The following is a 56,154-nucleotide window of genomic DNA, read 5'->3' as shown; positions in this document are numbered from 1 at the left end:
GTGCTGGAGAGCGACCTCGGCACGTCACTGCTGTTCTTCGGCATCGTGCTGGTGCTGCTCTACGCCGCCACCGAGCGCGTGTCGTGGATGGTGATCGGCCTGACGATCTTCATGGTCGGCGCCTACGTCTCGTACCTGCTGTTCGCCCGCGTCAAGGTCCGCGTGCAGGTCTGGCTCGATCCCTTCGCCGACGCCAACGGCGCCGGCTACCAGATCGTGCAGGCCCTGTTCGGGCTCGGCACCGGGGGCGTCGGCGGCACCGGGCTCGGCGCGGGCCGCCCGGACATCGTGCCGTTCGCCAACAGCGACTTCATGCTGTCCTCGCTCGGCGAGGAGCTGGGGCTGATCGGGCTGGCCGCCATCCTCGTGATCTACCTGGTGCTCATCACGCGCGGGCTGCGCAGCGCGCTGGCGGTGCGCGACAGCTTCGGCAAGCTGCTGGCCACCGGGCTGTCGTTCGCGCTCGCCCTGCAGGTGTTCATCGTCGTCGGCGGGGTGTCCAAGCTGATCCCGCTCACCGGCCTCACGCTCCCCTTCCTGTCCTACGGCGGCTCGTCGCTGGTCGCCAACTACGCGCTGGTCGCGTTGCTGCTGCGGGTGTCCAACGCCGCCCGCGCGCCGCTCCCCCGCCGCCCCGCCACCCCCGCGGTCCCCCTCGCCGAGGCGGGCACGGAGATGGTGGAGCGGCCCTCATGATCGGGCCCCGGCTGTGAACACGCCGGTCCGCCGCGTCGCCATCGCCGTCATGGCCATGATCCTGCTGCTGATGGCCAACCTGACCTACATCCAGGTGGTCAAGGCCGACGACTACCGCAACAACCCCGGCAACCAGCGCGTCCTGCTCGCCGAGTACTCGCGCAAGCGGGGCCAGATCAGCGCCGAGGGCCAGGTGCTCGCCAGCAGCACCCCCACCGACGACCGCCTGCAGTACCAGCGCAAGTACCCCGACGGACCCGCGTTCGCGCCCGTCACCGGGTACTACTCGGTGATCTACAACGCCAGCGGCCTGGAACGCGCGGCGGACTCGGTGCTCAACGGCAGCGACGACCGGCTGTTCGGACGCCGGCTCTCCGACCTGGTCACGGGCCGCGACCCGAGCGGCGGCAACGTCGTCACCACGATCGACCCGGCCGTCCAGCAGGAGGCCTACGACCAGCTGACCAGCAAGAACTACGCGGGCTCGGTCGTGGCGATCCGGCCGTCCACGGGTGAGATCCTGGCGATGGTCTCCACGCCGTCCTACGACCCGAACCCCCTGGCCAGCCACAACTCCGATGTGCAGAAGAAGGCGTGGGCGGGGTTCACCGCGGCCGACCCCCCGGTGCTGGTGAACCGGGCGATCCAGGAGACCTACCCGCCCGGCTCCACGTTCAAGCTCATCGACACGGCCGCGGCCCTGAGCAGCGGGCGCTACACCCCCGACTCCCCGCTCACGGCCGCCCCGAACATCACGCTGACCGGCACCACCACCACGCTCGAGAACTACAACGGCAACGCGTGCGGCACGTCGGCCACGGCCACCCTCCGCGAGGCGCTGCAGCGCTCCTGCAACACGGCGTTCGCCCAGCTCGCCGGCGACCTCGGCGAGCAGGCCATCCGCGACCAGGCCACCGCGTTCGGCATCGGCGTCCGGGGCCAGACGATCCCGATGTCGGTGGCCCCGTCCACGATCGGCGACATCGAGAGCACGGCGGCGCTGCAGCAGTCGGCCATCGGGCAGCGCGACGTCGCGCTCACCCCGCTGCAGAACGCCTCGATCGTCGCCACGATCGCCAACGGCGGCCGGATGATGGCGCCGTACCTGGTGAAAGAGATTCAGAGTCAGAGCCTGGACACCATCGACACCACCCAGCCGGACATGGTCGGGCAGGCCATCAGCGGCTCCGTCGCCCAGACGCTGACCGACCTCATGGTCAACAACGAGAGGTCCTACGGCGGTCGCGGCAAGATCACCGGCGTGGACATCGCGGCCAAGACCGGCACCGCGGAGCACGGTACCGACCCCAAGAACACCCCGCCGCACGTCTGGTACGTCGCGTTCGCCCCGGCGGTGAATCCGCAGGTGGCGGTCGCCGTGCTCGTCGAGTCCGGCGGCGACCGCACCAACCTCGCGGCCACCGGCGGCGTCGTCGCCGCCCCCATCGGACGCGCGGTGATCGGCAAGGTGCTGGCCCGATGACGATCCTCGCCGCCGGCCAGCGCATCGCCGACCGCTACCAGCTCGACCGCCGCATCGCCGTCGGCGGGATGGGCGAGGTCTGGGAGGCCTCCGACACGCGCCTGGGCCGCAGCGTCGCGGTCAAGGTGCTGCGCCCCGAGCTCTCCGACGACGAGGAGTTCCTGCACCGCTTCCGCATCGAGGCCCGCACGGTCGCGTCGCTCGACCACTCCGGCATCGCCCACGTCCACGACTACGGGGAGGACGACAGCGCAGGGGGCAAGCGCACCGCCTGGCTCGTCATGGAGCTCGTGCGCGGCGAGCCGCTGTCCACGCTCATCGCACGCGGCCCCATCGACGCCGACGAGACGCTGCGCATCGTCGAGGAGGCGGCGTGGGCGCTGCAGGCCGCCCACGAGCGCGGTTTCGTGCACCGCGACGTCAAGCCCGGCAACATCCTCGTCCGCACCGACGGGCTGGTGAAGCTCACCGACTTCGGCATCGCCAAGGCCGCCGACGCCGTGCCCGTCACACGGTCCGGGATGGTCATGGGCACCGCCCACTACATTGCGCCGGAGCAGGCCAGCGGCGCCGAGGCCGGCCCGTCCGGCGACGTGTACTCGCTCGGCATCGTCGGCTACGAGTGCCTCGCCGGGCACCGGCCGTTCCGCGCGGAGAACGCCGTGGCGGTGGCGATGATGCAGGTGCGCGACGAGCCGCCCCCGCTGCCCGACACCGTGCCGGTCCACGTGCGCGAGCTGATCGAGGCCGTGCTGGTCAAGGACCCGTTGCTGCGCTACTCGACGGGCGGTGAGTTCGCGCTGGCCGTCGCCGCCGTCCGACGGGGGGAGGCGCTGCCCGCACCCGGGGCCGTCGACGGACCGTTCACCCCCACCCGGGCCCGCCCGGCCCTGGGCCCGGTGACGCCGCCGCCCGCTCCGGCGGTGGTGGTCGAGAAGCCCCGGGCCCCCGCCACACCCCGGCCCGTGCCCCCCGCAGCGCCCACCGAGCCGCTCAGCCTGAAACCGACGGCCGGCACCGGACGGGTGGCGCTGATGGTCCTGTTCGTGCTGCTCACCGTCGCGGCGGTGGTGGTCGCGGTGTTCGTGCTGCGCGGCATGGGGGGCACCGCGGCCACGCCGGACAGCACACCGCAGGGGGCGGCGAGCGGTAGCGTGGCGGGCCATGGCCCACCGCCGCAGTTGATCGACACCGGTGGTGTCCGGTGAACCCGCGCACCGGGCGATCCGGCGCTCGGGTGGTCGATCCGACACCCCATCGGGCTAACCGGCCCGGCATGATGTCCGAGTACCTCAACCCCACCAGGAACCGGCAGCGATGACCACCCCCCGACTGTTGTCCGAGCGCTACGAGCTGGGCGAAGTGCTCGGCTACGGCGGCATGTCCGAGGTTCACCGCGGGCTCGACACCCGGCTGGGCCGCGACGTCGCCGTCAAGGTGCTGCGCGCCGACCTGGCCCGCGACCCCCAGTTCCAGATGCGGTTCCGTCGCGAGGCCCAGAACGCCGCCGCGCTGAACCACCCGGCCATCGTCGCCGTGTACGACACCGGCGAGGTCATGAGCGAGTCGGGCCCGCTGCCCTACATCGTCATGGAGTACGTCGACGGCCAGACGCTCCGCGAGATCGTCAAGTCCACCGGGCCGATGACGCAGCAGAAGGTCATCGAGGTGATGGCCGACGTCTGCGCCGCCCTGGACTTCAGCCATCGCCACCAGATCATCCACCGCGACGTCAAGCCGGCCAACATCATGATCAACCGCGCCGGCGCGGTGAAGGTCATGGACTTCGGCATCGCCCGGGCGCTCGGCGAGGGCCAGAACGTCACGCAGACCGCGGCCGTCATCGGCACCGCGCAGTACCTCTCCCCCGAGCAGGCGCGCGGCGAGCCCGTCGACGCCCGCTCCGACGTCTACGCCGCCGGGTGCGTGCTCTACGAGCTGCTCACCGGCGAGCCCCCGTTCACCGGCGACACCCCCGTGGCGGTGGCCTACCAGCACGTGCGCGAGGAGCCCAAGGCCCCGTCGCAGGTCAACCCGAGCATCCCGCCCTCGCTCGACTCCGTCGTACTGAAGGCGCTGAGCAAGAACCCGGCCAACCGCTACCAGTCGGCGGCCGAGATGCGCACCGACCTCGTGCGCGTCCGCAGCGGCCAGAGCCCGCTGGCCCCCGTCGTGATGAGCGAGGACGAGCGCACGGCGATGATGACGCCGCCGACGGGCCCCACCCGGCGGATCAACGGCAGCCGCTACGGTGCCGCGGTCCCCACGGCGGCCGGCTACAACGACTACTACGACGAGGAGCCGCCGCGGCGCACGGGTCGCACCATCGGCATCGTCGCCGGCGTGGTCGCGGTGCTCGCCCTGATCGGGTTCTTCGCCTACCAGCTGCTCAGCGGCCCGGCCGCGCCCACCCAGGTGGAGGTCCCGTCCGTCACCGGGCAGACGGCCCAGGCCGCCTCCAACGCCATCCTCTCGGCTCAGCTGCGCCCCAACGTGGTGCAGGTCGACTCCCTGGTCACCCAGATCGGCCAGGTCGTCTCCACGGATCCGCCGGCGGGCTCGAAGGTCGCCGAGCGCTCCCAGGTCACCATCTCGATCGGCAAGGGACCGGCGCAGGTCACCGTGCCCAAGGTGGCCGGGCAGTCGGTCGCCGACGCCACCAAGTTGCTCACGGACGCCGGCCTCAAGGTCGGCACCCAGAGCGACGAGGAGACCACCGACCCCACGCTGATCGGCAAGGTCACCCGATCGGACCCCGATGCCGGTGTGTCGGTGGCCGGCGCCAGCGCCGTGAACATCTTCATCGGCAAGGCCCCGACGAACGTCAAGGTTCCCGATGTCACCGGTCAGGACGCGGCCACCGCCCAGCAGACCCTTCAGGGGGCCGGGTTCCAGGTCACCACGGCCAACGTCGACGGTGGCGGCAAGCCGGGATCGGTCCTGGGCACCAGCCCGGCGGCCGGCAGCTCGGCGGCGAAGGGTTCCACGGTCACCCTGCAGCTCTCGAACGGCAACCAGGGCAGTCCGGTACCCGATGTCCGCACCAAGTCGGAGAGCGACGCGAAGAAGGCCCTCAGGGCGGCCGGTTACACCAACATCGACACGACCGACCAGGACATCGGCAACAACAACCCGCAGTTCGACGGCAAGGTCATCGCCCAGTCGGTGCCCGGTGGCAGCACCGTCGATCCCAACACCCAGATCACCCTGACCGTCGGCAAGGCCAGCAGCGGCGGCGGGATCTTCGGCGGGAACTGACGCGACCGCTCCACCCACGATGCAGGACACTGGTGCCATGCGCGTCCTCGTGATCGACAACTACGACAGCTTCGTCTACAACCTCGTCCAGTACCTGGCGCAGCTCGGCGCGGAGACCCGGGTGCGGCGCAACGACGAGGTCGATCTCGACGAGCTGGACGAGGTGCACGGCGTGCTCGTCAGCCCCGGCCCGGGCACGCCGGAGCGGGCGGGCTCCAGCATCGACGTGATCCGGCGCGCCGCTGACCGGCAGCTCCCGCTGCTCGGGGTGTGCCTGGGCCACCAGGCCATCGGCGCGGCCTACGGCGGGGTGGTGGAGCGGGCACCGGAGCTGCTGCACGGCAAGACGTCGCTGGTGCACCACGCGGGCGCCGGGGTGCTCGCCGGGCTGCCCGACCCGTTCGTGGCCACGCGCTACCACTCGCTCTCGATCCGCCCCGACACCGTGCCGGACGAGCTGGAGGTCACCGGCCGCACCGACGGCGGCGTGATCATGGCCCTGCGCCACCGCGAGCTGCCCATCCACGGCGTCCAGTTCCACCCCGAGTCGGTGCTCACCGAGGGCGGCCACCGGATGCTGGCCAACTGGATGGCGAGCGCCGGCCACCCCGCCCCCGAGGCCGACGTGGTGACCCTGACGGCGGAGATGGCGGAGCTCAGCGCCCGCGCCTGAACCCCGGGGATCCGTGCCGCAACCCCGAGCGCGCACCCACCCCGGCCCGCACCGGGCCCAGTGAGCGCTCGCCGGGTCCAGGACAGCGATCGGCGTCCGAATCGCGTCGTCGTGGACATCGCGCACCGCTGGACGTGAATCACGCGGGCCCGACGCGATACCGTGGACGCAGACACGCCCGGGTCGCCGAAGAACCCGGCGGTAACTCCATCACGCGAGGTCTCCACGATGCCGAAGTCCAGGGTCCGCAAGAAGCCCGTCTACACGCCGCCGCCGGGCGAGGGCCGGTCCACCACGCCGGTCAAGGTCGCGGGGCCCACCAACCCCGTCTACGTCGCGGTGATGCTGGGTCTGATGGCCCTCGGTTTGATCTGGCTGGTGGTCAACTACCTCGCCGGACCGTCCATCCCCTTCATGACGGCGCTCGGTTCCTGGAACTTCCTCATCGGCTTCTCACTCATAGTAATCGGCCTGTTGATGACCATGAGATGGCGCTGACCTGCAGAAATACAGCGGTGTAAGTAGTCCCCAGTGTGGACAACCACTGTGGATAAGTTACGTTGAGTGATCAAGGTTGGGCCGTTCGCCAGTGGAGCCCGGCGGCTGGGCTCGTCGTCGCGGGGTGGGTCCTCACCGTCGCCGCGGCCGGCTGGTGCACGGCGCTGTGGATCGCCGGCAGCGATCCGGCGGGGCGGCTCATCGCCGGCATCGCGACGGTGGGCATCGGCGTCGCGTCGCTGTTCGGCAGCCGCGCCCGGCCCCGGCTGCAGGTCGACGCCGACGGGCTGACCGTCGGCGGCCTGCTGCGCGCCCGCCACCACCCGTGGCCGCTCGTGCAGGGCGTACGCGTGCTCCGTGTGCGCAGGCTGGGGCGCGACAGCTCGCTGTTGGAGATCGACACGCGGACGGCGGGCGGCGACGAGCGCCTGCTGGTCTTCGGGCGCCTCGAACTCAACGCCGACCCGGAGGACGTCGCGCCCCAGCTCCTGGAATTACGGCCCTAGAAGGACGCGACGGCCATGAGCGCCAGCAGCACCACGGTGATGCCCGACAGCGCCCCCACCTGCAGCGCGGTGCGGCTGCGGGGCGGGGTGAAGACGAGCGCCGCGGCCACCAGCGCCCCGACGACGAGGCCGCCGATGTGGGCGGTGATCGAGATGTTGGGGATGACCTGGCTGATCACCAGGTTGATCACGATGAGCGCGACGACCTGACCGACGGGCCGCCTGAGCCGCAGCAGCACCACGAGCAGGCCGCCCATCAGCCCGAACACGGCTCCGGACGCGCCGGCGACGGGCTGGTCGGGGGCGCCCCACAGCACCACCGCGGCGGAGCCGCCGAGCAGCGAGATCATGTAGAGCGCGATGAACCGGCCCCGGCCGAGCACGGTCTCCATGTCGCGGCCGAGCACCCACAGCGCGAACATGTTGGACGCGATGTGCAGCGGGCCGATGTGCAGGAACCCGGACGTGATGACGCGCCACCACTGGCCGTACGCGGAGAGGTAGAGCGGCGCGAGCTGCCAGTCGGCGAAGAGCGGCGACCGGAAGTTGTCGGAGATGCTGCCCGCCTGCACGACCGTGAGGGCGTAGACGGCGACGTTGAGGGCGATGAGCGTCCACACGACGATCGGGCGCCGCGACGTGACGGCCTCGGCGCCGGCCACGGTGGCGGCGCGGCGGGCGCCCTGGGCGGTCTGGCCCACGCAGTCGACGCACTGGTAGCCGACGGAGGCCTCCCGCAGGCACTCCGGGCAGGCGGGGCGTCCGCAGCGGACGCAGCTGAGCCCGGTGGCCCGGTCGGGGTGCCGGACGCAGACCGCCGCCGGACCCCGGGACGGGTACGGCGGCGGGCCTACGGGCGAGGTCACGGCCTAGTGCTCCCCGGCCGGGGACGCGGCTGCGATCGGTGCTGTGATCGTGGCCTGCGTGGTGGGCACTGCTTCAGGACGTGATCTCGACGTGCTGGATGACGACCTCGTTGAGCGGCCGGTCCGAGCGGTCGGTGGCCGTGGTGGCGATGGCGTCGACGACCGCGCGGGACTCGGCGTCGGCCACCTCACCGAAGATGGTGTGCTTGCGGTTGAGGTGCGGGGTGGGGCCGACGGTGATGAAGAACTGCGAGCCGTTGGTGCCGGGGCCCGCGTTGGCCATGGCCAGCAGGTACGGCTTGTCGAAGCGCAGGTCGGGGTGGAACTCGTCGGCGAACTGGTAGCCGGGGCCGCCGCGGCCGGTGCCGGTGGGGTCGCCGCCCTGGAGCATGAAGCCGGAGATGACGCGGTGGAACACCGAGCCGTCGTAGAACGGGCCGGAGTCGCCGCCGCTCGCGTTGGGCTGGGTGTAGGACTTCTCGCCGGTGGCGAGCCCGGTGAAGTTCTCCACCGTCTTCGGCGCGTGGTCGGGGAACAGGTTGATGACGATGTCGCCCTGGTTCGTCCGCAGCGTCGCGGTGAGCTTGCCTGGTTCGGTCACCACCCCATCGTGCCAGGAGTGTCTCCCGGCGTCAGCGCAGCACCCTCTCCAGGAAGCCGGCGACGGCCCGTTCGTAGGCCTCGGGGTCGGCGTTCCACGAGGCGGTGTGCTCCACGTCGGGCACCTCCAGGTACTCGATCGGCCAGTCCAGCGACGCGGCGACGGCGGCCAGTGCGCGGCTGGGGCCCACCGGCACGGCGGTGTCCTCGGTGCTGTGCACGATCAGCGTGGGCGGCCGCACGGCCGGTGGGCGGCGCCGCAGGTCGAAGCGGTCGAAGTCGATGCCGATCCGCATCCGCGTGGCCGTGGTGGCGAAAGGGGTGAGCCCCGGCGGGAGCCGCCGGTTGCGGGCCTGCAGGCGCAGCGTGGCCCGCCAGTCGACGAGCGGGGCGTCCCACACCATCGCGTCGACGAGCGACGCGTGCACCGACCGGTCCAGGAACGCCGCCGTGATGGCCCCGCCCATGGACCAGCCGAACAGCACGATCCGCCGGGCGCCCCGCTCCAGCGCGAGCTCGACGGCGGCCTCGACGTCGAGCCACTCGGTGTCGCCGAGGTGGTAGTGGCCGTCGGGGCTGGCGGGGGCCTCCTCGTCGTTGCGATAGGTCGGCACCAGCACCGGGAACCCGAGCCCGTGCAGGGCGGGCAGCACCCGCAGCGCCTCACGCCGGGACCCGCCGCGACCGTGGATCATGATCACCCAGGTGTCACGGGACGCCGGCACGAGCCACGCCGGCGACGGACCCAGCGGCGTCGCCACGTCGACGGTCTCGAACGCGAGACCGCGGGCGGAGGGATCCGGGTCGAAGGGCCCGGTGTCGAGCACCGCGGTGGTGCCCGGGACGGGCCGGTGACCACCCAGCAGCGTCCGCACCACCTCGCCGTCCCGCGCGGCCGTGACCGGTCCCATGACGGCGAGCCCCTCGGGCCAGCGCAGGCCCCAGGTGCCCGGCTGTGCCGCGAGCCGCGTGGCCGCCAGCGTGATCGACGCGGGTCCGACGGCGAGGACGCGCTCCGGGTACACCGGCCGCTGCGTCGGGTCGAGCAGCACCGAGGAGTAGAACCACCCGACGCCGGCCGACGCCGCGCCGAACCCGGCCCCGACCCCGACCCCCAGGCCCCACCACACCGACCTCGCCATGCCGCCGATCATGCGGCACCGGTGGACTCCACGTCATCCCCGGACCCCGGCGGCTCCGCCCGTCAACCACCGCCACGTCACCCGTCCCGGTCCGCCCCGCCTACCTGGAGTGAGACCGGATCCGGTTCGGGTGAACGCCCGCACCGACAGGGTGAGCAGAGACAACCGGCCACCGTATCGTTCGTTGGCCCGGAAGATCACCGTTTCGTCTCGACGCTCCCCAGCACGAAGGGTTCTTCCATATGAGCAGCCTCGCCCGGCGCACCCTGCGCACGACCGCCGCGGCCGCCGGAATCGCCGCCATCGGTGCCGGCCTCGCCGGCCCCGCGTTCGCGGCCCCCGAGCTCCCCGCCGCCCCGGGCCCCGACGGGCTGGGCTCCCTGCCCGCCGCGCCGGACGCCTCGGCGGTGCAGAACATGCTGGCAGCGCTGCCGGCCGCTCCGACGAACGCGTCGGACCTGCCCGCTCTCGTCACCTTCGAGATGCCGACGCTGACGACGGCGGGCCCGTCGGTTCCCGCCGCCCCGGCGCTGCCGGACGCCTCGGCCCTGCCGGACGCGTCCGCGCTCCCCGCGCTGCCCGGGGCCCCGGCCCTTCCCGACATGTCCTCGGTCGAGGGGACCAACAACATCTCCGGCCCGTCGACGGACCCGGCGTCCTACGTCGGCCAGAACGACGTGGGTGCGCTGTCGGCGCTCGACACCGCCAAGACGATGACCGAGCTGGCGCAGAAGGCCATGTCCGGTGAGTCGATGACGCAGGGCAACAGCTTCGGCTGAGCGCTCCTGCACACCGGGACGGCCCCGGCACCACGACCTGGTGCCGGGGCCGTCGTGTTTCACGTGGAACAGATCTACTCCTCGAAGTTCGGGGTGGCCGGACGGGCGTGGTCGACGCGGCCCTTGGGCTCCTCCCACTCCTCCTGCCGGCCCAGCGCGGTCAGGTCCAGGAAGTAGTAGGACCCGCCGGTGGACTCCGCCCCGCGCGCGAACTGCGAGTAGGTGTGGAAGACGCGGTCGCCGTCGCGGAGGAAGCAGCTCAGGCCGGGCAGCTCACCGGTGTACGGCTCGTCCATCGGGCGGTAGTTGTAGACGGCGGGGCCGCGCGCGGCGTCGAACGAGACACCGAAGTCGTAGTTGAAGTCGCTGCCGTAGGACGAGTACCAGCGGATACCCCAGCCCTTCTCGGCCTTGTAGCGCTCGATCTTCTCGAGCGGCGCCCGGGAGATGTGGACGAGCGTGGTGTCGCGCGCCCCGAGGTGACGTTGGAGGCCGGGCGACCACTCGTCGGCGCCCGCGCTGCAGCTGGGGCAGCCGGCGTCCCACTCCGGGTCGAACATGAAGTGGCCGACCATCAGCTGGCGGCGGCCGTCGAACATCTCCAGCAGACCGACCGTGCCCTCGGGGCCGTCGAAGACGTAGTCCTTCTCGATCTCGACCATCGGCAGCTCGCGGCGCCGGGTGTTCAGCGCGTCACGGGCGCGGGTCAGTGCCTTCTCGTCGGCGAGCAGGGCGGTGCGGGCAGCGGTCCACTCCTCGCGGGACACGATCTGCGGCAGGCTCACGGCGGTCTCCTCCTGGTTGTGGATACCAGTGGTGACCGCCGTGAGGCCCGGAAATCATCGCGGCGTGATCTCACCCATCTCGCCCCAGCCGTCGCCGGGCACGTCGGAGACGCTGACGATGGACGGGGTGGCCGACACGACGTCGGGCGCCCAGCCGACGAACTTCGTGAAGTGGTCGGAGTTGACGTGGGCACCCGCGGCCCCGTCCTGGAACGCCTCGGTGAGGACGAACGTGTGCTCGTCCTCCACGCTGCGCGCCCACTCGAAGAAGATGTTGCCCTCCTCCGCCCGGGTGGCGAGCGTGAACTCCCGGGCGTCGTCCAGGAACGAGTCGGAGTGCTCGGGCTTGACCGGGAACTTGACCACAATGAAGATCATGACGGCGATTCTACGATCGTGACGGTGGCCGTGGTGCCATCCACCTCGATCAGGGCGCCGTCGGGGATGCGCCCTGTGGCGTCGGTGGCGGAGACGACGCACGGGATGCCGAGCTCGCGGCTGACGATCGCCGCGTGCGAGAACGGCGCTCCGACGTCGACGACGACGGCACCCGCGGCGACGAGCAGCGGCGTCCAGGACGGGTCGGTGATCGGCGCGACCAGGATCTCGCCGGGCTCCAGCGCCGACGGGTCGTTCGGGTCGGCAGGAGCTGCTCACCTGGGCCGCCGACCTGGACGGGCCCACCGCCTACCAGCTGTCTAAGCAGCTCGTGCACCGCTACGGCCTGGAGCTCGCCGCCCGGCTGCTGCCGCGCGGCATCCGCAGCAACTGCGTGAGCCCCGGCCCGGTCGAGACGCCGATCCTCGCGGACTTCCGCGCACCACCGACGTCGACGGCCTGCGGGCGCGGGTCGCGGAGATCAAGGCCGCCACGGACATCCCGGACGACCCCACGACCAGCTCCGCGGCGCCGTCGAGGCCGTCTTCCGCAGCTGGGACAGCCCCCGGGCCCGCGCCTACCGCACCCACGAGGGCATCCCCGACGACCTCGGCACGGCCGTGAACGTCCAGGCGATGGTGTTCGGCAACCTCGACGGCGCGTCCGGCACCGGCGTGGTGTTCACCCGCCACCCCGCCACCGGCGCCGACGGGCCCTACGGCGACTTCCGCGACGAGCGCGGCGAGGTGCTGTTCCGCGCGGGCGACCTCATCACGATCGACGGCGCGACCGGGGAGGTCTGGCTCGGGGCCGCCGCCGAGGGCAGCGCCGTCGGGTCCGAGGACGACGTGCTCGCCCGCGACCTGCCGGAACTGGCCGCTCTGGCCCGCCGGCACCAGCCGGGGGTCGGCGCCGTACCGGTTCGGGCCCGGGGCGCGTACGTCGCCGGGCCGTAGAGGCCGCCGACCAGCCCGGTGCCCGACGGGACGACGACGTACCCGCCGACCATCCCGTGCCGGGCCCCGTCCCGGGCGCCGGTCGCGTCGTTCGTGCCGGTCCGCCCGCACTCCGTCCCGATCGTGTCTCGCGATGAGACAGAGGGATTCTTGACCGATTCCAGATAAGGGGACACACTGCGGGCGTGCCGACACCACCGGACTTCGAGAGCATGCTGCGGGGGGCCGCCCTGCGCGTGACGCGTCCCCGGCTGGCCGTTCTCGCGGCGGTGCACGACCGTCCGCACGCCGACACCGACTCGATCATCGGTGCCGTCCGTGCGAACCTCGGTGACGTGTCCCACCAGGCCGTCTACGACGTGCTCCGGGCGCTCACCACGGCCGGCCTGGTACGGCGCATCCAGCCGTCGGGCTCCCTGGCACGCTACGAGTCACGGGTCGCCGACAACCACCACCACGTCGTCTGCCGGTCGTGCGGAGCCATCGGCGACGTCGATTGCGCCGCCGGTGACACCCCCTGCCTCACCGCGTCCAACGACCACGGCTTCACGATCGACGAGGCCGAGGTCGTGTACTGGGGCCTGTGCCCCGACTGCTCCACCACATCCGCCACACGCAGTGCCTGAGCACACCCTCGTTCTGGGAAGGAAATTCTCGTGTCTGACGACCACACCACCGTCGAGAAGAGCATGAACACCGAGGAGGCGGGCGGCTGCCCCGTCGACCACGGGCGTCTCGGCCACCCCACCGAGGGCGCGGGCAACACCGACTGGTGGCCCAACCAGCTCAACCTGAAGATCCTGCGCAAGCACCCCGCCGCCGCGAACCCGCTCGACGCGGACTTCGACTACCCGAAGGTCTTCGCCTCCGTCGACCTCGACGAGCTGGCGGCCGACGTCGACGCCGTGCTGACGGACTCCAAGGACTGGTGGCCGGCCGACTTCGGGCACTACGGCCCGTTCATGGTCCGCATGGCGTGGCACGGCGCCGGGACCTACCGCGTCAACGACGGCCGCGGTGGAGCGGGTGCCGGCATGCAGCGCTTCGCGCCGCTCAACAGCTGGCCGGACAACGGCAACCTCGACAAGGCCCGCCGCCTGCTGTGGCCGGTGAAGAAGAAGTGGGGCCAGAAGGTCTCCTGGGCCGACCTCATGATCTTCACGGGCAACCGCGCCCTGGAGACGATGGGCTTCACGACCTTCGGCTTCGGTGGCGGTCGCACGGACGTGTGGGAACCGGACGAGGACGTCTACTGGGGCCCGGAGCGCACCTGGCTGGGCGACGAGCGCTACACCGGTGAGCGCGACCTGGAGAACCCGCTGGCCGCGGTCCAGATGGGTCTGATCTACGTCAACCCGGAGGGCCCCAACGCCAACCCGGACCCGCTGGCCTCGGCCCGCGACATCCGCGAGACGTTCGGCCGCATGGCGATGAACGACGAGGAGACCGTCGCGCTGATCGCCGGCGGGCACACCTTCGGCAAAACCCACGGCGCCGCCAACCCGGACGTCGACAACAACGTCGGACCCGAGCCCGAGGGCGCGCCCATCGAGCAGCAGGGCCTGGGCTGGAAGCAGGGCTTCGGCAAGGGCAAGGGCCGCGACACGATCACCTCCGGCCTCGAGGTCACCTGGACCGCCGAGCCCACGAAGTGGACGAACCTGTACTTCGACAACCTGTTCGGCTACGAGTGGGAGCTGGAGAAGAGCCCCGCCGGTGCCTGGCAGTTCCGGCCGGTGAACGGCGGCGGCGCCAACACCATCCCCGACCCCGAGACCGGTGAGCTCAACCGCTACCCGACGATGCTCGTCAGCGACATCGCCCTGCGGGCCGACCCGATCTACGAGCCCATCTCGCGTCGCTTCCACGAGAACCCGGCCGAGTTCGCCGACGCGTTCGCCCGCGCCTGGTTCAAGCTCACCCACCGCGACATGGGCCCGATCCAGCGCTACGTGGGCCCGCTCGTGCCGCAGGAGGAGCTGCTCTGGCAGGACCCGGTGCCGGCCGTCGACCACCCGCTGGTCGACGCCGCCGACATCGCGTCGCTCAAGGAGAAGATCCTCGCCTCGGGTCTGACGGTGTCGCAGCTCGTCGCCACCGCGTGGGCGGCGGCCTCCTCGTTCCGCACCAGCGACAAGCGCGGCGGGGCCAACGGCGGCCGCATCCGCCTGCAGCCGCAGCGCGCCTGGGAGGTCAACGACCCCGACCAGCTCTCGGTCGTGATCAGCGCGCTGGAGACCGTCCAGGCCGACTTCAACGCCTCGGCGGCCGGCGGCAAGAAGGTCTCCTTCGCCGACCTCGTCGTGCTCGGTGGCGTGGCCGCCGTCGAGAAGGCCGCGAAGGACGGCGGCGTGGAGGTGTCGGTCCCGTTCACCCCCGGCCGCACCGACGCCACCCAGGAGAAGACCGACGTCGAGTCGTTCGCCTACCTGGAGCCGACCGTCGACGGGTTCCGCAACTTCCGCGGCAAGGGCGACCGCCTCCCCGGCGAGTACCTGCTCGTGGACCGCGCGAACCTGCTGGGCCTCAGCGCCCCGGAGATGACCGTCCTGGTCGGTGGCCTGCGCGTCCTGGGCGCCAACACCAAGCAGTCCAGCACCGGTGTGCTCACCTCGGCGCCGGGCACGCTGACCAACGACTTCTTCACCAACCTGCTCGACATGGACATCGAGTGGAAGTCCACCGGCGACGACGACGCGTTCGAGGCCCACGACGCCTCGGGTGCGGTGAAGTGGACCGGCAGCCGCGCCGACCTCGTGTTCGGCTCGAACTCCGAGCTGCGCGCGCTCGCGGAGGTCTACGCCTCCGACGACGCACGCGAGAAGTTCGTCAAGGACTTCGTGGCGGCGTGGGACAAGGTCATGCAGGCCGACCGGTACGACCTCGTCTGATCCTGCTGTAACCCACACCGAGCCGACCGGCGGACAATCGTCCGCCGGTCGGCTCCGGTGCCTCTACTCTGTCCGGCATGGCACCCCGTCCCGACACCGGTCCGGACTTCATCGAGGCGCTGGCCCGCGGCCTGGACGTGATCCGCGCGTTCCGCCCGCACCGCCCCGCGATGTCGCTGAGCGACGTCGCGACGGCCGCGGACCTGGCCCGGCCGACGGCCCGGCGGATCCTGCTGACGCTCGCCGAGCTCGGCTACGTCCGCCAGGGCGAGCACGGCTTCTCGCTCACCCCTCGCGTACTGGAGCTGGGTGTCGCGTACGTGCGGTCGATGGGGCTGTGGGACGTCGCGCGCCCGCACATGGAACGCCTCGTCGCCCGCACGAACGAGTCCTGCTCCATCGCCCAGCTCGACGGCTCCGACATCGTCTACGTCGCACGCGTCGCCGTGCCGAAGATCGTGTCGTTGGCCGTGGAGATCGGCACCCGCTTCCCCGCCCTGCCGACCTCGCTGGGAAAGGTGCAGCTCGCGGCGATGACGGCGGCCGAGCTGGATGCGGTGCTCGCCCAGCCCACGCGGTCCGGGTTGACCCCGCGCTGGCAGCCCGACCGGGCCGAGCGCGACGCCGAGCTGCGCGAGGTGCGGGCCCGGGGCTGGGCGCTCACCGACGAGCAGCTCACCCTCGGCATCCGGTCGGTCGCCGCCCCCCTGCGCGACGGGAACGGCCGCGTGATCGCCGGCATCAACGTCAACTGCCACGCCGCCGAGACCCCGGTCGAGCGCCTGCTGAGCGACCACCTCCCGCTGCTGCTGCAGGCCGCGGGCGAGATCAGCGCCGACTTCGCGCGGCTCGACACGGTGCCGCACACGATGGCCTCCCGACCGGACTGCGGGGTTGACGGCCCCGGCCCGATGGCCAAGACTCCGTTGACCGGACAGTTGTCCGGCGAGCGGACATCCCGAGGAGCGGTCTCATGGGTTCTGTCGTCCTCCGCGGAGGCACCGTCCTGACGGTCGACGAGCGCCGGAGCGTGCTCACCGGCCACGACGTGCTGGTCGTCGACGACCGGATCGCGGCGATCGGGCCGCGGCTGGCCGTGCCGGAGGGCGCCGTCGAGATCGATGCGACGGGCGGCATCGTGATGCCGGGCATGATCGACACCCACCGGCACATGTGGCAGACCGCCATGCGCGGCTACGGCGCCGACTGGACGCTCACGCAGTACTTCGTCTGGTACTACCTGGAGTGGGGCAGGACGTTCCGCCCCGAGGACGTCTACGCGGGCAACCTGCTCAGCGCCATCGAGGCGATCGACGCCGGCGTCACCACCACGGTCGACTGGTCGCACGGGCTGCAGACCACCCAGCACGCCGACGCCGCCGTCGACGCGCTCGAGGCGGTGCCCGGCCGGTTCGTGCTGGCCTACGGCAACATCCAGGACGCCCCCGCGAACTGGACGGCCACGCCGGAGTTCCGCGACTTCGTCTCCCGCCGCACCGGCGGCGGCAAGCTCGACCTGCAGCTCGCCTTCGACGTCACCGGCGACCCGGCGTTCCCGGAGAAGCCCGCGTTCGAGGTGGCCCGCGAGCTCGGCGTGCCGGTCACCACGCACGCCGGGGTCTGGGGCGCCACCGGCGACGACGGCATCCGGCTCATGCACGACCACGGCTTCATGACCCCGGAGACGGTCTACGTGCACGCGGCGTCGCTGTCGGCCGACTCCTACCACCGCATCGCCGCGACGGGCGGCTCGATCTCCGTCTCCACCGAGAGCGAGCAGAGCGCCGGCCAGGGCTACCCACCCACGTGGGCGATCCGGGCCCACGGCATCCCGGTCTCGCTGTCGATGGACACCTCGGTGTGGTGGAGCGGCGATCTGTTCTCCGCGATGCGCAGCACGCTGGGCGCCGACCGCTCCCGCGAGCACATGAAGGCGCACGCCACGGGCGACACCGTCACGCACGCGTCGCTGCGCGCCGAGCAGGTGGTGGAATGGGCCACCCGCGGCGGCGCCCGCGCGCTGGGCCGCGAGACCGATCTCGGCAGCCTCGAGGTGGGCAAGAAGGCCGACGTCGTGCTGATCAAGAACGACGCCTCGCCGGTGATGTTCCCGCTGCTCAACCCGCACGGCCACGTCGCGTTCCAGGCCCAGCGCGGCGACGTGCACACCGTGCTGGTGAACGGGCGGATCGTGAAGCGCGACCACAAGCTCGTCGACGTCGACCTGCCCGCGGCCCGCACAGGAGTCGATCGGACGGTGGAGCACCTGCGCAGGTCGCTCGGGGACGAGGCCTGGGAGAAGGGCATGAACCCGGACGTGCCCACGGCCGAGGTGCTCGACAACCCCTACACCTACACCGACTACAAGAGCGAGAGCACGCACGGTGGCTGATCCCCGGACGGGACCGCTGGCCGGGCTGCTGGTCGCGGACTTCTCCCGCGTGCTCGCCGGCCCGTACGCCACGATGTTGCTGGCCGACATGGGCGCCGACGTCGTCAAGGTCGAGGGGCCCCACGGCGACGAGACGCGCACCTGGATGCCCCCGGTGCGCGGTGAGGTGTCCACGTACTACCTCGGCGTCAACCGCGGGAAGCGGTCGATCGCGCTCGACCTGCGCGACGACGCCGACGCCGCGACGGGCCGGGAACTGGCCCGCCGCGCCGACGTCGTCATCGAGAACTTCAAACCCGGCGGCCTCGCGAAGTACGGGCTCGACTTCGACGCGGTCCACGCGGCGAACCCCGGCGTCGTCTACGCGTCGATCAGCGGTTTCGGGGCCGGTGCCGGGGCGAAGGTGCCGGGCTACGACCTCATGGTGCAGGCGATCTCGGGCCTGATGAGCCTCACCGGCGACCCGGACGGGCCGCCCTACCGCGCCGGGATCTCGGTGTTCGACGTGATGGCGGGCAACCACGCCGTGATCGGCATCCTCGCCGCGCTGCGCCACCGCGACGCCACCGGCGAGGGCCAGCACGTGGAGGTCAACCTGCTGTCGTCGGCGCTGACGGGGCTGGTCAACCACAGCTCCGCCTACGTCGCGGGCGGGGTGGTGCCGCTGCGCATGGGCAACGCGCACCCCAGCGTGTTCCCGTACGAGCCGCTGCCCACCGCCGACAACGACCTCATCGTGGCCGCGGCCAACGACGGCCAGTTCCGCAAGCTCTGCGTCGTGCTGGGGATCCCCGAGATCGCCGACGACCCGCGGTTCGCACGCAACGCCGACCGCACGCGGAACCGGGAGGAGCTGCGCCCGATCCTGACCGACCGGCTCGTCACCCGCGGTGCGGCGGAGTGGTTCGACCTGCTCGTCGAGGCGGGCGTGCCGTGCGGCCCGATCAACACGATCGACGGCGGGTTCGCGATGGCCGAGAAGTTCGAGCTGGACCCGGTGGTCGAGGTCGGCGAAGGTGAGCGTGCCGTGCCGACGACGCGGCACCCGATCCGCTTCTCCGCCACCCCCGTCGACTACGCGCTGCCCCCGCCCGAGCTCGACGAGCACGGTGCGGAGCTGCGGAAATGGCTGGCTGACAATGCCTGACTACCCCACCGCGCTCGGGGCTTCGTCGCTGGACACGATCACGCTGCTCGGCCACGACCTCGCCGAGGACGTGATGGGGACGGTCGGGTTCGGGGAGCTGGCGTTCTGGCTGGCCACCCAGCGCCGCCCGTCCACGGGCGAGACCAGGGTGTTCGAGGCCGTGCTGGCCGCCCTGGCCGACCACGGCTTCACCCCCACGGCCATCGTCACGCGCCTGACCTACCTCTCGGCGCCGGACTCCGTGCAGGGCGCGCTCGCGGCCGGGTTGCTGGGCGGAGGGTCACGGTTCCTCGGCGTGACGGAGGACTGCGGGCGGTTCCTGCACGAGGTGCTCGCCTCCGCCGGGACCCCGACCGACGACGCCGGCTGGGACGCCCTCGCGCTGGAGACCGTCACCGCGCAACGGGCGGCGAAGAGGTTCGTGCCCGGCCTCGGCCACCACGTGCACAAGAACGGCGACCCCCGCACACCCCGGTTGTTCGCGATCGCCGAGGAGGAGGGCCTGCGGGGCCCGCACCTGGAGCTGTTCGCCGCCATCGGCCGCGTGCATCCCCAGGTGCTCGGCAGGACGTTGCCGCTCAACGGCGCCGGCGTCTGCGGGGCCGCGCTGGCCGATCTCGGGCTGCCCCTGGAACTGCTGCGAGGGTTCGCCCTGCTCGCCCGCACCGCCGGGCTGATCGGGCAGCTCGCCGAGGAGCTGCGCCATCCCGTCGGCAACGACATCTTCCTGTCGGTGGACCTGAACAACCGGTCCGTCGACCCCGACCCCTACCGAGGGAGCTGACATGGACGCCGTCACCGAGGACACCATCACCGACCTGGCCGTGTCGCGCTGGGCCACCGCCAAGGACCCGCGCACCGGGGAGGTCCTGACGGCGCTGGTCCGCCACCTGCACGACTTCGCCCGCGAGGTCCGGCTCACCGAGGCCGAGTGGATGGCGGCCGTGCAGTGGCTGACCGCCACCGGGCAGATCAGCGACGACAAGCGCGAGGAGTTCATCCTCGCCTCCGACGTGCTCGGGCTCTCGATGCTGGTCGTCTCGATGAACCACGACCTGGACGCCGCGGCGACCCCCGCCACGGTGCTCGGCCCGTTCCACATCGCCGGATCGCCCGAGCTGGAGTTCGGGGCCGACATGTCGCAGGGGCTGCCGGGCGTCCCGCTCTACGTCCACGGCACGGTCCGGGGACTGGACGGCACGCCCGTCGGCGGTGCGGTGCTCGACGTGTGGCAGGCCGACGACGACGGCGCCTACGAGGCCCAGCTCCCCGTCGACGAGGCCCGGCTGCGCGCGAAGTACACCGCCCGCGGCGACGGCGCGTACTGCGTGCGCACGATCGCCCCGAAGGGCTACGCGATCCCGATGGACGGCCCGGTCGGTGAGCTGATCAGCCGCACCGCGATCAGCCACTACCGCCCCGCCCACGTGCACTTCCTGCTCAACGTGCCCGGGTACGAGCCGCTGATCACGCACCTGTTCCGGGAGGGCGCTCAGTACCTCGACTCCGACGTGGTGTTCGGCACGAAGCCCGAGCTGGTGGTCGCGTTCACCGAGCGCGAGCCGGGCCCGACCCCCGACGGGGGCAGCTCCGCGGTGCCGTGGCTCGAGGCCCGGTACGACTTCGTCCTCCAGCCGGTGGGCTGACATGGCCACGCCGCTGCTCCCGACCTCGCTCGTCGGCAGCTACGCCCAGCCCGACTGGCTCATCGACCGCTCCAGGCTCGCCGGCCGCTTCCCGCCCCGCGTCCGGGCGACGGAGCTGTGGCGCGTCGACCCGGAGTTCCTCGCGCAGGCCCAGGACGACGCCACCCTGCTCGCCATCCGCGCGCAGGAGGACGCCGGGCTCGACATCATCACCGACGGCGAGATCCGCCGGGAGAGCTACTCCAACCACTTCGCCACCGCCCTGGACGGCGTGGACGTCGACAACCCCGGCGTCGCGCTGGACCGCAGCGGCCACCCCAACCCGGTGCCGCGCATCACCGGCCCCATCGCTCGGCCGCACCCGGTGCAGGTCGACGACCTGCGGTTCCTGCGCGCCCACACCGACCGCACGATCAAGATGACGGTGCCCGGCCCGTTCACCATGAGCCAGCAGGCGCAGAACGACCACTACCCGGACGCCGAGGCGGCCGCGATGGCCTACGCGGTGGCCGTCAACGCCGAGATCCGGGACCTGCACGCCGCGGGTGCCGACATCGTCCAGATCGACGAGCCCTACATGCAGGCCCGTCCCGACGCCGCCCGCGCCTACGGCCTCGCCGCGCTGAACGCGGCGCTGGAGGGCGTCACCGGCACCACCGCCGTGCACATCTGCTTCGGCTACGCCGCGATCATCCACGAGCGGCCGGAGGGCTACTCGTTCCTGCCCGAGCTCGCCGGCTGCCCGGTGGACCAGATCTCGATCGAGACCGCCCAGTCCGGCCTGGACCTCGAGGTGCTCTCCGACCTGACCGACAAGACGATCATCCTCGGGGTGATCGACCTGTCCACGCCGGAGATCGAGACCGCGGAGGAGGTGGCCGCCCGCACCCGTCGCGCGTTCGACCGCATCCCGCCGGGGCAGGTCGTCCTCGCCACCGACTGCGGGATGAAGTACCTGCCCCGCGCATCCGCGGAGGGCAAGATGCGAGCCATGAGCGACGCCGCGCAGCTGCTGCGAGCCGAGCTGGCGTGAAGCCCGAGCGCGACTGGCTCCTGCGCCTGGCCCCACGCGGCGAGGTCGCGCTCGACCGCGCGGCCAGCGCGGCTCCGACCGTCGCCCAGACCGTCGCGCACGTCGGGGAGGGGCCGACGCGCTGGGCGATCGAGGTCGGCCACGACCTGGCCACCACGATCATCCGCGAGATCCCGGCCTTCGGCGGCGGTGACGGCCCGTTTGAGACACTGCGGATGGGCACCGAATCGTCGACGATGCGCTCGTTGGTGCTCCTGGCCTTCCCCGACGCCGCGCTGGTGCCGATCACCGAGGAGGCACTGGAGGGCGACCGGGAGTTCGTCCGCCGCAACATCGCGCTGGACAAGGTGCTGCGCGGGATCCGCTTCGGCCACGCCGGGATGGCGCACGCTTTCCTCGTCGGCTGCGAGACCCTCGTCGACACCGCCCGGTTGGCCGACGAGATGAAGGCGGTGTCGGAGGACCTCTTCCGGTTCATCGACAGCTTCGCCGACGCGATGGTGCTGGAGTACCTCGCCGAGCGCGACCGGTGGGTCACCAGCGCCGCGGCCGCCCGCGACGAGACGGTCCGCCGGATCCTGTCCGAGGAACCCGTCGACGTCCGGGCCGCGAGCGGCGTGCTCGGTTACGAGCTCGACCGCCACCACGTCGCCGTGACGCTGTGGACCGAACCCGGCGCGCCCGCGGGCACGTCGGAACTGCAACGCGTGGCCGTCGACGTCCTGCACCGCCGCGGCGCCACCTCGACCCTGGTCGTGCCCGTCGGGAGCAGTGGTCTCTGGGCGTGGGGAGCGGTGCCCCGGCCGGAGGCGCCCGCGACCGCGATCGAACGCGCCGCCTCCGTCCGGGTGGCCTGCGGACTACCCGGTCGCGGCGTCGACGGGTTCCGCCGCAGCCATCACGAAGCCGTGCTGGCCGAGCGGCTCAGCCGGCTCGCCGGCGACCGGGCCGCGTGGCTCACCGACTACGCCGACGTCGCGGCGGTCGCGCTGCTGGCCGCGGACCTCACCCGCGCCGGCGAGTTCGTCCGCCGCGAGCTGGCCGGGCTGGGCGCGCCCACCGACCAGGCGGCCGTCCTGCGCGAGACCCTGCTGCACTACCTCGACGCCGAACGCAGCCTCGCCACCGTCTCGGCCGAGCTCCACGTTGCCCGCGGCACCGTGAACTACCGCATCAAACGCGCCGAGGAACTGCTCGGACGGGAGGTCGGACGGCGACGCTTCGAACTGCACGCCGCCCTCCTCCTCGCGAGACTGCTCGGCGACGTCGTTCTCAGATCAGAGCCGTGATCTGCTCCTCCGCCCCGAGCAGCTCGCGCCCGTAGATCTCCGCCGCGATCGACGAGTTCACCACGGCGTGCCGACTGCCGGTCTCCTGGTCCCGCCAGATGCGCTGCAGCGGGTTCTTCTCCGCGAAGCTGCTCGCCCCGCCGATGCTGACCAGCAGGTCGATGGCTTCCCGGCAGCGGCGGGCGATGTAGCCGGTGTCCATCCGGACGCGGGTGCGGGTCAGCCGGTCCATGTGGTGCGGCGCCGCCGCCCACTCGTCGATGTCGCCGGCCGCCCGCATCGCGTGCAGGTGCGCGGTGTCGATCAGCTCGGCAGCCTCGGCCAGGTTGAGCTGCGTGGTCGGCGCCGCAGCCGAGTCGTTGTAGAACGTGTACGAGATCGGCTTGTGCTTCGCCAGCATCTCGGTGACCACGTCGAGCGCGGCCCGGGCCATGCCGATCTGCGGGCCGACGAGGATGAGCGCGAGCACCGGCACGAACGCCGACCGGTACAGCGACTCGTCGTCGTGCTCGGTGGCGTACACCCCGGCGAGCGCCTGACCCACCGAGAGGATCCGGTGGTCGGGCACGAACACCTCGTCGGCCACGAGCGTGTTGCTCGCGGTGCCGCGCAGGCCCGCGACGAACCACGTGTCCTTGCACGTCAGGTCACCCATCGGGATCAGCGCGAGGCCCTGGTCCAGCTGGTCACCGTTGGCGTCCACCACCGGGATGCCGAGCATCGCCCACTGCGAGTGCGCCGAACCGGACGCGAAGCCCCACGCGCCGGTGACGACCTGCCCGCCGTCGACGGCACGGGTCGCCGCGGTCGGAGCGAGCACACCGCACGCCCGCGCGTCCGGGTTCGCGCCCCACACGTCGCGCTGGGCCTGTTCGGGGTAGAGCCCGACCATCCATCCGCAGACGCTCATCAGCGCGGTGACCCAGCCGGTCGACCCGTCGCCGCGGCCGATCTCCTCGCTCACCGTCATGAACGTCGTGAACGACGCCTCGTGCCCGCCCCAGCGTCGGGGCACCGGGAGGCGGTAGATGCCGGCGTCCTGGATCGCCTGGATGTTCTCGTCCGGCACCCGGCGGTCGTCCTCACCGCGTTCGGCGTTGGCGCGCAACAGCGGACGCAGTTCGGCGGCGCGGCGCACCAGGACATCCGGGTTCAGCACGGCGGATTCTGTGGTCGTCATCGGCTTCTCCTCCTGGAGCGGCTGTGGTGCTTGCAGTACAGGCCCCTGAAGCGGCCGGCGTCCTGTACCGCGGAGCAGAGTCGGATCCCGTCGTTGGTCCGGCAGACCGAGCGGGCCCACCCTGTGAGCCACTTCACTGGACCTCCCATCCGACGACGTAGGAGCAGCCGTGTCCACAGAGCCCGTGATCTTCATGCCCGGCATCCCGCCCGAGGCCGCCGGCTGGCCCGGAGCCGAGTACTCCGACACCGTCGAGGACGGCGTCCGCATCGAGCGCAACGTCGCCGTGCCGATGCGCGACGGGCTGAAACTGCTGGTGGACCGCTACTCCCCCGCCGGGACCGTGTCCGCGACACCCGTACTGGTGGCCTGGTCGCCCTACGGCAAGCACGGCGCACTCGACTGGGCGGCGTGGGAGGGCCACGACGTCGACCTGGACGCGCTGTCACCACACACGGCGTTCGAGACGCCGGACCCTGTGTTCTGGGTGCGCCACGGCTACAGCGTGATCCTCGCCGACGCCCGCGGTGCGTGGGGCTCCGAGGGCGACGTCACGATGTTCGGACCCGAGGAGGCCCAGGGCTGCTACGACCTCGTCGAATGGGCCGGCGTGCAGGAGTGGAGCAACGGGAAGGTCGGCATGTCCGGCGTCTCCTGGTACGCGGTGATCCAGTGGGCAGTGGCCGCGCTGCGCCCGCCGCATCTCGCCGCGATCAACCCGTGGGAAGGCTTCCATGACAACTACTACGAGGTGGGCACGCACGGCGGCATCCCGGAGACCCAGTTCGGCGGCCTCCTCGGCCCGCTCATCGCCAAGACCCACGGCCAGGTCGAGAACGTCCTCGCCAACGCGATGAACCACCCCTTCTACGACGACTACTGGCGCTCCAAGGTCGCCGACCTCGGCAGGATCGACGTGCCTGCCTACGTCGTCGCCAGCTGGTCGGACCACGGCCTGCACACCCGCGGCACCCTCGAGGGCTACCGCCGCATCGCCTCGACGCAGAAGTGGCTGGAGGTGCACGGCCGCAAGAAGTGGGCCCACTATTACGCCCCCGACAGCCTGGCCCGGCAGGTCGCGTTCTTCGACCGGTTCCTCAAGGGTGAGACGACCGAGGTGGAGCAGTGGCCGCCGGTCCGGCTCGAGATCCGCGACCGCGCCGGCACCGGCGAGATCCGCGACGAGCGGGAGTGGCCGCTCGCCCGCACCGCTTACACGCCGCTGCACCTCGACGCCGCCACGGCGTCACTGCGCGCTGGCTTGTCCACAGAGGATGGATGGGTCGACTACGACGCGGTCGAGGGCAGCGTCTCGTTCGACCACCGCTTCGACGCCGACACGGAGCTGACCGGCCCGATGAACCTCCGCCTGTGGGTCGAGGCCGTCGGCGCGCACGACATGGACCTGTTCGTCGGGATCCGGAAGGTCGACGCGGGCGGCGACGTCGTGCCGTATCCCTTCTTCTCCACCCTCGACGACGGCAACGTCGCGCTGGGCTGGCTGCGGGTCGGCCGCCGCGAGCTCGACGAGGCCGCCTCGACGCCCGAGCGGCCCGTCTACCTCCACCAGCGCGACCAGCACCTGAGCCCCGGCGAGATCGTGCCCGTCGACGTCGAGATCTGGCCGTCGGGCACGCTCTTCCGCGCCGGCGAGACGCTGCGGCTCGTGGTGCAGGGCCACGACCTCAACGTCTACGGCGAGCAGGTCTTCGCCCAGCGGCACGCCTACACCGTCAACGCGGGGCGCCACGTCCTCCACACCGGCGGCGACCACGACTCGTTCCTGCTCGTCCCGGTAGTCCCACCGCTCACAGGCCCAGGTCGCGACCGATGACCTCCTTCATGATCTCCGTGGTGCCGCCGTAGATGCGGGTGATGCGGGCGTCGGCGTAGGCGCGGGCGATCGGGTACTCGTTCATGTAGCCGTAGCCGCCGTGCAGCTGCAGGCACTTGTCGACGACCCGGCCCTGCAACTCGGTGCACCACCACTTCGCCTTCGACGCGTCCACCGCGGTGAGCTCGCCGTCGCCGAGCGCCCGGACGCAGTCGTCGACGTAGCTCTGGGCGATGTCGATCTCGGTGGCGATCTCGGCGAGCACGAACTTCGAGTTCTGGAACGATCCGATCGGCGCGCCGAAAGCTCTGCGCTCCTTGACGTACTCCAGCGTCCAGCTCAGGGCCGCCCGCGCCGCCGCCACTCCCCCGATGGCGATCGACAGCCGCTCCTGCGGCAGGTTCGTCACGAGCTGGGTGAAGCCCTGGCCCTCCTCGGGGCCGAGCAGGTTCGCAACCGGAACCCGGACGTCGGTGAACGACAGCTCCGCGGTGTCCTGCGCGTGCTGGCCGAGCTTGTCGAGGTTGCGGCCGCGCTCGAAGCCCGGCATCCCGCGTTCGAGCACCAGCAGCGACATCCCGCGGTGGCGCTGCGCGGGGTCCGTCTTCACCGCGGTGATCACCAGGTCGGCGTTGATCCCGTTGGTGATGAACGTCTTCGACCCGTTGACGACGTAGTGGTCGCCCTCCCGGCGCGCGGTGGTGGTCATCGACGCCAGGTCGGACCCGATGCCGGGCTCGGTCATCGCGATCGCGGTGATCAGCTCGCCCGAGGCGATGCCGGGCAGCCACCGCTGCTGCTGCTCGTCGGAGCAGTAGGCCATGAAGTACGGCAGGCTGATGTCGTTGTGAAGCGTCAGACCGAGGCCGACGGCGCCGTACCCGCTGCGCATCAGCTCTTCGGAGATCACGGCGTTGAACCGGAAGTCGTGCACCCCGCCCCCGCCGAGGGCCTCGGGGATCTCCATGCCGAGGAACCCGGAGCGGCCCGCGGCCGTGAACAGGTCGCGGGAGACGATCCCGGCGGCGTCCCACTCGGCGGCGTGCGGGGCGATCTCCTTGTCCACGAACGTCCGGAACGACGACCGGAACGCCTCGTGGTCCTCGTCGTACAGGTGCCGCTGCATCGCGTCGTCTCCTCGGCTCGGGTCCGTCCAGCATCTCAGGGATGGACGCAGAACGAGACGTCCAGCGGCTCCGGACCGTTCTAGGGTCGGCACGGTGACCGCCCTGGACGTCGAGTCCGCGCGGCGACGCTTCTGGGCCGACGGGCCCGGTGCCGCCGCGGGGTCGGTGCGCGCCGAGGTGCTGGCGTCCTGGGAGCGGTCGGCCGGCGTCGACGTCCGCGCGGTCGGGGCGCCGTTCGTCGGCCACGACGCCGCGGCCCCCGGGGTGGCCGACGCCGGCGACGTGTTCGAGGAGTTCCACCGGCGCAACCCCGACGCCGGCTGCTCGCTGGCCCTGGTCGACGCCGACGGGGTGGTGCGGGTCCGGCGCGACGGCGGGCGGGCGCTGGCCGAGGTGCTCGACGCCGTCCGGTTCGTCCCGGGCTACCGCTACGACGAGACGGCCATGGGCACCACCGCCGCCGCGATCGCCCTCCACACGGGCTCGGACGCCCGCGTCGACGGGGCGGAGCACCTGCACGCCGACCTGACGTGGCTCGCCGAGGCGGCCGCGCTGGTGCCCGACGGGGCGGTCGTCGTCGTGCTCACCCACGTCACCGCGCCGCACCCCGGTCTGGTCGTGGCCCGGCTGCTCGCGGACCAGGTGGCCGAGAGGGTGGCGTCGCGCCGGCACCGGGTGGCGCGCTCGGTGCACGACGGCTTCGCGGACGCCTGCGGCGCCGGGGCGGAGTGGGTGGTGGCCACCGACGGGGACTTCGTCCTCACGAACGCGGGCGTCCGCAAGATCGCCGCCGACGACCAGCAGATCCTCGCCGACCTGGCCCTCGCCGGCGCCGTCCTGCCCGACGGGCACGGGAGCCGCCACGTCGACCTGCCGTCCGGCCACTGCGCGGAGGTGGGCGTCACGGCCCTGCGCCTGGACGGCTCCACCGTCGGCTGCGTTCTGGCCGGCGGTCTCGCCGCGGCCCGGCAGGCCGGGGCGGTCCCGGACGCCCTGCGCCGCCAGGGGTCGCACGTGGCGTCCACCGCGCGCCGCGACTACGCCGCCGACCTGCACGGGCCGTCCTCGGCGGAGCGGGCGCACGCCGAGGCCAGGGCGCGGGCCAACCGCGAGCTGCTCAGCCCGTACCTGCGGGCCCGTCAGGAGGTGGCCACGAGCGTCGGCCAGCGCCGCCACCACCTGCTGATGGGCGAGGCCGGCGTCGGCAAGCGCACCCTGGCCGTGGAGCAGTTCCGCCGGACGTTCCCGACCGGGACGCTGCGCAGCCTGGACTGCTCGGGGGTGAGCGACTCGGCCAGCGCCCCGGACCCGCTCGCCCAGGTCACCCGCGATCTCGACGACCAGCCCCGCATGCTGGTGCTGCGGCAGATGAACCTGCTCTCGCCGGTGGCCGCCCGCCGCCTCGACGAGTCGCTGCGCACGCTCGTGGCGATGCCGAGCGCGCTGATCGTGGTCGGCTGCGTCGACGCGGTGTCCGCCGACGCCACCCGTCCCTACGGCCTGCTGCTGCGCCACTTCCACGAGACGGTGCGGGTGCCGGCCCTGCGCTACCGGGCTGACGAGCTGGGCGAGATCGCGCTGTCGATCCTGCGCAGCCTCACCGGCGGCCGGTCGCTGCGGCTGAGCCTGCAGGTGATCCGGGTGCTGGAGGGCTACGCGTGGCCGGGCAACGTCCGCGAGCTGGAGGACGTGCTCCGGTACGTGATCGCGCGCAAGCCCGTCGGGGTGATCCAGGCGCCCGACCTGCCGGCGTCGTGCTTCGCCGCCCGTGCCCCGAAGCTGTCGATGCTGGAGTCCGCGCAGTGCGACGCGATCATCCAGGCCCTCTACGAGTCGGGCGGCAACCGGTACAAGGCCGCCGCGATGCTGGGCATCGCGCGGTCCTCGCTCTACCGCAAGATCGACGCGTTCGGGATCAGCTACATCGCGTGATCGCGGGTGTCCCGGATCCGGGTCAGTGATCCACTTCCGCGCGCTCCCGGGAGCTCCGGTCGTCCCATGATCGGACAGTCGCCTGTGTCGGGCGCCACTAGCGTCGGATTCGACGCGATGCGACCAACGGAGGTAGCAGATGAAGGCACTTGTGTACCACGGACCAGGGAACAAGGCGTGGGAGGACGTGGCCGACGCCGCGATCCAGGAACCCACCGACGTCGTCGTCAAGGTCGACACGACCACCATCTGCGGCACGGACCTGCACATCCTGCAGGGCGACGTCGCCGCCGTCACCGACGGGCGCATCCTCGGCCACGAGGCCGTCGGCACCGTCACCGAGATCGGCGAGGCCGTCCGCGGGTTCGCCGTCGGCGACCGCGTGCTCGTCCCGGCGATCACGAAGTGCGGCCGCTGCGAGTACTGCGGGCGCGGGATGCCGTCGCACTGCCAGACCGTCGGCGGCATCGGCTGGATCTTCGGGCACCTCATCGACGGCACGCAGGCCGAGTACGTCCGCGTGCCCTACGCCGACACCTCCCTCTACGCGGTGCCGGAGAACGTCACCAACGAGCAGGCGATCTTCCTGGCCGACTCGCTGCCCACGGGTTACGAGGTCGGCGTCCTCGCCGGCGGGGTGCGGCCCGGTGACACCGTCGCCGTGGTCGGGGCGGGGGCCGTCGGGCTGTCCGCGGTGCTCACCACCGGGCTGTGGGGCGCGTCCAAGGTGATCGCGATCGACACCAACAAGTTCCGGTTGGAGAAGGCGCTCGAGTTCGGCGCCACCGACGCCGTCGAGGTCGGGCCGGGCACCGTCGCCGACGTCATCGCGCTCACCGACGGCCTCGGCGTCGACGTCGCCATCGAGGCGGTCGGCTACCCCGAGACGCTGCTCACCGCCGCGTCGCTGGTGCGCCCCGGCGGCACGATCGCCAACGTCGGCGTGCACGGCACGCCGGTGGAGCTGCCCATGCAGGACATGTGGATCAGCAACGTCACGCTGACGATGGGCCTGGTCGACACCGTGTCCATCCCGACCCTGCTCAAGATGGTGGCCAGCGGCCGGATCCCGGCCGAGAAGATGGGCACCCACTCGTTCACCTTCGACCAGATGGACGAGGCCTACGACGTCTTCAAGAACGCGGCGGCCAACCTGGCGCTGAAGGTGGTCATCACTCCGGGAGGCTGACAGGGTTGGCCGGGTGATCGAACGGCTGGCCTGGGTGACCACCCGTGACGCCCGGGGCAGGGACGAGGACGAGCCGCTGGCCCTGGCGGCGCTGGAGCGGACGGGCGTGTCGGTCGACGTCGTCGACTGGCACGACCCGGCCGTGGACTGGTCGCGGTTCGACCGGGCGGCCCTGCGCTCGACCTGGGACTACACGCAGCGGCTGCCCGAGTTCCTGACCTGGCTCGACGAGGTCGACGCGGCGACCGAGCTGGTGAACCCCGCCGCCACCGTGCGCTGGAACCTCGACAAGCAGTACCTGGCCGAGCTGGCCGGGGCCGGTGTGCCGGTCATCCCCACCGAGTTCGTGGCACCGGGATCGGCGGCGACGTTCCCGGCCGGGGAGTTCGTCGTGAAGCCGGCCGTCGGCGCGGGCAGCCGGGACGCCGCCTCCTACGACGCGGAGCAGCACGCACTCGCGGGGGAACACGTCGCCCGGCTGCACGCCTCGGGGCTGGTCGCGATGGTGCAGCCGTTCGTGGAGTCCGTGGCCACGGACGGCGAATGGCCGCTGCTCTTCTTCGACGGCCGGTTCAGCCACGCCGCCGCCAAACGGGTCGCCCTGCCGCGGGCAGGGGTGATCGACGGGCTGTTCGCCACCGAGACCAACGCCGAGCACGTCGCCACTCCGGCGCAGGTCGAGGTGGCCCGGGCCGCCCTCGACGTGGTCTCGGCGCGGCTGGGGACACCGGCCTACGCCCGGGTCGACCTGGTCCGGGACGCCACCGGCGGGTTCTGCGTGCTCGAGGTGGAGCTGATCGAGCCGTCGTTGTTCCTGCCCTACGCCGGTACGGCCGCCGCCGAGGAGCTCGCGACGACGCTGGTGCGGTAGCGCCCGCACCGACCCGGCAGACTCACGCCGTGAGCGTCACGACGACCGCCGACGGCACCCGCATCTCGTTCGATGTCGACGAGGCGGGTGAGCCGTTGCTGCTGCTGGCGGCCCGGCGCGGGCACCGGCGGGCCAGTGCGCGGCACGACGCGTCGGCCGAGCTCGGCCGGATCACCGCGCCGACGCTGGTGCTGCACGGCACCGCCGACGCGTTCTGCCCGATCGGGAACGCCGGGCTGCTCACGGCGGGAATCCCCGGCGCACGGCTGGTGCCGTTCGAGGGCGCCCGGCACGCCTACTTCCTGGAGCACCGACCGGAGGCGTCCGAGCGGGTGCTGGGTTTCCTGGCCGAGCATCCGGTCTGATCTCACACGCCGAACTTCTCCCGCGCCGCCCCGGTGACCGGGGTGAACAGGTTGACGAGGTTGCCGTCGGGATCGCGGAAGAGCAGCGCGCGGTTGCCCCAGGGCATGTCCCGCGGCGCGGTCACGACGTCGGACAGCCCGTCGCGGAGGCGGGCGAACTCGGCGTCGACGTCGGCGACGAGGAACTCGACGATCGCGCTGCGGTTGGCCGCGGCCTCGGCGCAGCCGGCCCCGAACAGCGGGACCGTGCGGTCGCTGCCGATGGCCAGCGTCGCGGCCGGGGTGGGGATCTCGGCGAACAGGTCGTTGCCCCAGACCGCGGCACAGCCGGTGACCTGCTCGTAGAAGGCGACGAGCCGGGGCACGTCGGCGGTGATGATCCTGGTCGAGATGAGCTTCATGCCACCGACGGTAGGGCCGATACCGGACAGGAACCGCCCGGTATCTGTGGGATTCTCACCGGCGTGACCCGGCCGACCGCGCGCGTGCTCGCGTTGCTGGAGATCCTCCAGGGCGGCGGCACCCGTACCGCCGCGGACCTCGCCCGTCGCCTCGACGTCGACGAACGCACGGTGCGCCGCTACGTGCAGCACCTCGTCGACCTCGATGTCCCGGTGCGGGCCGACCGCGGCCGCCACGGCGGGTTCCGGTTGGCGCCGGGCTACCGGATGCCACCCCTCATGCTGACCGACGACGAGGCGCTCGCCGTCGTCCTCGGCCTGGTCGCGGCCGACCGGACGGGGCTCGTGCCGTCGTCGGGTGCGGCCGTCGCCGGCGCGACGGCGAAGATCCGCCGGGTGCTGCCGCAGCGGCTCGGCGGCCGGCTCGACGCCCTGCTCGACACCGCAGGCTTCACGGCGCCGCGGAGCCCGGCGGCGGCGGAGACCGACGTCCTTCTCGCCGTCGCGGAGGCGGCGCGGTCCGGGCGGGCCGTCGCCGTCACCCACCGGTCGGCCGACGGACGGCGCAGCGAGCACACGCTGCACCCGTACGCTCTGACCGCCCACTCCGGGCGCTGGTACGTCACCGGCGCCGACCCCGCCGCCGGCGCCGAGCGGACCTTCCGCCTGGACCGGATCGAGACGGTAGAGCCCCTGACCACCACCTTCGACGTGCCGGATGCGGTGGACCCCGGGGAACGACTGCTCACGGCGCTCGCCACGGCACCGCGCCGGCACCGCGTGTCGGTGCTCGTGGAGGCCGACGTCCAGCACCTCCGTCGTCGCGTCCCGCAGGGACTCGCCGCGGTCGAACCCCTCCCCGGCTCCCGGGTCCGGCTGCGCCTGCAGGTGGAGGAACTGGAGTGGGTGCCGTCGCTGCTGGCCTGGATCGACCGGCCGTTCGTGATCGAGGAGCCGGCCGCACTGACCGAGCACGTCCACGCACTGGTGCGGCGGCTGACGGAGTCCGCCGACCGCGGGAATGCCTGACGACCCGCGCCTCTTGTGCTGGAGAGTGAGCCCCACCGCATCTGCCGCCGTCGGCCTGCGCTCCGAACGCGGACCGGTACTCCTCGCGATCATGGTGTCCACCGGCCTGATCGCGATCGACGCCACCATCCTCGCCACGGCGGTCCCCTCGGTCGTGCGCGACGTGGGTGGGTTCTCGCAGTTCCCGTGGCTGTTCTCGGTGTACCTGCTGGCCCAGGCGGTGTCGGTGTCGGTGTACGCCAAGCTCGCCGACACCTTCGGCCGCAAGCCGATCATGCTGTTCGGGATCGGCCTGTTCCTGCTCGGCAGCGTGTTGTGCGGGCTCGCCTGGAGCATGCCGGCGCTCATCGCCTTCCGCGCCGTGCAGGGCCTGGGCGCCGGCGCCGTCCAGCCCATGGCGATCACGATCGCGGGCGACATCTACACCGTCGCCGAGCGCGCCAGGGCCCAGGGCTACATCGCCAGCGTCTGGGCGGCCTCGTCGGTCGTCGGACCGACGCTCGGCGGGGTGTTCTCGCAGTTCGGCCTGTGGCGGTGGATCTTCTTCGTCAACGTGCCGCTGGGCCTGCTCGCCGGCGGACTGATCCTGCGGAACCTCCACGAGACGGTGCAGCGCCGGGAGCGCCGCATCGACTACCTCGGCTCGGTGCTGCTGACCAGCGGGATGACCCTGCTCATCCTGGGCGTGCTGGAGGGCGGGCAGGCGTGGGCGTGGGACTCGGCGGCGAGCGTCACGGTGTTCGCCGCGGGTGCGGCGCTGCTCGTCGCGTTCGGAGTGGCCGAACGCCGCGCCGCCGACCCGATCCTGCCGCCCTGGGTGTTCCGCCGTCGCCTGCTGCTGACGACGACCCTGCTCAGCCTGGGCATCGGCGTGATGCTGATCGGGCTGACGTCGTTCGTGCCGACGTACCTGCAGACCGCACTCGGGGTGTCCCCGCTGGTCGCCGGGCTCGCGCTCGCCGCGCTGACCATCGGCTGGCCGATCTCCGCGAGCCTGTCGGGCCGGCTGTTCTACCTGCGGTTCGGCTTCCGCCCGACCATCCTCATCGGCCTCGCCGTCGTCGTGGTCGCCGTCGGCGTCCTCGCGCTGCTCGCGCACGGACCCTCGGTGGTGGTCGTCGCCGTCACCTGCTTCGTCGCCGGCCTGGGCATGGGCCTCGTGGCGTCGCCGTCCCTGATCGCCGCGCAGGCCAGCGTCGAGTGGAACGAGCGCGGGGTCGCCACCGGCACGAACATCTTCGCCCGCTCGATCGGCAGCGCGGTCGGCGCGGCGGTGCTGGGCGCCGTCGCGAACGGTGTCATCGCCGCGTCCGGCCGGCCGGAGACCGACCCGCTCGCCGCGACGGCCGCGGGCGCGGCCGTGTTCCTCGCCGTGCTCGTGGCCGCGGTGCTGACCGTGGCGGCCGGGCTCGCTATGCCCCGGGTCCGCGCGCCGGGGACCTGACCCCCGCGTCGCTATCGTCGGTTGGATGGGTGAGAACGACGCGGTGGAGCGGACCCGCCGGGACTACGACGAGGTCGCCGAGCTGTACAACGATCTCGTGCGGGGGCCCGAGGACGCCACCGATGCGCTCTCCGTAGCGATGATCAACGCGTTCGCCGACATCGTCCGCGCCGGTGGATCGGAGGGTGCTGTGGTCGATGCCGGGTGCGGCCCCGGTCAGTGGACCGATCACCTGGACCGGGCCGGTATCCGGACCTACGGGGTCGACCTGTCGCCGGCCATGATCGCGATCGCCCGACGGTACCGCCCCGACCTGCGCTACGAGGTCGGCTCGATGTTCCGCCTCGACGCAGCGGACGAGTCGGTCGCGGGCGTCCTGGCCCACTTCTCGTTGATCCACACGCCGCCGGACCTGCTTCCGCGCGTCCTGGCCGAGTACGCCCGGGTGATGGAGCCCGGTGGCCCGTTGCTGGTCGGGTTCCAGATCACCGACACCGCGGACGCCGACGGCTGGGTCCCCTACGACCACAAGGCCTCACCGGCGTACCGGTGGACCCCCGATGCGCTCGCCGACCGGCTGGGCGAGCACGGTTTCACCGAGCTCGGACGCCTGCGGATCGTCGCTCAGGCCCCGGGCAAGCCGCCGGGCGGCTACCTGCTGACGCGCCGTGCCGTCCCCAGCGACGGGTGACGGGGTCGCCGGTTCGGGTCCCCATCGAGTCGACTGCGCTGCTGTCGGCACTCCACCAGATGTGATGCAGGTCACTTCTCAGGATGTCGAGGTGCCGGCGGCGGCTCCGTCCCCGCCGTGTCCGAACCCGAGAACGAAGGAGACCCGATGGACGCCCAGACCGTGACCGGGACCCTCGCCAGGCCGATCGCCCAGGAGCTGCTGGCCTCCGCCATGGCGCGGTTGTCCTACCTCGGCGTCGACGGTGACCCGCGGGTGATCCCGATCGGGTTCTGGTGGACCGGCGAGAAGATCGTCTTGGCCACCGCGGTGAGATCGGCCAAGGTGACCGCGATCCGCCACCACCCGAGAGTCGCCCTCGTGATCGACAGGTTCGGCATGCCACCGCGTTCGCTGCTCGTGCGCGGCTCGGCGACCGTCGAGATCGTCGACGGGGTGCCCGCGGAGTACCTCGCCGGCGCTCCCAAGCTCATGCCGGCCGGGGCGGTGCCCGGCTGGCAGGCCGGCGTGCGGGCACTCTACGAGGAGATGGCGGTCATCACGATCACGCCCGATCACGTGGTGCTGCACGATTTCGAGACGACCATCCCCAGGGCCGTCGCCGACCTGGTCGCGGCCCACGGCGACCCACGCTGACGACGTTCGGCCACGTGAGGAGACGGGCTCCTCGACGGCGGAGAAGACAACGACCGCCTTCGCGATCATTTCGCCACGCCGGCGGCCTTCGCGACTGTCAGCAGGACTGTTGCATCTTCGAGCGCATGGAGGCTGTGGGCGGCGGCGGGCACTATCAGGAGATCACCACGGCGACCGTCCCAGGAGTCGTTGCCCGCGCTGAGTCGGACGCGCCCGTGGAGTACGTGGATCGTGGCCTCCCCCGGGCTGTCGTGTTCAGCGAGTGATGATCCCGCGCGGAGGGCGATCAGCGTTTGCCGGAGCACGAGTTCGTGCCCGCCGTGGACGGTTGTGGCACTGCGGCCGCTGGAGGCGGCCCGCGCCGTGTCGAGGTGGTGGAGGACGAGGGCGTCGAGCGAGATCTTCTGCATCGTGGTCATCCGATCTTTTCCCAGCCGCGGCGCGCAGGTCGCGTGGCCGCGCCGGCGGATCGCGAGCGGTAGACGACGTAGGGCCGGAACAGGTATCCGAGAGGGGCGGTGAATGCGTGCACGAGACGCGTGAAAGGCCAGAGGGTGAACAGGGCCATACCGATGAGTGCATGCAGCTGGAAGGCCAGACCGGCCCGGCTCATCGCCGTGATGTCGGGTTGCAGGATGAACAACGACCGGAACCACGGCGAGACGGTCAGCCGGTAGTTGTGCTCCTCGCCGCCGGCCGCGCCGAGCAGTGTGGTGGTCAGGCCGGCCACGATGGCCGCGACGAGCACGACGTACATCAGCTTGTCGTTGCCGGTGGTGGCCCGGAACACCGGCCCGGTGGTGCGCCGCCGGTAGATCAGGATGCCGATCCCGACCAGCGTGGAGATCCCTGCGACGCCGCCGAGTAGCAGCGCCTGCACGTGGTAGGCCTCCTGACTGAGCCCGACGACGTCGGTCCAGCTCTTGGGGATGATCAGCCCGATGACATGGCCGATGATCACGACCAGGAGCCCGAAGTGGAACAGCGGGCTGCCGATGCGCAGCAACCGGGACTCGTAGAGCTCCGACGAGCGGGTGGTCCAGCCGAACTTGTCGTAGCGATAGCGCCAGATCGTGCCGCCGACCAGTACGGCGACCATGACGTAGGGCGCCACACCCCACAACAGTACGTCGAGCGGGGTCATGCGGGTCCTCCTGAGGACAGGGCGCCGAACGGGGCCCCGGTGAAGGTCGGCAGGTCGAGGCCGACCTGCTCACGGGGCGGGCCGCTACGGGCGAGCGCCTTGGCTGCGGCGACGTCGGCGGGCGACGCCCCCGGTAGCAGGGCGCAGACGGCCTCCACGGGGGCGGCGTACGGGGTACCTGCATCGAGCAGTGCCAGACGCAGGAGCTCGATGCCGGGCCGGTTCTCCTGCAGCAACGCGAGCCCGTCCGCGAGGTCGGCGGTGGCGGCGAACTCGAGCACGGCGGGCAGGAAGTCGGGCAGCTCGGAATCCTCGAACTCGACACCGGACCGGCGGTAGCGGGCCTTGAGCCCGGCGAGGGCGGCGCCCCGGCGGCGGGTCTCGCCGTCGGTCCACCAGGTGAGGTAGAGGCAGCAGCGGCGCCGGGTGTCGAACACCTCGACGTAGTGCTGCGCCGCCCGCTCGGGCGCGGTGGCGGCGACGGTGTCGAGGAAGTAGCCCAGACGCTCCCGGGGCGTTCCTGGATGCAGCGCGTCGACGGCGGCGCGCACCACCGGCATCAGAGCCAGCAGGGCCTCGTCGGGGTAGCGCAGGCACACCGAGGCCGCCTGCAGCACCACGGCCTGGTCGCGCGCCTTCACCGAGACGCCCGGGGCGGGAACAGCCCCGCAGGGCGCCCCTTGCCGTCCCAGTTGAGCAGGTTGACCCGGGCTCCCGGCTGCCCGGTGTCGGTGACGTGCTCGCTGGTCTGACGTTCGCGAAGCGCCTGGAACGTCTCGACCGAGACCGGCACGGGTGTGCCCGAGCCCTCACCGAACGGGCCGCTGCCGGTCATCCCGGGGCCGCCCTCGACGTCGAGGCTGCAGCCGATCTCCTCCAGCTCGTGGGCGTCCCCCTCGTAGGCGGTCGGGATGACGTAGCGCTCCTCGTACTTCGCGATGCCCAGCAGCCGGTACATCTCGACGAGCTCACCGCCGGTCATGCCGACGGCCGTCGCGATCGACTCGTCGCGCGGCCGGTCCAGCGACACGTCACGCATGTAGGAGCGCATCGCGGCCAGCTTCTGCAGCACCCGCCGCACGGGTGCGGTGTCGCCTGCGGTGAACAGCTCGGCGAGGTAGCCGATCGGGATGCGCAGTGCGTCGATCGCGCCGAACAGGTTGCCCGCGGATTCGCCGTCGTGGCCGGTCTCGGTGAGCCGGTCCACCACGGGTGACAACGGCGGGATGTACCAGACCATCGGCATCGTGCGGAACTCCGGATGCAACGGCAGCGCCACCCGGTACTCCTTGGCCAGCTTGTACACCGGAGAACGGCGGGCTGCGTCGAGCCAGTCCTCGGCGATGCCGTCGCGGCGGGCCTGGGCGATCACCGCCGGGTCGGCCGGGTCGAGAAGCAGGTCGAGCTGCGCCTCGTAGAGGTCGTGCTCGTCCTCGACCGATGCGGCCGCGGTGACCCGGTCGGCGTCGTAGAGGAACAGTCCGATGTAGCGCAGCCGGCCCACGCACGTCTCCGCGCAGACGGTGGGTAGCCCCACCTCGATGCGCGGGTAGCAGAACGTGCACTTCTCGGCCTTGCCGGTGCGGTGGTTGAAGTACACCTTCTTGTACGGGCATCCGGTGACGCACATCCGCCAGCCGCGGCACTGGTCCTGGTCGACGAGGACGATGCCGTCCTCGGCCCGCTTGTACATCGCCCCCGACGGGCACGACGCCACGCAGGACGGGTTGAGGCAGTGTTCGCAGATCCGCGGCAGGAAGAACATGAAAGCCTGCTCGTAGGTGAACTTCACCGCCGTCTCCGATTCGGCGCGGAGCCGTTCCACGATCGGGTCCTGCGGCCCGTGCTCGGGCGCGCCGCCCAGGTCGTCGTCCCAGTTGGCGCTCCACTCCACGGCCATCGGCTCGCCGGTCAGCAGCGACTTCGGCTGCGCGACGGGGAAGTCGTCCCCGAGCGGGGCGTCGGTGAGCATCTCGTAGTCGTAGGTCCACGGCTCGTAGTAGTCACGGATGTTCGGCAGCACCGGATTTGCGAAGATCGACAGCAGCTTCCGGACCCGTCCGCCCGCCTTGAGCGTGAGCCGGCCACGGCGGTTGCGGACCCAGCCGCCCTTCCACCGCTCCTGGTCCTCGTAGCGGCGCGGGTAGCCCTGGCCGGGCCGGGTCTCGACGTTGTTGAACCAGGCGTACTCGACGCCGCTGCGGTTGGTCCACGTCTGCTTGCACGTGACCGAGCAGGTGTGGCAGCCGATGCACTTGTCCAGGTTCATGACCATGCCCATCTGGGCCATCACGCGCATCAGTACTCCACCTTCTGGCTGGTTCGGCGCCGGACGACCGTGACCTCGTCACGCTGGTTACCGGTCGGACCGAGATAGTTGAACGCGAAGGACAGCTGCGCGTAACCGCCGATGAGGTGCGTGGGTTTGACCAGGATCCGGGTCAGGGAGTTGTGGATGCCGCCACGGCGGCCGGTCGCCTCCGACTTCGGCACGTTCACCACCCGCTCCTGCGCGTGGTAGACGAAGACCGTGCCGGCCGGGATCCGGTGGGTGACGATCGCGCGCAGCACCATCACGCCGTTGCGGTTGACCGCCTCGACCCAGTCGTTGTCCTTCACACCGATCGACGTGGCGTCGGGCTCGCTCATCCACACGACGGGGCCACCCCGGGAGAGCGAGAGCATGAACAGGTTGTCCTGGTACTCGGAGTGGATCGACCACTTCGAGTGCGGGGTCAGGTAGCGGACGGTCACCGACGCCCCGTCGGCGCCGCGCGTACCGATCTCCGGTTCACCGAACAGCCGGTGCATGTCCAGCGGCACCCGGTAGATCGGCAGCGTCTCCCCGAACTCGTGCATCCAGTCGTGATCGAGCAGGAAGTGCATCCGCCCGGTGAGGGTGTGCCACGGCTTGAGCCGTTCCACGTTGACGGTGAACGGCGCGTAGCGCCGCCCGCCCGTCTCGCTGCCCGACCACTCCGGGCTGGTGATCACCGGGACCGGACGGGCCTGCGTGTCGGCGAAGGTGATCCGCTTCTCCTCGCTGCCCTCGGCGAGGTCGGCCAGGTGCGTTCCCGTGCGCCGTTCCAGCTGCCGGAAGCCCTGCACGGCCAGCCGCCCGTTCGTGGTGGCCGAGAGCGCGAGGATCGCCTCGGCCATCTTCGCGTCGGTGTCGATGGCCGGGCGTCCGTCCGCGGCTCCGCCGAGCATCACCCCGTTCTTCGCGGAGAGGTAGGCGACCTCCTCGTCCGGGTGGTAGGTGACGGCCTTGGTCGTCATGCCCAGGCGGTCGATCAGTGGACCGATCGCGGCCATCTTGTCCGCGACGGCGGCGTAGTCGCGCTCGACCGTCACGAAGTTCGGCATCGTCCGGCCGGGGACCGCCTCCACCTCCCCGGCCCGCCAGTCCAGGACCCGCCCGCCGGGCTGGGACGTCTCACCGGGGGTGTCGTGCTGCAGCGGGACGGCGACGATGTCGCGCCGCACGCCGAGGTGGGTGCGGGCGAGATCGGAGAAGCGCCGGGCGATCGCGTGGAAGGCGTCGAAGTCGGTCCGGGACTCGAACGGCGGGTCGATCGCCGGGTTGAACGCGTGCACGAAGGGGTGCATGTCGGTGGTGTTGAGGTCGTGCTTCTCGTACCAGGTGGCCGCCGGGAGGACGACGTCCGACAGCAGCGTGGAGCTGGTCATCCGGAAGTCCAGCGACAGCAGCAGGTCGAGCTTGCCCTGGGGCGGCTCCCCGTCGTGCCACACGACGTCGCGCGGGCGCAGATCGGGCCGGGTCTGCTCGGCCTGCAGGTTGTCGTGCGTGCCGAGCAGGTGCCGCAGGAAGTACTCGTCGCCCTTGGCCGAGGACCCCAGCAGGTTCGCCCGCCACAGCGTGAGGCAGCGCGGCCAGTTCTCCGGCGCGTCGGGGTCCTCGATCGCGAACCGCAGCGATCCGTCCTGCAGCCGACGGGCCACGCCGGCGGCGACGTCGCCGTCCCCGATCTCGTCGGCGAGGTCGAGGGGGTTGCGGTCGAACTGCGGGTACGAGGGCATCCAGCCCAGCCTCGCCGACAGCGCGATGGTGTCCATGGTGTGCATACCGGCCAGCTGGCCCTTCGCCAGGGGCGAGGTGAGGGCGTCGGCGCGGTAGCCGTCGTAGCGCCACTGGTCGGTGTGGGTGTACCAGAACGCGGTGCCGATCATCTGACGCGGCGGGCGCTGCCAGTCCGTCGCGCCCGCCATCGTCGCCCAGCCGGTGACCGGACGGCACTTCTCCTGCCCGACGTAGTGCGCCCATCCGCCGCCGTTGCGACCCATCGACCCGGTGAGCATGAGCAGCGCCAGTACCGCGCGGTAGGTGGCGTCGCCGTGGAACCACTGGCAGATGCCCGCACCCATGATGATCATGGTGCGACCCTGGGATTCCTCCGCGTTGGCCGCCATCTCCCGGGCGATGCGCTCGACGTGCTCGGCGGGTACCGACGTGATCGGCTCCTGCCAGGCCGGGGTGTAGGGCTCCGAGGCGTCGTCGTAGCCGGTCGGCCAGGCGCCCGGCATGCCCTCTCGGTACACGCCGTACTGGGCGAGCATCAGGTCGAACACGGTGGTCACCAGCCGGCCCCCCACCCGCCTGACGGGTACGCCGCGGCGCAGGACCCCGCCGGTGCCGTCGAGGGCGTCGAAACGCGGCAGCAGCACCTCTGCGGACTGGCCGTCGAGCAGAGTCAGCTGCGGCGCCACGTCCCCGAGGTCGAGGTTCCACCGGCCCGCGCCACCGTCGGTGTAGCGGAACCCCATCGACCCGTTCGGCACGACCGGGTCCCCGGTGCGGCCATCGAGCAGCACTGTCTTCCATGCGGCACCGTCGTCGGTGTCGCCGAGGTCGGCGGCGGTGAGGAACTTGCCCGGAACGAACGCGCCATCGCGCTCGTCGAGGGTCACCAGGAAGGGCAGGTCCGTGTAGCGCTGCACGTAGTCGACGAAGAACGGCACCCGCCGGTCGACGAAGAACTCCTTGAGCATCACATGGCCCATGGCCATCGCCAGCGCTCCGTCGGTGCCGGGCTGAGCGGGAAGCCAGGTGTCGGCGAACTTCGTGTTGTCGGCGTAGTCCGGGGACACGACGACGACCTTCTGGCCCTTGTAGCGGGCCTCGGCCATCCAGTGCGCGTCCGGCGTGCGCGTGACCGGCACGTTCGAGCCCCACATGAGCAGGTACGTGGCGTTCCACCAGTCGCCCGACTCCGGGACGTCGGTCTGGTCCCCGAACACCTGTGGTGACGCCACCGGCAGGTCCGCGTACCAGTCGTAGAACGACGTCATCGCCCCACCGATCAGCTCGATGAACCGCGACCCCACGGCGTGGCTGACCATCGACATGGCCGGGATCGGGGAGAACCCGGCGATCCGGTCCGGCCCCACCGTCCTGATCGTGTGCACGTGCGCGGCAGCGACGATCTCCACCGCCTCGTCCCAGGAGACCCGTACGTGCCCGCCCTTACCGCGGGCGGACTGATAACGACGGCGCTTCTCAGGGTCGGTGGTGACCTCCGCCCAGGCCGCCACCGGGTCCCCGAGCCGGGCCTTCGCCTCGCGGTACATCTCGACCAGCACTCCACGGGCGTACGGGTACCGCACCCGCGTCGGCGAGTACGTGTACCAGGAGAACGCCGCGCCCCGCGGACAACCGCGCGGCTCGTACTCCGGGGAGTCCGGCCCCACCGAGGGGTAGTCGGTCTGCTGGCTCTCCCACGTGATGATCCCGTCCTTGACGTAGACCTTCCACGAGCACGATCCCGTGCAGTTCACCCCGTGGGTGGAGCGCACCACCTTGTCGTGGCTCCACCGGTCCCGGTAGAACACGTCACCCTCACGGCCTCCGTGGCGGAAGACGGCGCGCAGGTCGTCGGAGGTCTCCCGCCGCGTGAAGAAGCGCCCGGTCCGCAGCAGCGCATCGGCCGCCGGGCCGTCCGTACCGCCACCATCCGGCCGCGCGGTGCTGCCCGTGTCGAGGGTCATCCTTACCTCCGTCGAATCCGTCGCACCGAGGCTGACAGGGCCGGATGCCTGCCCGGCAATGCCGAAGGTCCCGACTCGGAGGCCGTTGGCCACCTGTCGATCACGTCGCGTGCCGTACAGAGTTGGCGTCGGATGGTCCCGGCCGAGAGTCCGGGATACCGTCGTCTGTCGAGATGGAGGATGCCGTGACGGAGTCGACTACGCCAGGGCGTACACCTGCCGCACCCGTCGCACCGTCTTCCCCGGCGCCCCCATCCCGGGCCGGGGTGCTGCTCGCGGTCGCCACTGTCGGGTTCGCGGTGACGTTCTGGGCCTGGGCGCTGCTGTCCCCGCTCGGGGCGACGCTGCGGGAGCAACTGCATCTCAGCGCGTTCCAGCAGTCACTCCTGGTGGCGGTGCCGGTGCTCGTGGGCTCGCTGGGACGCATACCCGTCGGTGCGCTCGCCGACCGTCTCGGGGCCCGGCGCATGTTCCCGGCCGTCGCACTCCTGACCGTCGTGCCGGTGCTCTACCTCGGGCACTGGGCGGACTCGCTGGCCGGCTACCTCGTGGGCGGGTTCTTCCTCGGGCTCGGGGGCACCACGTTCGCGATCGGCATCCCCTTCGTCAACTCCTGGTACCCGCCGTCGCGTCGGGGCCTGGCACTGGGCGTCTTCGGCGCCGGCATGGGCGGCACCGCCATCTCGGCGTTCACCACCGTGCAGCTGACCGCGACCGCCGGGCGCAGCTTCCCCTTCGACATCGTCGCGGGAGTGCTCGTCGTCTACTCGGCACTGGCGTACCTGCTGCTGCGCGACCGGCCCGACCGGCAGATCCCGACGGGCACCGTGCTCGGCCGACTGACCGCGACCCTGCGCATGCCCGTGACGCTGCAGTTGTCGTTCCTCTACGCCGTGGCGTTCGGCGGGTTCGTCGCCTTCAGCGTCTATCTGCCGACCTACCTCGTCAGCGCCTTCCACCTCGACCGCGGCGACGCGGCCCTACGTACCGCGGGGTTCGTCGTCCTCGCCGTGGTCATGCGTCCGATCGGTGGCTGGCTGTCGGACCGGATCGAGCCGATCGCCGTCCTCGTCGGCTCGTACTCGGTGGTGGCGCTGCTCGCCGTCGTCGCAGCGTTCGGGCTCCCCCTCGTCCCGGTGGGCACGATCGCGTTCCTCGGCGCGGCCGCGGCGCTCGGCGCCGGCACCGGCGCCGTGTTCGCCATGGTCGCCGAGCTCGTGCCGGGCGGCCAGGTCGGCGCGGTCACCGGTGTCGTCGGCGCCGCAGGCGGGCTCGGAGGCTTCTTCCCGCCGCTCGTCATGGGCGCGGTGTACGGGGCCTTCGGCAGCTACACGGTCGGCCTGGTCCTGCTCGCCGCGACCGCGGCGACAGCCGCCCTGTTCACCGCGACGACGGTGCGCAGGCGCGCACGGCAGACGGTCCCGCCGCCGGGGCTGCAGCACCGATGACGATCGTCGCCGCCACCGCCTTCACCTGGCTCGGACTGGTGCTGGGCATCTCGTTCCTCGAGGCGCCGCTGAAGTTCCGGGCCCCGGGCATCACCGTGCCGCTGGGCCTGGGCATCGGACGTCTGGTCTTCCGGGCCCTGAACGGCGTCGAGATCGTGCTGGGCGTCGTCGTGGCCGTCGCTCTGGTCGTCGGTTCCCCCGGGGCCGGCGTCCTCTGGTGCGCCGCCGCGGTCGCAGCAGCCCTGATCGTGCAGCTTGCGGCGGTGCGCCCCGTCCTGACCAGGCGGACGGAAGCCGTCCTGGCTGGTGAGGACCCCTCTCGCGGCCCCGCCCACCTCCTCTACGTCGGCCTGGAGATTCTGAAGGTCATCGGCTTGTTCACTCTCGGTCTCCTTGCGATCTCCCCTTGACCGCGCGGACAGGAGCCGTTCGTCACGAGATGACCGACGATGAATGATCGGGCAATGCCGGACCTGCCGCACGTTCTGCACGACCTGCAGCCGATCGTCGCCGACCACGGAGCCCAGCCGGCAGGGGTGGTGTGGCGGCTGGACGAGGTCGGCCGCCAACTCGACGCCAACGTGCTCAATCTCCCCGCGGGCCGGACGATCGACACCCATACCGAACCGGACCTCGACGTGCTCCTGCTCATCCTGGCGGGCAGCGGATCGCTGACCACCGGAGCGGGCAATCTCGATCTCGTGCCGGGCGAGCTCGTGTGGCTGCCCGTCGGTTCCACCCGCAGCCTCACTGCCGGCCTCCACGGTCTCGCCTACGTCACCGTGCACCGCCGTCGGCCGGGCATGCAGATCCGCTCGCCCGCAGGTCCCACCAACGCCTGAGATCACCACCCCCGCAAGTGCTCACCGGACCGAATGGCTGAGGCGAGCAAGGTGCACCCCGCGCAGCGATGTCGTGTGGCGCAGCGCGTGGAGGTGGCTGTCGACGCCCGAGCTCGTCATTGACGCACTGATGCTCGTGGTCCAGTGGGGAGCCGAACGTAGCTGGAACTGGGAGCAGATCGGCACCGTCCAGCTCGGCCACGCGGCGCTCTGCGCCGAAACCACCGCCTGAGCTGTCTCCTCCACCAGAGCGAGGGCCGGGATGCGGGGCGGAGCCCCGGTGCGCCGTGAGGCGCTGTGTTGACCGAGGGGGTGGAAGGCCCGCACCGGTGGCCCATCGCCGTGAGTCACTGCGGCTTAGGACAGCCTGCTACGCGATCACGGGCGTGGCTCGGTCTCGAGGAGTGCGGGGTGGCCGTCCACGCCGGCGGGCAGCGGGTAGTAGGCGTGGTGGGTGAGCTCGTCGACGGCGACCACGTGCGCGCCGTCGGCGAGATGATCCGATCCGGCGATGCCGAGCTGGCGGTTGTGCAGGTCGAGCAGGGTGACCCAGCCGCTTTCGGCGGCGACGTAGAGCCGGTGCGCGCCCGGGTCGTAGGCCAGCACGTCGGGTTGGGGCCCGACCGGGCTGCTGCCGATCGTCTGTCCGGTGGCGAGGTCGACGGTGAGCAGGGTGGCGTTGGCGTCGCAGGCCACGAAGCCCAACCGGTCGGCTGGGTCGAGGGACAACCCATGGGGGTGATCGCATCCCGGTAGCAGGACGCGGCGGGTGACGGCGTGGGTGGTGGGGTCGATCGCGGCGAGGTCGCCGCGGCCCTGCACGGCGACCCACATCCGGTCACCGGTCGGGTCGTAGGTGACGTTGCCGACCTCCCCGCCCAGGTCGGTGCTGCCGCGCGGCGCGCCGGTGGCGGCGTCGATGACGGTTTCGGTGCCGCCGGTCTCGTTGGTGGTCCAGACCGTGTTGCGGCGCGGGTCGTAGGCGAGGCCGTCGGGGTAGTCCCCGGTCGGAGTGCGGGTGAGGACCTGGCCGGTATCTTCGTCGACGCCGACGACCTCGTTGGTTCCGGTGGCGGTGGCGTAGACCCGGTGCAGCGCGGGCACCACGAGTACGCCGTGGACCTGCGCCAGGTTCGGGATGGTGCGCACGACGTGGTGGGAGCGCGTGTCGACCTCGATGACCTCGCCGGCGCCCAGGTGCGCGATGAACAGCAGGCCGCGCTGGTCATCGGAGCTGGCGTAGTCGAACCGTGACCCGTCCCCGGGCAGCGGCACCTGCGCGATGATCCGCTGCGACAGCTCCACCCGGGGTGGCAGCGTCGAGCCGATACCGCCCACCAGGAAGACGGCCACGCCGGCCACCGCCGCGATGGTGACCGCGCCGGCGACCGCCAGCAGCCGCCGTCGCCGCCGTCCCCTCCAGCCCGCATCTCGTGTCGAGCCGGGCACGGTCACCGACTACGCCACACAGACACCGACAACAGCTGTGCAACCATGGTTTCATGATAGCGATGGTCGTGAGCGACGGCATCGTGCGCGGGATACGGCGATGATCTTCAGTGCGATGCACATCCTGCTCACCGCCGCGATCACCGGTGTGCTGGTGGCCGGGGTCGGGGTGTGGCGGCTGCCCGGCGCGGCCTGGCTGGACGCCATCGCCGCCGGGGTGCTGGCCGCGGTCGCGGTGGTGGGGTGGCGGCTGTGCGCGAACATGGGCGCGCTCAACGACGACGGGCTGCCCGGGTTCTCGGCCAACGACCTGGCTGCCCCGATCGCGGTGTTCGTGGTGCTGAGCGTGTACGCCGACCTGCGGGTGCTGGCCGATCCGCGCCGCTACGGCCAGCTCCGCGCCCTCGCCGTCGTGATCACGCTCGCGGTCAACGTGATCACCATCTGAGTCGGTTTGCCCTCTCGACCGTGGTCGCGAGCGGTCGTGTTCAGGCGGGTTCGCGACCCATCAGGGTGGCGCGACAGTAGTACTCGTAGAGCCCGTCGAAGATCGGCCCGGTCAGAGCCAGGATCTGCTCGTCGGTGCAGGTCATCGACAGCCCCCGCAGCGCGACGTCGAGGCCGGGGGCCTCGGGGGCGTCGTAGCGCTCGTCGTCGAGGTCGGCCTCGTGGATGATCGCGGCGATCCGCCACAGCACCGGATCGGTGATCTCGTAGTGGCGCAGAATGGTCTCGAGGCTGCAGTCGCCGTGATGGTGGCCAAGCTCCACCCCGCGCAGGTCGAACGCCGTTGCATCGGCCGGGATCTGGGCGGGGTCGGCCAGGAACACGAACTCGCGGCGGGGTCGACGTGGCGGGCAATCAGCCAGGTGCACGCGGCCCGGTCGATGTGGATGTTCGCCCGGGTCGCCCACTTCACGGCTGTGGCTCCCGCACCCCAGCGGCGCGGTCTTCGGCGCCCGGCGCGGTCGAGGTGTCGGGCATCGGATCGGTGAGGTCGTGCACAGCGAGGCGCGCGGTGTCGCGTTCGGCGGGCGGGAAGTAGTCCCGGCGGTTGATCCGGCGCAGCTCCGCGCGCAACCGCCGCGCCACCACCGCACGCTCCGGTGCCGCCGCGCTGGTTGCGGCCCGCGCGGTCGCGATGACCTGGGTGTACTCGGCGGCGCGGGCGCCGGCCAGGCAGGCGGCCAGCTCGCGCTCGGCGGCTGCGGTGGTGGGTTGGGCGAGCCAGACGGTGACGTGCCCGCCGGCGTCGGTGATGTCCTGGGCGATCCATTCCAGCTGTTCACGGGTGCGCGCGTCCGCCGGCAGCGCGACCACTCCGTCACCGATCTGCGCCACCCCGAGGCGTTTGAGCTTGCGCCACACCCCGATCCGACCGGTGGACGGCTCGCGGGGCAGGCCGTAGGACAACATCACCCAGGTCCCGGGTTGCGCGGGAGGTACCACCGTCGTCGCCTCCCGCGCGCTCGCCCATTGACCGTGTGCGATCTGCGATCACGGTAACCCAGGTTGCGCCGCAGCGGCTGGGAGCCGGTCCGGAGCGGGTGCGGGTGCGCGCCATGGCCCTTGATCCGCAGGTTGCGGAAGGCGAGGCGGGAGGGGAACCCGTGCACCTGCAGGGCGAGGAAGCCGTTGGTGCGCCGCGTGCTGGTGTAGTCGTTGACAAGGGTGTCGTTGAAGGTGACCCGGATCCGGTTGCCGGCGGTCTCGATCAGGTAGGTGTTCCACTCGCCCACCGGGGCGGTGGGGATGCTGCTGGGCGCCTGCAGACCGGGTAGCGAACCCCGGCGGCCTGTTCCATCCGTTCAGGGCCACGTTCATCAGCAGCGGACTGACCACCCCGCCCTGCGGAGTCCCCTCCTCGGTGGGGGTGAAGCAGTCCCGCTCGACCACTCCCGCCTTCAGCCACCGCGCGACCAGCCCCCGAGCGGGGAACGAGCCGGGCGAGACGGTGGGCATCGACGGCAAGGTCACGACCACCCGCCAATCGATCGACGGCCCGTCGGTGAGGTCGTCCTCCGGTCCGTTCACCACGCCAACACCCGATGTCGCGGCCTGCGCCGCGCTCACGGTGGGTGTCGTCATGGCGTCCAACTTGTCCTTCGGTTCCGGTAGCGCCAACATCGAAAGCTCCACAGGCTCACCCGGTCCACATCAGCAACCCCTCGCGGGTCCGGGCACCAGTCCCGGTATCTGGCCAGTTATGCGAGACGACCAGCGGAGGCGCCGGCCACGCTGTCTCGGGTTCCTGCTGCCTTTCGGCCGCCAGCGTTGGCTTCTTGGACCGTCCTGTTCCCGCCGGAGAGCTGGGCCTTCCTCCCGGTCGGCTTACCGGGCCGACGATCCGGACCCCGACGGGGATTCCACGTTCCACATGCACGAGACACGACCGGGGTGGGTGCCCCCTCTGCACCGGGACGGCGGTGTTCCCACGGCCGGACAGATGCCTCCGGCCGCCGCCTGCCGCTTCTCAGCGGCCAGTCCTGCACCCCGCTGCCGCATCCCACCTACGGGGCTCACCTTGACGATGCGTCATCAGGGGTTCACTCACGTTCACCCGTCCGGTCTTCTCCTCACCTGCACCCGTTTCAGGGCGTTCAGGGGCGCACGCGAATGACGGTCTTACCCTTGCGTCGCTCGGTCGGGTTGAGCGCAGGGATGGCCTCGTCGAGGGTCGCGACGGTTCCCACGGGGACGCGAAGGCGCCCGTCTCGCGCCCGGGTGACGATCTCGACCAGCTGACTCGGCACGGATTCGACGACGAAGTCGATCGCCAAGCCGTCGGCCGGACGAGCCTCAACCGGTCCGACCACCGACACCAGCGTCCCGCCGGGCCGGATGGTGCTCGCCGAGCGCCGTTGAACATCCCCGCCGATGACATCGAAGACCAGGTCGACCCCGCCGATGTCGTCGAGATCCTCGTGGTCGAGGTCGAGGAACTCGTTCGCGCCGAAGTCCAGCGCGGCCTGACGGTCCGCTGCCCGACCGGTACCGATGACGTAAGCGCCGAACTCCCGGGCGAGCTGCGTCACCACGGATCCGACCGCACCGGCGGCGCCGTGTGCAAGGACACTCTGCCCCGCCTGCAGACGACCGTGCTGGAATAGGCCCTGCCACGCGGTCAGGCCGGAGATCGGCAGGCTCGCACCCACTGTGAAGTCGACGTTGCCCGGCAGCGGCGCGAGGTTGCGTGCCTCCACGGCCGCGTACTCGGCCAGCGTTCCATCACGGTGCCAGTCTGTGATCCCGAACACCCGCTGTCCCAGCGAGAGTCCTGTCGTGCCGTAGCCGAGGCAGGAGACCACTCCGGCGAATTCATGGCCGATGATTGCCGGGGCGCGATCATGACCCGAGCGATCGACCCAGGTCGAGGGCCACTCCCACTCCGCGGGAACGAAGCCCGACGCGTGGACTTCAACGGCGACGTCGTTGATCGCCGGAATGGGAGCCGGCCGCTCTGTGAGTGTGATCCCTGCCGCTTCCGCGGCCTGGTCCATCGCGACGATCGCCTTCATTGGGTGCCTCCGTAGATCGCGTGTTCGCCGGCTCGTGGGGCCGTTTTTGGGCTTGCTAGCCCACTGTGGCAGTTCAACACCGAACGGAGTGGGCTGTCAAGCCCAATCTGGGCTATTGTGTGTGTCATGGAAGCCGCGACGGAGGCTCGGGTGCCACAGAAGCTCACCGGCAAGGGGCAGGCGACCCGAGCCCGCATCCTCGAGCACGCCTCCGAGATGATCTACGCCAAGGGCGTGCACGCGACGAACAACGAGCAGCTCCGTCACGCTGCAGGCATCAGCGGGTCGCAGCTCAACCACTACTTCCCGACCAAGGAGAGTCTTGTTCTCGCGGTGATCGAGTGGCAGGCCCAGCGCGTCTTGACGTTTCATCGCAGTGAGCGGTTCACCCACTTCGACAGCCTCGACTCGCTTCGGGAGTGGGCGGGCTTCTACATCGCCTACGAGCGCTCCTACCAGGAAGGCTGCACCCTCGGCTCACTCGCCAGTGAGATCATCAAGACCGACCTCGACGTTCGCACGGAACTCGCGGACGCGTTCGAGCAGTGGCGAGACATCTTCCGAGATGGGCTGGAACGGATGCAGAGCCTCGGCCGCATCAGTGTTGAGGCAGATCCCACCCGACTGGCCCATCTCCTGCTCTCCGCCTTCCAGGGCGGCATGTTGCTCGCTCAGGTGGCCCGCGAGATCGCCCCGCTGAACGACGCCCTGCGGGCAGCCATCGACTACGTACAGACATTCGCGAAGCCCACTGCCGCCGGCGTACCCGACGGTGTAATTGCCTAGCGCACCCTTCCCGACCGGTCCTCCAGTAACCCGAAGTCGGGCCGCCCCTGCTCGTCGAGGGCAACAACTTCGCCGTCGAGCGCCACCGCCCGGTCGACCAGGTCGCGCAGCTCGCAGAACTCCGGGTACATCTGGGCCAGGGGCTTGTCGTTTGCGGCTCCGCGCGCGCAGCTCGCCACCGGCGACGGCCGTGACCGCGCGGACGCCGCCCCATTTGAACTCATACGCCCAGCCCGGCCCCTCAGGGGCCGGGCCCGGGGTGGCCAGCATCGGCGCCACCCGCACCGGCAGATCGGAGGTCATGGGAGTTGAAACTCGCTGCGGGCGTGTTCGGCGAACTGCAGCGCTCCAGCTGGTACCGGGTGTCCTGGAGCGCCTCCACGTCGATGCGGCCATGGATCGTCAGGCCGGGAAAGATGATCATCTGGGTGTCGGCCACGGTCAGCCGGTACTCCTGCCGGCCGCGATCGAGGGCGACCACGACGAGAGCGTCGACTGCCGCATCGATCGCCGCCTCCCTACTGGTCTCTTCGCCGGCGGCGACGGTCTGCACGTTCTCCACGCCGGCCGGGAGGACGCCGACCCACCACGATCCGTCCATGACCGCGATGGTGACGCATTCGGGGCAGCCACGCCGGCGGCCGCCCCGAACCATCCACACCCCGTGAGATCGGGGGCGTCTATTCGTCCTCGGTGGGGTTGTCGCACAGCAGACGGGCGGCCTGGCGCCATGCCCGCAGCAGCGAGGCGTACGCGGTCGCGTCGCAGATTTCCCACGTCACCGGTCCGACCTGCACGCGCATCACCGCCGGGATGGCGCCGCCAACTCGGGCGGGCTCGGCGTGCGCGCGGACGTCGGGGATTCCGGCCAGACGAATCATGGTGGTCTCCGGTGCTGGTGGGCCTGTCGGCCCGTCCCCTTGGGGTGGCGGGGCGTTGTTCCCCCGCCGCCACGAGGCGCCCCACCGCAGCCGTGGAGGCTCGCGGTCACTGGAGGAGCCTGGGATCTGCCGGGCCCGTCGGGTCCGGTGCGCATCCCGGACCGTCGGGTCATCGCCCAGGCTCGTGTGGCCTTCGAGGTCCGCCTTGACGACGCGAGGCCCGACGGGACGGGGCGTGCTGACCGGCGATGGGGTTGTGCGCTACGAGCGCTTCAGTGACCGACCGGCAGCCGCGCCCGACCGGGGACGCCCACCCGCACCACGGGACCAACCACGGCGATGAACGAACCGGAACCGGGCATTACCAGCAACAACAGCACCCACGACGCGTCGCCCAGGTGGGCCGGCGTGGACTGGTCGTGGTCCGAACACGCCGTCTGTGTGATCGACGACAGCGGTGCCGCGATGGAGCGCTTCACGGTCACCCACACCGCACCGGGAGTGTCCACAATGGTCACCGCGCTGCATCGTCACCGGGTCACCGGGGTCCCGATCGAGCGCGGCGACGGCCCGGTCGTCGCGGCTCTGCTCGACGCCGGTCTGACCGTGTTCGTCATCGCCAGCCGCCAGGTCACCGCCCTACGCTCCCGCTACGGCACCACCGGTAACAAGGACGACCGCTTCGACGCCTACCTGCTCGCCGACGTGCTGCGCACCGACCGCCGCCGACTCACCCCACTCACCACCGACACCCCGGCCACTGTCGGGCTGCGGATGCTGATCCGGGCCCGCCACGACCTGGTCAAGGCCCGGGTCGCCGCCCACAACCAGCTCCGCGCGCACCTGCAACTGGCCCACCCGGGCGTGATCGGGCTGTTCCACCAGCTTGACGGCAAGATCTCCCTGGCCTTCCTGACCGGTCAAACTAGCGACCGGCGCCGAGCCTGTTTTCGCTGGTCAAACTGGTGGAGACGAGGGGAATCGAACCCCTAACCCCCGCCTTGCAAACGTACGTAGTCGCCGACGGTGGTCCGTAGTGCGCAGGTCAGCACGATGGCGGCGCTGTACCTGTTGGCCATGCAGGCAGCGCAGAGGTGTAGCTGGCTGCCACGGTGGCTGCCATGATGACCACTGTGGACACTCATTGCTTGCCATCCGTCGCGGAACATCGCGCAACAGCGCATCTAATACAGCAACTAAGCAAATTGCTCAAAGGTTTCGAATATCAGGAATTATTCAATGCGACATGAGCGTTGTGCACAACAAATGCCTCATCCATTCCTGTATTCGTCCATCCAATCCACGCCCTCCATGCATTATAGAATGACCTGACGGCATTCGATGCCAGTTTGGTCGCGAACTCGCCGTCGAGATTCCACGGAATCTCTGTCCAGCCTTCGGGTAGACTCGATAAATCAGACATTGTCTCGACAAAAGCAAATACGGTCGGATGAGTCATCGCTGATACGTAACCATAGAGACCGGCAGTCTCCCCGGGGTCATCGCCAAAGATCTCGCCTGCTATTCGCACGAAGCCACTTGGACCAGGAAGTCTCTCACCGCATAGAGTTACGATGCCAGTCCTCGGATCGATGTCGATCTCACTCGCATAGAAGCAGCCTGGTCGACGAATTGCGTCCCGCGCCAGAATATACGACAATGAGGTTTCCGCCTTCTGCGGATGATCAAAATCGTATGCGACACGTTTCCTAATCCGCTCACCTTCCTCCCTATCGAGAAGTAGTCTCGCGACCCTCCGACGTGCGTCTCCCCTTTCGAGCCCAAGCCGGTTATCTAGTAACCACACGGCACGGCCACTGGCCTCAGCCACGCTACGTGCCGCCGGACCTAGTGGAAGCCCGGGAACCACACCTTCAAGCAGCGTCTGCAACCCATGCATATGCTGCTCCGCCATTCCCAGGTAAAGATGCGCTTGAAACGAGAGTGACTTGGCGAGCCTTGGATCCCAAACTCCCGTCGGCCCGAACTGTCGAAATAGCGCCTCTGAAAGATCTGAATATGCCGTGTCTTCGTAGTCGGCGGACTGAGTTCGCTGGCAGTAAGCGCGGTACTCAGAACGAGCCACGCGACACAACTCAGCAGCCGCTGCATACTTAACAGAACTATCTTCCAACGACTCCGCCCCTTCACTTGAGCCACACCTCGAGACTTCGATATGACGCTCCGGACGCGATAACAGGAGGCGTCAAGCGTTCGAACACTCTTGGAGAGTATCCTCCAATGAGCGGATACGTTGCAACCGGGTCAGGACGAGACGCCAACAGAATACCCCGTTGCTGCAGGATTATCTCGCATCGCGGCATCGGTAGCATGGGCTTAGCCGCCGACTTGGTCAAGAACTCGATGGCGTCACAGGCTCCAGAGCGATCTAAGTGCCTACTGTCACGCTGGCCACCACCAGAGTCGCTATCGATAATTTGAGCCTCGTCTGCGAGTCGGGGACCGCCGCTCTCAAAGTTGTTCCGACCAGTAGTAACTAGGTACAGCAGCTGACTACACTTGAGGCCAGATTGACTTCTATATTGCGACTACATAGCCTTGTCGATCGCCAAATTACAACTCGGAGGGTTCGTGTGTCAGAGCAAATAGAGCATGGTCCATTCTGCTGGATGAACTGGCAGCTCTCCCTTCAGGAGAGCGGCGTTGAGGTTGCCCAGAGACGTGAGGCTCTACTATTCACCGACGCACACCCGGTCGGATTCACAAATGTCGAAGATCTCGGTCCCTATAGACTCGTAAATCCACTCGGCAACTTCAATAGGGAGCCAGACCCGGGCTAGTAGTTCACGTAGATCTTTTACGCGGCACGTGATGAGATCCTGGGCGCAAAGCCGGTGAGGTGGCCTACTAGAGACTCCCCTTGGATTGGTCTTTCAATCGACGAGGAGATTTCCAGCCTCCTCAGCTTGGAATTTGGCATCCGATTGGCGTCTGCTGGATGGGTTCGAATCTTCGACGAAGACTCACCAGAAGGCCGAGCATCCTATATGGACTACCAGGAGCCAGTCTTGCCGGTTCCTAGTGGTTGGCGCAGATGTTTGCCAGAATGGCAGAAGCGCCGGCCAAACATCGAGGATGGCAACCTACTACTAAGCACATTGCATACACTTGATCGTCGATCCGCTGTCGCGTTGGTTCGCGCTGCGCGAGATTTTGCTAAGGCGGTATGGATTGCCGAATCGGACTCGGAACTGACTTGGCTCCTACTAGTGAGTGCCATCGAAGTCGCGGCTGAGCATTGGGATAGTACAAGTTCTGACCCCCAGGAAGAGTTCGAAAGATCCTTCCCAAAGATAGCCAGCAGGTTCGATGCTGACGACCTTCGATTCATCTCACACGAGATGCGCCATTTGACGCGATCTCAGCGAAAGTTCTTGAAATTCTGTGGGAACTTCCTTCCCGGCCCACCACTGGACGTTCCCGAAGAGCACCGCACGCTCGACTGGTCACACCTAGATGACATGATAGTTCGATTGCGCACGATCTACAGCCATCGATCCGCGCGGCTACACGGGTCGGTCACTTTTCCGAACCCAATGCTCCGGCCGGAACCGTTTGAATTACCGCTTGAAAAGCCTCTCGGTGAAGGCTTCGCCAGCGGGTTCAACCAGTGGAGTCCCGACGATGTCCCTTTGTCCCTCCACTCGTTCACGCACCTCACGAGAGGGGTGTTGCTCAACTGGTGGCGAAACATGGTCCCCCTCGACGTAGGGTAGTAGAAGTTGCGTCAATAATGTGGCTGGAGTATGCATCGTGGGTCGAGTCTCGGCCGCCGAGCGCACTCGACGGATAGCGCCCTCGTCTCAGCCTGGTCGTTCCCGCTCGAACGGCGATCTTCGCTCTCCGTCGTGACGCAGGCGAGCGATGCCAACCCGCACCCCGGGCCGCCGCGCTCGCCGACGAGGGCTGGCATCCCCGCTGGGGCCAACTGGGCGCAGACCCGCGTCGACGCTGGGATCGCGTATCTCGTCCTGGGTCACCCGGAGAGCACGATCGCGGAGGTCCGTCCCGTTCGATGCCGCCGGAGCTACGCGTCGCAACAGTCACCGCGTACACCAGGAAACTAGTTGGGAGCCGGCCGTAGGGTTCTGCCATGCTTGACGCCATTCCGTACGCCGGGATCCCGGCACACCTCGACGGTCCGCTACGTGCATGGCTTCGCGGGTTCTTGCATCCAGACTTGGAGCAACGAGTCGCGGTGCAACTGCGCATCACAACTCAGCGTTCGCAGCTGCGCGAAGCTCTTGACACCGTCGCGGGTGTGCACGGTGATCTAGTCGACCGCCTCTCCACCCAATGGCCTTGCTTTAGATCGCGACACACTGCTTGAGGTGCACGGGTT

53 protein-coding genes and 4 pseudogenes (1 of these 57 only partly in view) are annotated in these 56,154 nt (G+C 70.6%); 34 read left to right on the top strand and 23 right to left on the bottom strand.

The genetic code is table 11. From position 1 onward, the window contains the following. From BGP03_RS19460 to BGP03_RS19430, 7 genes are all read left to right on the top strand, one after another. Positions 1-696: the 3' end of an FtsW/RodA/SpoVE family cell cycle protein gene (locus BGP03_RS19460; RefSeq protein ID WP_296375383.1), read on the top strand. It extends 750 nt beyond the left edge of the window; only the last 696 of its 1,446 coding nucleotides appear in the window; its start codon lies beyond the left edge, outside the window; the stop codon is at positions 694-696. Positions 697-709: 13 nt separating this feature from the next. Beyond that, complete coding sequence (locus tag BGP03_RS19455; RefSeq protein WP_296375381.1) at positions 710-2,179, top strand: penicillin-binding protein 2; 1,470 nt, start codon at positions 710-712, stop codon at positions 2,177-2,179. 2 nt (positions 2,180-2,181) lie between these two features. Further along, a complete protein-coding gene (locus BGP03_RS19450; protein WP_298799811.1) occupies positions 2,182-3,387 on the top strand; it encodes a serine/threonine-protein kinase in 1,206 nt (401 codons plus the stop codon). A 109-nt stretch (positions 3,388-3,496) separates the two neighbouring features. Further along, complete coding sequence (gene pknB / locus BGP03_RS19445) at positions 3,497-5,437, top strand: Stk1 family PASTA domain-containing Ser/Thr kinase (protein ID WP_298799789.1); 1,941 nt, start codon at positions 3,497-3,499, stop codon at positions 5,435-5,437. A gap of 37 nt (positions 5,438-5,474) precedes the next feature. Continuing rightward, positions 5,475-6,110 (top strand): aminodeoxychorismate/anthranilate synthase component II, encoded by a 636-nt coding sequence (locus BGP03_RS19440; protein WP_298799790.1) that lies wholly within the window; start codon positions 5,475-5,477, stop codon positions 6,108-6,110. 228 nt (positions 6,111-6,338) lie between these two features. Further along, positions 6,339-6,608: a cell division protein CrgA gene (crgA, locus tag BGP03_RS19435; RefSeq protein ID WP_296375375.1), complete on the top strand. Its 270-nt coding sequence runs from the start codon at positions 6,339-6,341 to the stop codon at positions 6,606-6,608. A 62-nt stretch (positions 6,609-6,670) separates the two neighbouring features. Beyond that, on the top strand, positions 6,671-7,114 hold the full coding sequence (locus BGP03_RS19430) for a PH domain-containing protein (protein ID WP_298799791.1): 444 nt from the start codon (positions 6,671-6,673) through the stop codon (positions 7,112-7,114). Here the strand turns inward: BGP03_RS19430 and BGP03_RS19425 are convergent. The 3 genes from BGP03_RS19425 to BGP03_RS19415 all read right to left on the bottom strand — a co-directional run bounded on the left by BGP03_RS19425 (position 7,111) and on the right by BGP03_RS19415 (position 9,722). After that, positions 7,111-7,980 carry a rhomboid family intramembrane serine protease gene (locus tag BGP03_RS19425; RefSeq protein WP_298799792.1) on the bottom strand — a complete coding sequence of 290 codons (870 nt, stop codon included), beginning with the start codon at positions 7,978-7,980 and terminating at the stop codon, positions 7,111-7,113. The two genes, BGP03_RS19430 and BGP03_RS19425, sit on opposite strands and share 4 nt — an antisense overlap. A gap of 73 nt (positions 7,981-8,053) precedes the next feature. Further along, complete coding sequence (locus BGP03_RS19420; protein WP_298799793.1) at positions 8,054-8,581, bottom strand: peptidylprolyl isomerase; 528 nt, start codon at positions 8,579-8,581, stop codon at positions 8,054-8,056. A 31-nt stretch (positions 8,582-8,612) separates the two neighbouring features. Further along, on the bottom strand, positions 8,613-9,722 hold the full coding sequence (locus BGP03_RS19415) for an alpha/beta fold hydrolase (RefSeq protein ID WP_298799794.1): 1,110 nt from the start codon (positions 9,720-9,722) through the stop codon (positions 8,613-8,615). A gap of 242 nt (positions 9,723-9,964) precedes the next feature. Here BGP03_RS19415 and BGP03_RS19410 point away from each other — a divergent pair, with 242 nt between their 5' ends. After that, entirely contained in the window at positions 9,965-10,501 is a 537-nt protein-coding gene (locus tag BGP03_RS19410) for a hypothetical protein (protein ID WP_296375366.1), read from the top strand. A gap of 74 nt (positions 10,502-10,575) precedes the next feature. Here the strand turns inward: BGP03_RS19410 and BGP03_RS19405 are convergent, their stop codons facing one another. The 3 genes from BGP03_RS19405 to BGP03_RS19395 are packed head-to-tail and all read right to left on the bottom strand — an operon-like array spanning position 10,576 to position 11,906. Then, on the bottom strand, positions 10,576-11,286 hold the full coding sequence (locus tag BGP03_RS19405; protein ID WP_296375364.1) for a DUF899 domain-containing protein: 711 nt from the start codon (positions 11,284-11,286) through the stop codon (positions 10,576-10,578). Between the two features lie 54 nt (positions 11,287-11,340). Further along, positions 11,341-11,664, bottom strand: coding sequence for a putative quinol monooxygenase (locus BGP03_RS19400; RefSeq protein WP_296375361.1), 324 nt, complete (start codon positions 11,662-11,664; stop codon positions 11,341-11,343). Then, the gene (locus BGP03_RS19395) at positions 11,661-11,906 is read right to left on the bottom strand and encodes a PEP-utilizing enzyme (RefSeq protein ID WP_296375416.1); all 246 of its coding nucleotides are present in this window, start codon (positions 11,904-11,906) and stop codon (positions 11,661-11,663) included. The genes BGP03_RS19400 and BGP03_RS19395 overlap by 4 nt, the downstream gene beginning before the upstream one ends. A 29-nt stretch (positions 11,907-11,935) precedes the next feature. Between BGP03_RS19395 and BGP03_RS35995 the strand changes: the two are divergent. The 11 genes and pseudogenes from BGP03_RS35995 to BGP03_RS19345 form a co-directional block, all read left to right on the top strand. Continuing rightward, positions 11,936-12,091: pseudogene (locus BGP03_RS35995) on the top strand (SDR family oxidoreductase); the annotation flags it as partial. Positions 12,092-12,173: 82 nt separating this feature from the next. Then, positions 12,174-12,392: pseudogene (locus BGP03_RS35990) on the top strand (PEP/pyruvate-binding domain-containing protein); the annotation flags it as partial. Positions 12,393-12,805: 413 nt separating this feature from the next. Continuing rightward, entirely contained in the window at positions 12,806-13,246 is a 441-nt protein-coding gene (locus BGP03_RS19385; RefSeq protein WP_296375359.1) for a Fur family transcriptional regulator, read from the top strand. A 63-nt stretch (positions 13,247-13,309) separates the two neighbouring features. Further along, entirely contained in the window at positions 13,310-15,511 is a 2,202-nt protein-coding gene (gene katG / locus BGP03_RS19380; protein ID WP_296375414.1) for a catalase/peroxidase HPI, read from the top strand. Between the two features lie 77 nt (positions 15,512-15,588). Then, on the top strand, positions 15,589-16,521 hold the full coding sequence (locus tag BGP03_RS19375; RefSeq protein ID WP_298799795.1) for an IclR family transcriptional regulator C-terminal domain-containing protein: 933 nt from the start codon (positions 15,589-15,591) through the stop codon (positions 16,519-16,521). Next, positions 16,485-17,903, top strand: coding sequence for an amidohydrolase family protein (locus BGP03_RS19370; RefSeq protein WP_298799796.1), 1,419 nt, complete (start codon positions 16,485-16,487; stop codon positions 17,901-17,903). Before BGP03_RS19375 ends, BGP03_RS19370 begins: the two co-directional genes overlap by 37 nt. Continuing rightward, on the top strand, positions 17,896-19,050 hold the full coding sequence (locus tag BGP03_RS19365; protein ID WP_298799797.1) for a CaiB/BaiF CoA-transferase family protein: 1,155 nt from the start codon (positions 17,896-17,898) through the stop codon (positions 19,048-19,050). Before BGP03_RS19370 ends, BGP03_RS19365 begins: the two co-directional genes overlap by 8 nt. Further along, a complete protein-coding gene (locus BGP03_RS19360) occupies positions 19,043-19,834 on the top strand; it encodes a citryl-CoA lyase (protein ID WP_296375339.1) in 792 nt (263 codons plus the stop codon). Before BGP03_RS19365 ends, BGP03_RS19360 begins: the two co-directional genes overlap by 8 nt. Before the next feature lies 1 nt (position 19,835). Then, positions 19,836-20,696, top strand: a complete 861-nt coding sequence (locus tag BGP03_RS19355) for a dioxygenase (protein ID WP_296375337.1) — start codon at positions 19,836-19,838, stop codon at positions 20,694-20,696. A 1-nt stretch (position 20,697) separates the two neighbouring features. Further along, the gene (locus BGP03_RS19350; RefSeq protein WP_296375335.1) at positions 20,698-21,729 is read left to right on the top strand and encodes a 5-methyltetrahydropteroyltriglutamate--homocysteine methyltransferase; all 1,032 of its coding nucleotides are present in this window, start codon (positions 20,698-20,700) and stop codon (positions 21,727-21,729) included. After that, positions 21,726-23,018: a helix-turn-helix domain-containing protein gene (locus BGP03_RS19345; RefSeq protein WP_298799798.1), complete on the top strand. Its 1,293-nt coding sequence runs from the start codon at positions 21,726-21,728 to the stop codon at positions 23,016-23,018. The genes BGP03_RS19350 and BGP03_RS19345 overlap by 4 nt, the downstream gene beginning before the upstream one ends. Here BGP03_RS19345 and BGP03_RS19340 read toward each other — a convergent pair. Beyond that, positions 23,002-24,198 carry an acyl-CoA dehydrogenase family protein gene (locus tag BGP03_RS19340; protein ID WP_298799799.1) on the bottom strand — a complete coding sequence of 399 codons (1,197 nt, stop codon included), beginning with the start codon at positions 24,196-24,198 and terminating at the stop codon, positions 23,002-23,004. The genes BGP03_RS19345 and BGP03_RS19340 overlap by 17 nt on opposite strands. Positions 24,199-24,367: 169 nt before the next feature. Between BGP03_RS19340 and BGP03_RS19335 the strand changes: the two genes are divergently transcribed. After that, positions 24,368-26,032 (top strand): CocE/NonD family hydrolase, encoded by a 1,665-nt coding sequence (locus tag BGP03_RS19335; protein ID WP_296375329.1) that lies wholly within the window; start codon positions 24,368-24,370, stop codon positions 26,030-26,032. Here BGP03_RS19335 and BGP03_RS19330 read toward each other — a convergent pair. Continuing rightward, positions 26,007-27,158, bottom strand: a complete 1,152-nt coding sequence (locus tag BGP03_RS19330; protein WP_296375327.1) for an acyl-CoA dehydrogenase family protein — start codon at positions 27,156-27,158, stop codon at positions 26,007-26,009. The two genes, BGP03_RS19335 and BGP03_RS19330, sit on opposite strands and share 26 nt — an antisense overlap. Positions 27,159-27,252: 94 nt before the next feature. Between BGP03_RS19330 and BGP03_RS19325 the strand changes: the two genes are divergently transcribed. From BGP03_RS19325 to BGP03_RS19310, 4 genes are all read left to right on the top strand, one after another. Continuing rightward, a complete protein-coding gene (locus BGP03_RS19325) occupies positions 27,253-29,091 on the top strand; it encodes a helix-turn-helix domain-containing protein (RefSeq protein WP_296375324.1) in 1,839 nt (612 codons plus the stop codon). Positions 29,092-29,230: 139 nt separating this feature from the next. Further along, positions 29,231-30,280 (top strand): alcohol dehydrogenase catalytic domain-containing protein, encoded by a 1,050-nt coding sequence (locus BGP03_RS19320; protein ID WP_296375322.1) that lies wholly within the window; start codon positions 29,231-29,233, stop codon positions 30,278-30,280. 13 nt (positions 30,281-30,293) lie between these two features. Further along, positions 30,294-31,151 (top strand): hypothetical protein, encoded by an 858-nt coding sequence (locus BGP03_RS19315; RefSeq protein WP_298799800.1) that lies wholly within the window; start codon positions 30,294-30,296, stop codon positions 31,149-31,151. Between the two features lie 29 nt (positions 31,152-31,180). Beyond that, positions 31,181-31,516: a hypothetical protein gene (locus BGP03_RS19310; protein ID WP_296375318.1), complete on the top strand. Its 336-nt coding sequence runs from the start codon at positions 31,181-31,183 to the stop codon at positions 31,514-31,516. Positions 31,517-31,518: 2 nt separating this feature from the next. Here the strand turns inward: BGP03_RS19310 and BGP03_RS19305 are convergent, their stop codons facing one another. Continuing rightward, positions 31,519-31,917, bottom strand: coding sequence for a VOC family protein (locus tag BGP03_RS19305; RefSeq protein WP_296375317.1), 399 nt, complete (start codon positions 31,915-31,917; stop codon positions 31,519-31,521). A gap of 63 nt (positions 31,918-31,980) precedes the next feature. Between BGP03_RS19305 and BGP03_RS19300 the strand changes: the two genes are divergently transcribed. From BGP03_RS19300 to BGP03_RS19285, 4 genes are all read left to right on the top strand, one after another. Beyond that, the gene (locus BGP03_RS19300; RefSeq protein ID WP_298799801.1) at positions 31,981-32,946 is read left to right on the top strand and encodes a YafY family protein; all 966 of its coding nucleotides are present in this window, start codon (positions 31,981-31,983) and stop codon (positions 32,944-32,946) included. A 25-nt stretch (positions 32,947-32,971) separates the two neighbouring features. Beyond that, the gene (locus tag BGP03_RS19295) at positions 32,972-34,390 is read left to right on the top strand and encodes an MFS transporter (RefSeq protein ID WP_296375313.1); all 1,419 of its coding nucleotides are present in this window, start codon (positions 32,972-32,974) and stop codon (positions 34,388-34,390) included. 25 nt (positions 34,391-34,415) lie between these two features. Further along, on the top strand, positions 34,416-35,081 hold the full coding sequence (locus BGP03_RS19290; RefSeq protein ID WP_296375311.1) for a class I SAM-dependent methyltransferase: 666 nt from the start codon (positions 34,416-34,418) through the stop codon (positions 35,079-35,081). Between the two features lie 147 nt (positions 35,082-35,228). Next, on the top strand, positions 35,229-35,717 hold the full coding sequence (locus BGP03_RS19285; RefSeq protein ID WP_296375309.1) for a pyridoxamine 5'-phosphate oxidase family protein: 489 nt from the start codon (positions 35,229-35,231) through the stop codon (positions 35,715-35,717). 65 nt (positions 35,718-35,782) lie between these two features. On the opposite strand, the gene BGP03_RS19280 is transcribed toward BGP03_RS19285, so the two are convergent. From BGP03_RS19280 to BGP03_RS19260, 5 genes are read right to left on the bottom strand one after another with little or no spacing between them, the layout of a single operon-like run. Next, entirely contained in the window at positions 35,783-36,136 is a 354-nt protein-coding gene (locus BGP03_RS19280; RefSeq protein ID WP_363094085.1) for a cupin domain-containing protein, read from the bottom strand. Then, positions 36,133-36,861: a respiratory nitrate reductase subunit gamma gene (gene narI / locus BGP03_RS19275; protein ID WP_296375307.1), complete on the bottom strand. Its 729-nt coding sequence runs from the start codon at positions 36,859-36,861 to the stop codon at positions 36,133-36,135. Before narI ends, BGP03_RS19280 begins: the two co-directional genes overlap by 4 nt. Next, positions 36,858-37,502 (bottom strand): nitrate reductase molybdenum cofactor assembly chaperone, encoded by a 645-nt coding sequence (gene narJ / locus BGP03_RS19270; RefSeq protein WP_296375305.1) that lies wholly within the window; start codon positions 37,500-37,502, stop codon positions 36,858-36,860. The genes narI and narJ overlap by 4 nt, the downstream gene beginning before the upstream one ends. Next, positions 37,499-39,160 (bottom strand): nitrate reductase subunit beta, encoded by a 1,662-nt coding sequence (gene narH / locus BGP03_RS19265; protein WP_296375302.1) that lies wholly within the window; start codon positions 39,158-39,160, stop codon positions 37,499-37,501. Before narH ends, narJ begins: the two co-directional genes overlap by 4 nt. Continuing rightward, the gene (locus tag BGP03_RS19260) at positions 39,160-42,867 is read right to left on the bottom strand and encodes a nitrate reductase subunit alpha (RefSeq protein ID WP_296375299.1); all 3,708 of its coding nucleotides are present in this window, start codon (positions 42,865-42,867) and stop codon (positions 39,160-39,162) included. Before BGP03_RS19260 ends, narH begins: the two co-directional genes overlap by 1 nt. Positions 42,868-43,133: 266 nt before the next feature. Between BGP03_RS19260 and BGP03_RS19255 the strand changes: the two genes are divergently transcribed. From BGP03_RS19255 to BGP03_RS19245, 3 genes are read left to right on the top strand one after another with little or no spacing between them, the layout of a single operon-like run. After that, on the top strand, positions 43,134-44,315 hold the full coding sequence (locus BGP03_RS19255) for an MFS transporter (RefSeq protein ID WP_298799802.1): 1,182 nt from the start codon (positions 43,134-43,136) through the stop codon (positions 44,313-44,315). Beyond that, positions 44,312-44,725 carry a hypothetical protein gene (locus tag BGP03_RS19250; protein WP_296375298.1) on the top strand — a complete coding sequence of 138 codons (414 nt, stop codon included), beginning with the start codon at positions 44,312-44,314 and terminating at the stop codon, positions 44,723-44,725. Before BGP03_RS19255 ends, BGP03_RS19250 begins: the two co-directional genes overlap by 4 nt. 39 nt (positions 44,726-44,764) lie before the next feature. After that, the gene (locus BGP03_RS19245; protein WP_296375296.1) at positions 44,765-45,157 is read left to right on the top strand and encodes a hypothetical protein; all 393 of its coding nucleotides are present in this window, start codon (positions 44,765-44,767) and stop codon (positions 45,155-45,157) included. Between the two features lie 378 nt (positions 45,158-45,535). On the opposite strand, the gene BGP03_RS19240 is transcribed toward BGP03_RS19245, so the two are convergent. Beyond that, entirely contained in the window at positions 45,536-46,612 is a 1,077-nt protein-coding gene (locus BGP03_RS19240; RefSeq protein WP_298799803.1) for a YncE family protein, read from the bottom strand. Between the two features lie 94 nt (positions 46,613-46,706). Here BGP03_RS19240 and BGP03_RS19235 point away from each other — a divergent pair, with 94 nt between their 5' ends. Continuing rightward, a complete protein-coding gene (locus tag BGP03_RS19235; RefSeq protein ID WP_296375292.1) occupies positions 46,707-47,054 on the top strand; it encodes a hypothetical protein in 348 nt (115 codons plus the stop codon). Between the two features lie 40 nt (positions 47,055-47,094). Here BGP03_RS19235 and BGP03_RS19230 read toward each other — a convergent pair. From BGP03_RS19230 to BGP03_RS19215, 4 genes and pseudogenes are all read right to left on the bottom strand, one after another. Further along, a pseudogene (locus BGP03_RS19230) lies at positions 47,095-47,525 on the bottom strand (chromate resistance protein ChrB domain-containing protein). Further along, the gene (locus BGP03_RS19225; protein WP_296375290.1) at positions 47,522-48,022 is read right to left on the bottom strand and encodes a Chromate resistance protein ChrB; all 501 of its coding nucleotides are present in this window, start codon (positions 48,020-48,022) and stop codon (positions 47,522-47,524) included. The pseudogene BGP03_RS19230 and the gene BGP03_RS19225 overlap by 4 nt, the downstream one beginning before the upstream one ends. After that, positions 48,022-48,384: pseudogene (locus tag BGP03_RS19220) on the bottom strand (DUF1080 domain-containing protein); the annotation flags it as partial. The gene BGP03_RS19225 and the pseudogene BGP03_RS19220, both read right to left, overlap by 1 nt. A gap of 822 nt (positions 48,385-49,206) precedes the next feature. Then, positions 49,207-50,124, bottom strand: a complete 918-nt coding sequence (locus tag BGP03_RS19215) for an NADP-dependent oxidoreductase (protein WP_298799806.1) — start codon at positions 50,122-50,124, stop codon at positions 49,207-49,209. Between the two features lie 126 nt (positions 50,125-50,250). Here BGP03_RS19215 and BGP03_RS19210 point away from each other — a divergent pair, with 126 nt between their 5' ends. Then, positions 50,251-50,910 (top strand): TetR/AcrR family transcriptional regulator, encoded by a 660-nt coding sequence (locus tag BGP03_RS19210; protein ID WP_298799807.1) that lies wholly within the window; start codon positions 50,251-50,253, stop codon positions 50,908-50,910. Here the strand turns inward: BGP03_RS19210 and BGP03_RS19205 are convergent. The 3 genes from BGP03_RS19205 to BGP03_RS19195 form a co-directional block, all read right to left on the bottom strand. Continuing rightward, entirely contained in the window at positions 50,907-51,041 is a 135-nt protein-coding gene (locus BGP03_RS19205) for a hypothetical protein (RefSeq protein WP_299736923.1), read from the bottom strand. The genes BGP03_RS19210 and BGP03_RS19205 overlap by 4 nt on opposite strands. 110 nt (positions 51,042-51,151) lie before the next feature. After that, entirely contained in the window at positions 51,152-51,511 is a 360-nt protein-coding gene (locus tag BGP03_RS19200) for a hypothetical protein (protein WP_298799808.1), read from the bottom strand. Between the two features lie 79 nt (positions 51,512-51,590). Further along, positions 51,591-51,791 carry a hypothetical protein gene (locus BGP03_RS19195; RefSeq protein WP_296375278.1) on the bottom strand — a complete coding sequence of 67 codons (201 nt, stop codon included), beginning with the start codon at positions 51,789-51,791 and terminating at the stop codon, positions 51,591-51,593. A gap of 339 nt (positions 51,792-52,130) precedes the next feature. Between BGP03_RS19195 and BGP03_RS19190 the strand changes: the two genes are divergently transcribed. Then, entirely contained in the window at positions 52,131-52,784 is a 654-nt protein-coding gene (locus tag BGP03_RS19190; RefSeq protein ID WP_298799809.1) for an IS110 family transposase, read from the top strand. Positions 52,785-53,016: 232 nt separating this feature from the next. Here BGP03_RS19190 and BGP03_RS19185 read toward each other — a convergent pair whose 3' ends face one another. Continuing rightward, positions 53,017-53,877 carry a hypothetical protein gene (locus BGP03_RS19185; protein WP_298799810.1) on the bottom strand — a complete coding sequence of 287 codons (861 nt, stop codon included), beginning with the start codon at positions 53,875-53,877 and terminating at the stop codon, positions 53,017-53,019. Positions 53,878-56,154: the final 2,277 nt, after the last annotated feature.

Source organism: Pseudonocardia sp. 73-21 (assembly GCF_001899645.1).
Classification (GTDB): domain Bacteria; phylum Actinomycetota; class Actinomycetes; order Mycobacteriales; family Pseudonocardiaceae; genus Pseudonocardia.
The sequence above is the reverse complement of the archived record's forward strand: the minus strand, read 5'-3'. Positions and strand labels throughout refer to the sequence as shown.

Excerpts from the sequence above, each read along its gene's own strand:
- BGP03_RS19215 (WP_298799806.1), bottom strand. The coding sequence starts at position 50,124 with ATGAAGGCGATCGTCGCGATGGACCAGGCCGCGGAAGCGGCAGGGATC.
- BGP03_RS19305 (WP_296375317.1), bottom strand. The coding sequence starts at position 31,917 with ATGAAGCTCATCTCGACCAGGATCATCACCGCCGACGTGCCCCGGCTC.
- BGP03_RS19250 (WP_296375298.1), top strand. The coding sequence starts at position 44,312 with ATGACGATCGTCGCCGCCACCGCCTTCACCTGGCTCGGACTGGTGCTG.
- BGP03_RS19330 (WP_296375327.1), bottom strand. The coding sequence starts at position 27,158 with ATGCAGCGGCACCTGTACGACGAGGACCACGAGGCGTTCCGGTCGTCG.
- BGP03_RS19350 (WP_296375335.1), top strand. The coding sequence starts at position 20,698 with ATGGCCACGCCGCTGCTCCCGACCTCGCTCGTCGGCAGCTACGCCCAG.
- BGP03_RS19245 (WP_296375296.1), top strand. The coding sequence starts at position 44,765 with ATGAATGATCGGGCAATGCCGGACCTGCCGCACGTTCTGCACGACCTG.
- BGP03_RS19355 (WP_296375337.1), top strand. The coding sequence starts at position 19,836 with ATGGACGCCGTCACCGAGGACACCATCACCGACCTGGCCGTGTCGCGC.
- BGP03_RS19235 (WP_296375292.1), top strand. The coding sequence starts at position 46,707 with ATGATCTTCAGTGCGATGCACATCCTGCTCACCGCCGCGATCACCGGT.
- BGP03_RS19285 (WP_296375309.1), top strand. The coding sequence starts at position 35,229 with ATGGACGCCCAGACCGTGACCGGGACCCTCGCCAGGCCGATCGCCCAG.
- BGP03_RS19415 (WP_298799794.1), bottom strand. The coding sequence starts at position 9,722 with ATGGCGAGGTCGGTGTGGTGGGGCCTGGGGGTCGGGGTCGGGGCCGGG.
- BGP03_RS19320 (WP_296375322.1), top strand. The coding sequence starts at position 29,231 with ATGAAGGCACTTGTGTACCACGGACCAGGGAACAAGGCGTGGGAGGAC.
- BGP03_RS19190 (WP_298799809.1), top strand. The coding sequence starts at position 52,131 with ATGAACGAACCGGAACCGGGCATTACCAGCAACAACAGCACCCACGAC.
- BGP03_RS19410 (WP_296375366.1), top strand. The coding sequence starts at position 9,965 with ATGAGCAGCCTCGCCCGGCGCACCCTGCGCACGACCGCCGCGGCCGCC.
- BGP03_RS19400 (WP_296375361.1), bottom strand. The coding sequence starts at position 11,664 with ATGATCTTCATTGTGGTCAAGTTCCCGGTCAAGCCCGAGCACTCCGAC.
- BGP03_RS19375 (WP_298799795.1), top strand. The coding sequence starts at position 15,589 with ATGGCACCCCGTCCCGACACCGGTCCGGACTTCATCGAGGCGCTGGCC.
- BGP03_RS19200 (WP_298799808.1), bottom strand. The coding sequence starts at position 51,511 with ATGGACGGATCGTGGTGGGTCGGCGTCCTCCCGGCCGGCGTGGAGAAC.
- narH (WP_296375302.1), bottom strand. The coding sequence starts at position 39,160 with ATGCGCGTGATGGCCCAGATGGGCATGGTCATGAACCTGGACAAGTGC.
- BGP03_RS19205 (WP_299736923.1), bottom strand. The coding sequence starts at position 51,041 with ATGTACCCGGAGTTCTGCGAGCTGCGCGACCTGGTCGACCGGGCGGTG.
- BGP03_RS19210 (WP_298799807.1), top strand. The coding sequence starts at position 50,251 with ATGGAAGCCGCGACGGAGGCTCGGGTGCCACAGAAGCTCACCGGCAAG.
- crgA (WP_296375375.1), top strand. The coding sequence starts at position 6,339 with ATGCCGAAGTCCAGGGTCCGCAAGAAGCCCGTCTACACGCCGCCGCCG.
- BGP03_RS19280 (WP_363094085.1), bottom strand. The coding sequence starts at position 36,136 with ATGACCACGATGCAGAAGATCTCGCTCGACGCCCTCGTCCTCCACCAC.
- BGP03_RS19260 (WP_296375299.1), bottom strand. The coding sequence starts at position 42,867 with ATGACCCTCGACACGGGCAGCACCGCGCGGCCGGATGGTGGCGGTACG.
- BGP03_RS19370 (WP_298799796.1), top strand. The coding sequence starts at position 16,485 with ATGGGTTCTGTCGTCCTCCGCGGAGGCACCGTCCTGACGGTCGACGAG.
- katG (WP_296375414.1), top strand. The coding sequence starts at position 13,310 with ATGAACACCGAGGAGGCGGGCGGCTGCCCCGTCGACCACGGGCGTCTC.
- pknB (WP_298799789.1), top strand. The coding sequence starts at position 3,497 with ATGACCACCCCCCGACTGTTGTCCGAGCGCTACGAGCTGGGCGAAGTG.
- BGP03_RS19290 (WP_296375311.1), top strand. The coding sequence starts at position 34,416 with ATGGGTGAGAACGACGCGGTGGAGCGGACCCGCCGGGACTACGACGAG.
- BGP03_RS19225 (WP_296375290.1), bottom strand. The coding sequence starts at position 48,022 with ATGTTGTCCTACGGCCTGCCCCGCGAGCCGTCCACCGGTCGGATCGGG.
- BGP03_RS19195 (WP_296375278.1), bottom strand. The coding sequence starts at position 51,791 with ATGATTCGTCTGGCCGGAATCCCCGACGTCCGCGCGCACGCCGAGCCC.
- narI (WP_296375307.1), bottom strand. The coding sequence starts at position 36,861 with ATGACCCCGCTCGACGTACTGTTGTGGGGTGTGGCGCCCTACGTCATG.
- BGP03_RS19440 (WP_298799790.1), top strand. The coding sequence starts at position 5,475 with ATGCGCGTCCTCGTGATCGACAACTACGACAGCTTCGTCTACAACCTC.
- BGP03_RS19360 (WP_296375339.1), top strand. The coding sequence starts at position 19,043 with ATGCCTGACTACCCCACCGCGCTCGGGGCTTCGTCGCTGGACACGATC.
- BGP03_RS19340 (WP_298799799.1), bottom strand. The coding sequence starts at position 24,198 with ATGACGACCACAGAATCCGCCGTGCTGAACCCGGATGTCCTGGTGCGC.